General features: G+C 62.0%; 51 protein-coding genes, 1 tRNA gene and 1 pseudogene (2 of these 53 only partly in view). 26 read left to right on the top strand and 27 right to left on the bottom strand.

What is annotated here, in order from left to right; all coding sequences use genetic code 11:
* Positions 1 to 20: the start of a glycerol kinase GlpK gene (gene glpK, locus FNZ07_RS30355; RefSeq protein ID WP_091011061.1), read on the bottom strand. It extends 1,480 nt beyond the left edge of the window; 20 of the gene's 1,500 nt are visible here — the first part of the coding sequence; its start codon is at positions 18 to 20; its stop codon lies off the left edge, out of view.
* Between the two features lie 155 nt (positions 21 to 175).
* Positions 176 to 1,708 (bottom strand): glycerol-3-phosphate dehydrogenase, encoded by a 1,533-nt coding sequence (gene glpD, locus FNZ07_RS30350; protein WP_091011062.1) that lies wholly within the window; start codon positions 1,706 to 1,708, stop codon positions 176 to 178.
* A 187-nt stretch (positions 1,709 to 1,895) separates the two neighbouring features.
* On the opposite strand from glpD, the gene FNZ07_RS30345 reads away from it, so the two are divergent.
* Positions 1,896 to 2,270: a hypothetical protein gene (locus FNZ07_RS30345; RefSeq protein ID WP_091011063.1), complete on the top strand. Its 375-nt coding sequence runs from the start codon at positions 1,896 to 1,898 to the stop codon at positions 2,268 to 2,270.
* A 173-nt stretch (positions 2,271 to 2,443) separates the two neighbouring features.
* On the top strand, positions 2,444 to 5,860 hold the full coding sequence (locus FNZ07_RS30340; protein WP_091011064.1) for a hypothetical protein: 3,417 nt from the start codon (positions 2,444 to 2,446) through the stop codon (positions 5,858 to 5,860).
* A 151-nt stretch (positions 5,861 to 6,011) separates the two neighbouring features.
* Here FNZ07_RS30340 and FNZ07_RS30335 read toward each other — a convergent pair whose 3' ends face one another.
* Together FNZ07_RS30335 and FNZ07_RS30330 are read right to left on the bottom strand one after the other, a co-directional pair.
* Positions 6,012 to 6,209, bottom strand: a complete 198-nt coding sequence (locus FNZ07_RS30335; protein ID WP_091011065.1) for a hypothetical protein — start codon at positions 6,207 to 6,209, stop codon at positions 6,012 to 6,014.
* 284 nt (positions 6,210 to 6,493) lie between these two features.
* Positions 6,494 to 7,273, bottom strand: a complete 780-nt coding sequence (locus FNZ07_RS30330; RefSeq protein WP_091011066.1) for a DeoR/GlpR family DNA-binding transcription regulator — start codon at positions 7,271 to 7,273, stop codon at positions 6,494 to 6,496.
* A gap of 296 nt (positions 7,274 to 7,569) precedes the next feature.
* Between FNZ07_RS30330 and FNZ07_RS30325 the strand changes: the two genes are divergently transcribed.
* The 4 genes from FNZ07_RS30325 (at position 7,570) to FNZ07_RS30310 (ending at position 12,537) form a co-directional block, all read left to right on the top strand.
* A complete protein-coding gene (locus FNZ07_RS30325) occupies positions 7,570 to 9,207 on the top strand; it encodes a gamma-glutamyltransferase family protein (RefSeq protein WP_091011067.1) in 1,638 nt (545 codons plus the stop codon).
* 175 nt (positions 9,208 to 9,382) lie between these two features.
* A complete protein-coding gene (locus FNZ07_RS30320) occupies positions 9,383 to 10,735 on the top strand; it encodes an MFS transporter (RefSeq protein ID WP_091011068.1) in 1,353 nt (450 codons plus the stop codon).
* Positions 10,736 to 11,079: 344 nt separating this feature from the next.
* Positions 11,080 to 11,883, top strand: coding sequence for a ferritin-like domain-containing protein (locus FNZ07_RS30315; RefSeq protein ID WP_091011069.1), 804 nt, complete (start codon positions 11,080 to 11,082; stop codon positions 11,881 to 11,883).
* Between the two features lie 114 nt (positions 11,884 to 11,997).
* The gene (locus FNZ07_RS30310; RefSeq protein WP_091011619.1) at positions 11,998 to 12,537 is read left to right on the top strand and encodes a hypothetical protein; all 540 of its coding nucleotides are present in this window, start codon (positions 11,998 to 12,000) and stop codon (positions 12,535 to 12,537) included.
* 64 nt (positions 12,538 to 12,601) lie between these two features.
* Here FNZ07_RS30310 and FNZ07_RS30305 read toward each other — a convergent pair whose 3' ends face one another.
* The 4 genes and pseudogenes from FNZ07_RS30305 to FNZ07_RS30290 form a co-directional block, all read right to left on the bottom strand.
* Entirely contained in the window at positions 12,602 to 14,170 is a 1,569-nt protein-coding gene (locus FNZ07_RS30305) for a DEAD/DEAH box helicase (RefSeq protein WP_091011070.1), read from the bottom strand.
* Positions 14,171 to 14,367: 197 nt separating this feature from the next.
* Positions 14,368 to 14,988 (bottom strand): PAQR family membrane homeostasis protein TrhA, encoded by a 621-nt coding sequence (gene trhA, locus FNZ07_RS30300; protein WP_091011072.1) that lies wholly within the window; start codon positions 14,986 to 14,988, stop codon positions 14,368 to 14,370.
* Between the two features lie 132 nt (positions 14,989 to 15,120).
* A pseudogene (locus FNZ07_RS30295) lies at positions 15,121 to 16,418 on the bottom strand (c-type cytochrome).
* A gap of 21 nt (positions 16,419 to 16,439) precedes the next feature.
* Positions 16,440 to 17,171, bottom strand: a complete 732-nt coding sequence (locus FNZ07_RS30290) for a c-type cytochrome (RefSeq protein WP_091011074.1) — start codon at positions 17,169 to 17,171, stop codon at positions 16,440 to 16,442.
* Between the two features lie 428 nt (positions 17,172 to 17,599).
* On the opposite strand from FNZ07_RS30290, the gene copC reads away from it, so the two are divergent.
* Entirely contained in the window at positions 17,600 to 17,980 is a 381-nt protein-coding gene (gene copC, locus FNZ07_RS30285) for a copper homeostasis periplasmic binding protein CopC (protein WP_091011075.1), read from the top strand.
* Positions 17,977 to 18,906 carry a CopD family protein gene (locus tag FNZ07_RS30280; RefSeq protein WP_091011076.1) on the top strand — a complete coding sequence of 310 codons (930 nt, stop codon included), beginning with the start codon at positions 17,977 to 17,979 and terminating at the stop codon, positions 18,904 to 18,906. Before copC ends, FNZ07_RS30280 begins: the two co-directional genes overlap by 4 nt.
* Before the next feature lie 140 nt (positions 18,907 to 19,046).
* Here the strand turns inward: FNZ07_RS30280 and FNZ07_RS30275 are convergent, their stop codons facing one another.
* The 5 genes from FNZ07_RS30275 to dgoD all read right to left on the bottom strand — a co-directional run bounded on the left by FNZ07_RS30275 (position 19,047) and on the right by dgoD (position 23,980).
* Positions 19,047 to 20,321 carry a CAP domain-containing protein gene (locus FNZ07_RS30275; protein ID WP_143098050.1) on the bottom strand — a complete coding sequence of 425 codons (1,275 nt, stop codon included), beginning with the start codon at positions 20,319 to 20,321 and terminating at the stop codon, positions 19,047 to 19,049.
* Positions 20,322 to 20,721: 400 nt separating this feature from the next.
* On the bottom strand, positions 20,722 to 20,937 hold the full coding sequence (locus FNZ07_RS30270) for a YodC family protein (RefSeq protein WP_091011078.1): 216 nt from the start codon (positions 20,935 to 20,937) through the stop codon (positions 20,722 to 20,724).
* Positions 20,938 to 20,996: 59 nt separating this feature from the next.
* A complete protein-coding gene (locus FNZ07_RS30265) occupies positions 20,997 to 21,299 on the bottom strand; it encodes a hypothetical protein (RefSeq protein WP_091011079.1) in 303 nt (100 codons plus the stop codon).
* Positions 21,300 to 21,521: 222 nt separating this feature from the next.
* Positions 21,522 to 22,838 carry an MFS transporter gene (locus FNZ07_RS30260; protein ID WP_091011080.1) on the bottom strand — a complete coding sequence of 439 codons (1,317 nt, stop codon included), beginning with the start codon at positions 22,836 to 22,838 and terminating at the stop codon, positions 21,522 to 21,524.
* Positions 22,832 to 23,980, bottom strand: coding sequence for a galactonate dehydratase (dgoD, locus tag FNZ07_RS30255; protein WP_091011081.1), 1,149 nt, complete (start codon positions 23,978 to 23,980; stop codon positions 22,832 to 22,834). The genes FNZ07_RS30260 and dgoD overlap by 7 nt, the downstream gene beginning before the upstream one ends.
* A gap of 203 nt (positions 23,981 to 24,183) precedes the next feature.
* Between dgoD and FNZ07_RS30250 the strand changes: the two genes are divergently transcribed.
* Positions 24,184 to 24,861, top strand: coding sequence for a FadR/GntR family transcriptional regulator (locus FNZ07_RS30250; protein WP_091011082.1), 678 nt, complete (start codon positions 24,184 to 24,186; stop codon positions 24,859 to 24,861).
* A gap of 9 nt (positions 24,862 to 24,870) precedes the next feature.
* On the opposite strand, the gene FNZ07_RS30245 is transcribed toward FNZ07_RS30250, so the two are convergent.
* Positions 24,871 to 26,256: a tetratricopeptide repeat protein gene (locus FNZ07_RS30245; RefSeq protein WP_170275862.1), complete on the bottom strand. Its 1,386-nt coding sequence runs from the start codon at positions 26,254 to 26,256 to the stop codon at positions 24,871 to 24,873.
* A gap of 236 nt (positions 26,257 to 26,492) precedes the next feature.
* On the opposite strand from FNZ07_RS30245, the gene serC reads away from it, so the two are divergent.
* Positions 26,493 to 27,614, top strand: a complete 1,122-nt coding sequence (gene serC / locus FNZ07_RS30240; RefSeq protein WP_091011084.1) for a 3-phosphoserine/phosphohydroxythreonine transaminase — start codon at positions 26,493 to 26,495, stop codon at positions 27,612 to 27,614.
* 148 nt (positions 27,615 to 27,762) lie between these two features.
* Here serC and xylB read toward each other — a convergent pair whose 3' ends face one another.
* The 8 genes from xylB to FNZ07_RS30200 all read right to left on the bottom strand — a co-directional run bounded on the left by xylB (position 27,763) and on the right by FNZ07_RS30200 (position 36,107).
* Entirely contained in the window at positions 27,763 to 29,229 is a 1,467-nt protein-coding gene (gene xylB, locus FNZ07_RS30235) for a xylulokinase (protein WP_091011085.1), read from the bottom strand.
* A gap of 49 nt (positions 29,230 to 29,278) precedes the next feature.
* A complete protein-coding gene (locus FNZ07_RS30230) occupies positions 29,279 to 30,157 on the bottom strand; it encodes an AraC family transcriptional regulator (RefSeq protein WP_091011086.1) in 879 nt (292 codons plus the stop codon).
* Between the two features lie 62 nt (positions 30,158 to 30,219).
* Positions 30,220 to 31,398 (bottom strand): ABC transporter ATP-binding protein, encoded by a 1,179-nt coding sequence (locus FNZ07_RS30225; RefSeq protein WP_091011087.1) that lies wholly within the window; start codon positions 31,396 to 31,398, stop codon positions 30,220 to 30,222.
* A 2-nt stretch (positions 31,399 to 31,400) separates the two neighbouring features.
* Positions 31,401 to 32,435 (bottom strand): NAD(P)-dependent alcohol dehydrogenase, encoded by a 1,035-nt coding sequence (locus FNZ07_RS30220; protein WP_091011088.1) that lies wholly within the window; start codon positions 32,433 to 32,435, stop codon positions 31,401 to 31,403.
* Positions 32,436 to 32,445: 10 nt separating this feature from the next.
* Positions 32,446 to 33,258 carry a carbohydrate ABC transporter permease gene (locus FNZ07_RS30215; RefSeq protein ID WP_091011089.1) on the bottom strand — a complete coding sequence of 271 codons (813 nt, stop codon included), beginning with the start codon at positions 33,256 to 33,258 and terminating at the stop codon, positions 32,446 to 32,448.
* The gene (locus tag FNZ07_RS30210; protein WP_091011090.1) at positions 33,246 to 34,124 is read right to left on the bottom strand and encodes a carbohydrate ABC transporter permease; all 879 of its coding nucleotides are present in this window, start codon (positions 34,122 to 34,124) and stop codon (positions 33,246 to 33,248) included. The genes FNZ07_RS30215 and FNZ07_RS30210 overlap by 13 nt, the downstream gene beginning before the upstream one ends.
* A 57-nt stretch (positions 34,125 to 34,181) precedes the next feature.
* Positions 34,182 to 35,456 carry an ABC transporter substrate-binding protein gene (locus FNZ07_RS30205; protein WP_091011091.1) on the bottom strand — a complete coding sequence of 425 codons (1,275 nt, stop codon included), beginning with the start codon at positions 35,454 to 35,456 and terminating at the stop codon, positions 34,182 to 34,184.
* Positions 35,457 to 35,654: 198 nt separating this feature from the next.
* Positions 35,655 to 36,107 (bottom strand): zinc-finger-containing protein, encoded by a 453-nt coding sequence (locus FNZ07_RS30200; RefSeq protein ID WP_091011092.1) that lies wholly within the window; start codon positions 36,105 to 36,107, stop codon positions 35,655 to 35,657.
* 293 nt (positions 36,108 to 36,400) lie between these two features.
* On the opposite strand from FNZ07_RS30200, the gene FNZ07_RS30195 reads away from it, so the two are divergent.
* On the top strand, positions 36,401 to 37,060 hold the full coding sequence (locus FNZ07_RS30195) for a glutathione S-transferase family protein (RefSeq protein ID WP_091011093.1): 660 nt from the start codon (positions 36,401 to 36,403) through the stop codon (positions 37,058 to 37,060).
* 48 nt (positions 37,061 to 37,108) lie between these two features.
* A complete protein-coding gene (locus FNZ07_RS30190) occupies positions 37,109 to 37,777 on the top strand; it encodes a DUF899 family protein (protein ID WP_091011094.1) in 669 nt (222 codons plus the stop codon).
* 15 nt (positions 37,778 to 37,792) lie between these two features.
* Here FNZ07_RS30190 and FNZ07_RS30185 read toward each other — a convergent pair whose 3' ends face one another.
* Positions 37,793 to 38,692 carry a LysR family transcriptional regulator gene (locus FNZ07_RS30185; RefSeq protein ID WP_091011095.1) on the bottom strand — a complete coding sequence of 300 codons (900 nt, stop codon included), beginning with the start codon at positions 38,690 to 38,692 and terminating at the stop codon, positions 37,793 to 37,795.
* A 79-nt stretch (positions 38,693 to 38,771) separates the two neighbouring features.
* Between FNZ07_RS30185 and FNZ07_RS30180 the strand changes: the two genes are divergently transcribed.
* From FNZ07_RS30180 to FNZ07_RS30155, 6 genes are all read left to right on the top strand, one after another.
* Positions 38,772 to 39,458 (top strand): histidine phosphatase family protein, encoded by a 687-nt coding sequence (locus tag FNZ07_RS30180; protein WP_091011096.1) that lies wholly within the window; start codon positions 38,772 to 38,774, stop codon positions 39,456 to 39,458.
* A gap of 67 nt (positions 39,459 to 39,525) precedes the next feature.
* Complete coding sequence (locus tag FNZ07_RS30175) at positions 39,526 to 40,293, top strand: SDR family oxidoreductase (RefSeq protein WP_091011097.1); 768 nt, start codon at positions 39,526 to 39,528, stop codon at positions 40,291 to 40,293.
* A gap of 13 nt (positions 40,294 to 40,306) precedes the next feature.
* Positions 40,307 to 41,137: an SDR family NAD(P)-dependent oxidoreductase gene (locus FNZ07_RS30170; RefSeq protein ID WP_091011098.1), complete on the top strand. Its 831-nt coding sequence runs from the start codon at positions 40,307 to 40,309 to the stop codon at positions 41,135 to 41,137.
* A gap of 27 nt (positions 41,138 to 41,164) precedes the next feature.
* Positions 41,165 to 42,238: a phosphotransferase gene (locus FNZ07_RS30165; protein WP_091011099.1), complete on the top strand. Its 1,074-nt coding sequence runs from the start codon at positions 41,165 to 41,167 to the stop codon at positions 42,236 to 42,238.
* A 75-nt stretch (positions 42,239 to 42,313) separates the two neighbouring features.
* Entirely contained in the window at positions 42,314 to 43,531 is a 1,218-nt protein-coding gene (locus FNZ07_RS30160; protein ID WP_091011100.1) for an acyl-CoA dehydrogenase family protein, read from the top strand.
* Between the two features lie 39 nt (positions 43,532 to 43,570).
* Positions 43,571 to 44,473, top strand: a complete 903-nt coding sequence (locus tag FNZ07_RS30155; protein ID WP_091011101.1) for an alpha/beta fold hydrolase — start codon at positions 43,571 to 43,573, stop codon at positions 44,471 to 44,473.
* On the opposite strand, the gene FNZ07_RS30150 is transcribed toward FNZ07_RS30155, so the two are convergent.
* Positions 44,439 to 45,395: a LysR family transcriptional regulator gene (locus FNZ07_RS30150; RefSeq protein ID WP_091011102.1), complete on the bottom strand. Its 957-nt coding sequence runs from the start codon at positions 45,393 to 45,395 to the stop codon at positions 44,439 to 44,441. The genes FNZ07_RS30155 and FNZ07_RS30150 overlap by 35 nt on opposite strands.
* Positions 45,396 to 46,362: 967 nt before the next feature.
* On the opposite strand from FNZ07_RS30150, the gene FNZ07_RS30145 reads away from it, so the two are divergent.
* Complete coding sequence (locus FNZ07_RS30145; protein WP_091011103.1) at positions 46,363 to 47,340, top strand: hypothetical protein; 978 nt, start codon at positions 46,363 to 46,365, stop codon at positions 47,338 to 47,340.
* Between the two features lie 91 nt (positions 47,341 to 47,431).
* Entirely contained in the window at positions 47,432 to 48,046 is a 615-nt protein-coding gene (locus FNZ07_RS30140; RefSeq protein ID WP_091011104.1) for a hypothetical protein, read from the top strand.
* Positions 48,047 to 48,089: 43 nt separating this feature from the next.
* Here the strand turns inward: FNZ07_RS30140 and FNZ07_RS30135 are convergent, their stop codons facing one another.
* Complete coding sequence (locus FNZ07_RS30135; RefSeq protein WP_091011105.1) at positions 48,090 to 48,644, bottom strand: fasciclin domain-containing protein; 555 nt, start codon at positions 48,642 to 48,644, stop codon at positions 48,090 to 48,092.
* Positions 48,645 to 49,026: 382 nt separating this feature from the next.
* On the opposite strand from FNZ07_RS30135, the gene FNZ07_RS30130 reads away from it, so the two are divergent.
* The 6 genes from FNZ07_RS30130 (at position 49,027) to FNZ07_RS30100 (ending at position 55,450) form a co-directional block, all read left to right on the top strand.
* Positions 49,027 to 50,004: a ferritin-like domain-containing protein gene (locus FNZ07_RS30130; protein ID WP_091011107.1), complete on the top strand. Its 978-nt coding sequence runs from the start codon at positions 49,027 to 49,029 to the stop codon at positions 50,002 to 50,004.
* A 100-nt stretch (positions 50,005 to 50,104) separates the two neighbouring features.
* Entirely contained in the window at positions 50,105 to 51,403 is a 1,299-nt protein-coding gene (locus tag FNZ07_RS30125; RefSeq protein ID WP_091011108.1) for an Nramp family divalent metal transporter, read from the top strand.
* A gap of 864 nt (positions 51,404 to 52,267) precedes the next feature.
* On the top strand, positions 52,268 to 53,656 hold the full coding sequence (locus FNZ07_RS30115) for a radical SAM/SPASM domain-containing protein (protein WP_170275861.1): 1,389 nt from the start codon (positions 52,268 to 52,270) through the stop codon (positions 53,654 to 53,656).
* Positions 53,657 to 53,676: 20 nt separating this feature from the next.
* Positions 53,677 to 54,429: a 2OG-Fe dioxygenase family protein gene (locus FNZ07_RS30110; protein ID WP_091011111.1), complete on the top strand. Its 753-nt coding sequence runs from the start codon at positions 53,677 to 53,679 to the stop codon at positions 54,427 to 54,429.
* Positions 54,426 to 55,142: an AzlC family ABC transporter permease gene (locus FNZ07_RS30105; RefSeq protein ID WP_091011112.1), complete on the top strand. Its 717-nt coding sequence runs from the start codon at positions 54,426 to 54,428 to the stop codon at positions 55,140 to 55,142. Before FNZ07_RS30110 ends, FNZ07_RS30105 begins: the two co-directional genes overlap by 4 nt.
* On the top strand, positions 55,139 to 55,450 hold the full coding sequence (locus FNZ07_RS30100) for a hypothetical protein (RefSeq protein WP_091011113.1): 312 nt from the start codon (positions 55,139 to 55,141) through the stop codon (positions 55,448 to 55,450). Before FNZ07_RS30105 ends, FNZ07_RS30100 begins: the two co-directional genes overlap by 4 nt.
* A gap of 81 nt (positions 55,451 to 55,531) precedes the next feature.
* On the opposite strand, the gene FNZ07_RS30095 is transcribed toward FNZ07_RS30100, so the two are convergent.
* Both FNZ07_RS30095 and FNZ07_RS30090 read right to left on the bottom strand, forming a co-directional pair.
* A tRNA-Met gene (locus FNZ07_RS30095) sits at positions 55,532 to 55,608 on the bottom strand.
* Between the two features lie 99 nt (positions 55,609 to 55,707).
* Positions 55,708 to 56,916, bottom strand: partial view of an MFS transporter gene (locus FNZ07_RS30090; RefSeq protein ID WP_091011114.1) — the 3' portion only. Its footprint extends 450 nt past the window's final position; only the last 1,209 of its 1,659 coding nucleotides appear in the window; the start codon falls outside the window, past its right edge; its stop codon occupies positions 55,708 to 55,710.

Genomic DNA, 56,916 nt, shown 5'->3' with positions numbered 1-56,916 from the left:
AGGATGTATTGATCCTGCATTGTCTCTTCTCCATGCGTTTTCATGATGAGCCGGAGGGTGTCCGGCGCTCGGAACGGCTTGTTGTTCTAGTGATGCAACTGCCGTGATGCTTGTTACGGATTCCGCAGGCGCGGCGATCACGCGGCGTTAGCCGCGCAGCCCGTCGCGAACGGTGTTATGCGTGCTGGCCGGCCGGTTCGCGTGCGAACCACGCGTCGATTTCACCGGCCACGCGCTCAAGCGTGCCCGCTTCGACGTGCAGACCGAGCTTCGAACGGCGCCACAGCACGTCTTTTGAGCTGCGTGCCCATTCGATGTCGCGCAGATAGCGCAGCTCGGATTCGTACAGGCCCGGTGTGAATGCCTGGCCGAGATCGTCGAGCGAACGTGCGTTGCCGATCACCTTCGATGCGCGTGTGCCGTAGGCGCGCGCATAGCGGTGCGCGAGCGCGGCCGGCAGCCACGAGTATTGCTGCTGGAACTGCGCGAGAAAGCGCTTGAAGTTGGCTCCGGCGATATCGCCGCCGGGCAGCGGCGCGCGCGCGGCGGTCCACGCGGGGGCGTTCTTCTGCAACGCGCGGGCGAGTTCGTCGACGGCTTCTTCGGCGAGCTTGCGGAAGGTTGTGATCTTGCCGCCGAACACCGACAGCAGCGGTGCTTCGCCGGACGGTGCGTCGAGTTCGAGCCGGTAGTCGCGCGTCACCGCCGACGGGTTGTCCGCGTTCTCGTCTTCGAGCAGCGGGCGCACGCCGGAATAAGTCCAGCTCACGTCGCGCGGTGCGATCTGCCGACGGAAGTAACGGTTGATCGAATCGCACAGGTACTGGATTTCATCCGGCGTGATCGAAACTTCAGCGGGGTCGCCGTGATATTCGATGTCGGTGGTGCCGATCAGCGTGAAGTCGTGTTCGTACGGAATCGCGAAGATGATCCGCTTGTCCGGGTTCTGGAAGATGTACGCGTGGTCGTGGTCGAACAGTTTGGGTACGACGATATGGCTGCCTTTCACGAGCCGTACGCTGTGATGCGCGCCGCGTCCCAGCGGGCCATGCAGCAGCTCGCCGACCCACGGGCCCGCCGCGTTGGCGATCGCCCCGGCGCGTACGTCGAGCACGCTGCCGTCCTCCTGCTGGAGTTGCGCGTGCCATTCGCCGCCGGCGCGCACGGCGCCGATCAGCTTCGTGCGGGTGAGTACCGTTGCGCCGTGCTCCTGCGCGTCGAGCGCATTCAGCACGACGAGGCGGGCGTCATCGACCCAGCCGTCGGAATAGACAAAGCCGCGTTTGATCGATTCGACGAGCGGGGCGCCCGCCGGATGGCGCCGCATGTCGATGCCGCGGGAGCCGGGCAGCAGTTCGCGCCGGGCCAGGTGATCGTAGAGAAAGAGACCCGCGCGGATCAGCCAGGCGGGCCGCAGATCGGGCATGTGGGGCATCACGAAGCGCAGCGGCCACATGATGTGCGGCGCGGCGCGCAGCAGCGTTTCACGCTCCTGCAGCGCCTTGCGCACGAGCCCGAACTCGCGATACTCCAGGTAGCGCAGGCCGCCGTGAATCAGCTTGGTGCTGCACGACGAGGTGTGTGCCGCGAGGTCGTGCTGCTCGCAGAGCAGCACCGACAAACCGCGACCGGCGGCGTCGCGGGCAATGCCCGCACCGTTGATTCCGCCGCCCACGACGAGCAGGTCGTATCTAGAACCTTGCGTCACCGGCTGTGCTCCCAGTCCATAAAGGAAACATGAAGGAAAAACTATCGAACCGATAGTGTTCGTTTTCGAACTTTAATGAACAAATTCGAAAAAGTAAAGTTCATCTGGAGAATCGGGGAAGTCTGGTGACTGGCGCAACCGGTTGCCGCGGACGATACTCTCGGCAGCAGCTTTCTTGAGGTGAATCATGCGTGGAATCTGGATGATCGGCGCCGCGGCGCTGGTCGCGGGATGTGTGGGGACGCCGCAGCTCGGCGGGACATGGGGCGCGCCTTCATTCGCGGCGCTTCAGCAGATGTGCGGCACCCAGAGCGTGGACTACGGCAGCGACGCGCAGGGCGTGTATTCGACGGTGTTCGATGCTTATGTGGCGAGCCGTCATGGCGGGTTATCGAAGGACGGGTTCTGCGGCTTCCAGACTACGCTGGCGCAGCACTACGCCACGCTTGGCGCGAGCAGCGACCCGCAGGCGCGCAACCAGTGGGTCGCGTTCCTGCTCGATCAACGGGTGAAGGCGTTGAGCTGGCGGGCGGCCGTCGATCCCACCTTGCGTAGCGGCTGAAGATTGACGCGCTTTCCACTTCGCGCGCGAGACGGGTAGTCCATCCGCATATCGCGCCGCCTTTTCACGGTAGGGCTACGAAACGCAGGCCTCAAGCTTTCCCCCTTGCACCGCTATAACTAGAGGTCGCCTGAGCGGGCGCACGTGTTCAACGTGTTCTGGGAGAGGTCTGCATGTCAGTCGGTTTCTATCCCTTCTCGTCCTCCGTCGGCCTGCCGACGCCGCCGCAGCCTTCGCCGGGACCTGTGCCGCTACCACCGGGCCAGAAACCATCGCCATCTGCGAGCCCCGCCCCAGCGGCAGCGGCGCCGTCCGCGCCCGCGACGCCGCCCTCCAATCCACCGAGCCAGCCGCCGGGCACCATCGCCGGCCAGCTGGCCGCGGGCACGACGCTCAAAGCGGGCCAGGACATCCGCTCCGCGAACGGCCAGTACGAACTGAAGATGCAGCAGGACGGTAATCTGGTCCTTTACGATCTGGCGAACCACAAGGCGCTGTGGTCGTCCGGCACGGCGGGCAGTGGCGCGCAGTCGGCGGTCATGCAGAAGGACGGCAACCTCGTCATCCTCAAGGGCACGCAACCGGTCTGGGTCAGCAAGACGAACGGCTCGCCCGGCGCGAGCCTGATGGTTCAGAACGACGGTAACGCGGTCATCTACAAGGCGAACGCGAAAGGCGACAAGGCACCGCCGGCAAGTGCGTGGAGTTCCGGTACGGCGGCCATGACGGTCGATACGCCCGACCCCGGCACGGCACCGACTACCGAGGTGCAACCGCCTGCGACGGTCGGGCTCTTCGCACCGGGCCTGCCGCCTCTCGGCGAACAGCAATACACGCTCACCAACGGCGAATCGGCGTGGACCGTGCTGCAAAAGAGTCACGTGTTCGACGGCAAGGATCTCGTCGACGCCACGCCGCTGCTGAACAAGAATCTCGCGGCCACGCCGTATCTCGACCGGCAGCCATTCGGCAACCGGCCGGCGAATCCCAGCAACGCGGTCTACTACATCTCGGACGGCAAGACCGTGACCGTGCTCGACTCGACGCGGCTCGGCATGCTGGAGCAGGAGCGCCAGCAACTCTACGCGGCCGAACACGAACCAGACCCGGCCAAAAAGACCACCGACGAGCAGCAACTTACCGCGACGATCTACACGGAGTTCGACTACGCGGGTACGCAGCAGGCCGTGCCGGACCTGACGCAACTGGCAAACTCGATCAAGCAGCGCGCGCCGAACGATCCGACGCTGAGTACGGCGGTGGATGCCGCAGTTGCCAGATACGCGGCCGATCTCAACGCCCAGGGCCGCACACCCGATCAGCTCGGCGCAATCGACAAGGCCGCCGCCGCGGGCAACTGGTCGCAGGTGCAGAGCCTCACGCAGCAGCAGATCGTCGCGTTCGTCGGCAAGGATCAGGGCGATGCGGCGGTCGGCGATATTTCTGCGCGCGGCGGTGTCTACCTCACTTACGCAGGCGGCAATCCGCAGTTCGCGAAAGCGGTCGAGCAGGGCATCAAGAACGCCCAGCAGCAGGTGCTGATCGACAATCCGGTCAAGACGGTTCAGGACGCTTACAACAAGGGCGGCGCGGCCGCGGCGATGAAAGCGCTGAACCAGATGACCGATCCGCAGACCATGACGCCCGGGCAGGTGGGGCAAATCATGTCGGATCCGCGCATTCAGGCGGTCGTCAAGAAGAGCCTCGACGGCATTCAGTGGAGCGATCCGGATTCGATCTCCATCACCGACGATCTCTCCGCTGCCTGTCAGCACGCGGTGGAGAGCGATCAGGGGCATCCCGGCATGGGCAAGGCGGCGGTGGATCAGATCGCCGCCGACGTGATCGACGCATCGGGCAGCATGCAGAACACGCCGCAATTGATTGGCGACCCGCCGGTGCTGTTCAAGGTGCTCGAAAACGGCGCGGCGCAGGGCAACGTATCGCTCGCGCTGGCCGTCGCGGCGAAGGCGACGCTGAGCAACGATACGGCGACGCAGGGGGTGGCGGTCGATGCTGCGCGCGCTGGTATCGACGCGTTCTCCAGTTCGGTGAAAAACCTCAACAGCCAGACCGCGCAGGACGCGCAGTTCATCGGCGTGCCGTTGCAGGACTGGGGCGGCGACAGCACGGCAGCCGAGCAGCAGGCGGCTATCCAGAAGCTGCTCGCCGACAATCCGGCCGACGCGAAGAAGCTCAATGCCGATGGTCTGCAGGAACTCGCGCAGCAGGAGCAATACAACAGCATGCAGATGGCGGTCGCGGCTTACTCGCCGGACCTGAACGGCGTGGCCGGTTTCAATCACGACGCGCCGCGCGACGTCACGCCGGGCGCGGTGCAGGCCACGCCGAGCGTCATGCGCGCGCTCGACGCCGTGCCGACGTTCGCCGGTGCTGCGCAAGCGGGCAATTCGACCACGCGCAATACGACGGTCACGAATACGCTGTGGTTCCAGCGTTCGTCGCGCAACGTGATCTATCAATCGCTGAAGGCGCTGTTAGTCCAGGACCCGTCGACGATGCCGGCGAGCCTCGCCAAATTCGGCCTGCGCGACAAGCTGCCCGACCCGGTGAAGAATCTGTTGCTGAGCTCGGACGGCAAGAATTTCAACACTATCCTCGAGCGCGTCAACAAGGGCGTCAGCGGCTATCTGTTCCTGCAGAACGGGGCATTCTGTCTCGACAACATCAGCACGGAACCGCACACCGTCGCGAACATCATCGAGGACGGCACGTACGCCGCGCAGCACGATCTGTTCGGTCTGTCGCAGTCGATGGCTGCCGTGCTGCCCAACAGCGGCGCGCTCGCGACCGTGCGTCCCGGTTCCGGGCAGACGCCGATCGCGGCAGCCCTCAACCGGTTGTCGAGCGCCGTCGACGGCATGAGCATATCGGATGGTGCGAAGAAGGCGCTAAAAGTCGCGGCCGGTGGCGCGTTTCGCGATACGGCGGACCTCGCTTATCTCGGCATCGACGCGGCTAACGCGGTCACGTATTTTACCGACGCGCAAACACCGGGCGACTACGAGCATGCGGCCGGCGAGACGCTCAGCGTGGCGGGCGACGCGGCTTTCCTGCTGGCCGCGGGGGGCGAGGCGGCGGGCGTTGAAACGATACTCGGCATCGGTATGGGCGCGGTCGGCTGGACCGGCATCGGAGCCGTGGTCATGCTGGCGGGCGCGGGCGTGTTCACCATCGGCAGCGCGGAAAACCATTCGCATGCGTTCGACGGCAACGACCAGCAATATCTCGTCGCGATCGGCGTGAAACCCGACATCGCCGCGCAACTGGCCAAGCATTCGTTCAGTTTCGACGCGAATGCACCGACCGCCGGCTCGTTCCTCACGCAGTATTTCCACGACGCGAAGGCGCCGCAATCGCAAATGGTCGCGTGGCTCAATTCGCTGACGCCGAAGCAGGCCGATGCGGTCGCGAGTGCGCTGAAAGCGGCCGATGGTGAATGGGAGAGCCGTCCGATGAAGCAGAATGCGGCCCAGTTCGATCAGGCATTGCTGGACGCGGGCATCATGCCGCCGATCAATCTGATCGCAGACAGTCAACCGTCTGCACCGGGTCAGCCGGCGGGGTAAGGCGGTGCCGGGCTAAGGTGCGCTCAGGTGCGCTTAGGTGTGTTTAGGCAGAGCACGCATATTGCGCGTGCTGGATCGGCGCGCCGATCCATTCCGGCGCAACCGACGTGGCAGGGTCCCGGCGCGGGCATCAAGCCGCGCCGGAGGGGAATCAGGACAACCGTTTGATCGCCCGGAGCGCGGTATCGCCGGTTTCGGTGAGACTCCATTGGCGCAGACCGGATGCGAGCTTTTCGAGCTGAACGAGCTGTCGTTCGAGCAGGGCATCCAGTTCATCCCGCTCCATCTCGACCTGATTCGGAGCGTCTTTCACTAGCAACAGTGTGGCGAATTCATGCGGACTCAGCATCGTTTTCTCCGTGTGAACTGCACCCGTATCACCAGAACAGCCAGCCTGGGGCTGGCGCGAACCGCGGGGCGATGCATGCGCGAGGGCAGCGTATGCCGCCGACGCAGCGGGCGGACATGCGTCGGGGAACTGGAGTTTAGTCAACCCAATAGAGAACGCCAAACCCGCCCCGTAAAATTTTCCATTTGACAACTGTCATATGGAGCGGCGGTCGGGCTGAGCAGCCAAATCCTTGATTTCACTCGAAGTTTAGCGTGCGCTGCAACATGGCTGCACAGCGAAGCTTACGTGGCGACGTAGACCTGGATGCCGGCGCTTGCGAGCGTTTCGTCCATCTCGGCGGGCGGTGGGGCGTCGGTGAACAGCGCATCGATCTGGTTCAGATGGCCCTGCCGAACGAGTGCCGGGCGGCCGAACTTCGAGTGATCGGCGGTGAGAAATGCGGTGCGTGCGTGCTCGATGATCGCCTCGGCGACGCGCACTTCCCGCGTGTCGAAGTCACGCAGCGTGCCGTCGGGTTCGATGCTCGACGTGCCGATGATCGCGAAATCGACCTTGAACTGGCGGATAAAGTCGATCGCCAGTTCGCCGACGATCCCCTTGTCCCACGGCCGTACGATCCCGCCCGTGACCAGCACCTCGCAGTCCGGATAGCCGCTCATCATGCTTGCGACGTTCAGGTTGTTGGTGATCACTCTCAGCCCGCGATGACGGTTCAGCGCGCGCGCGACTTCCTCAGTTGTGGTGCCGAGATTGATGAACAGCGACGCCTGGTCGGGAATGTGAGTCGCCACTAACGCGGCGATGCGCCGTTTCTCTTCGTGGAACATCCGCTGGCGCGCGGTGTACGAGACGTTCTCCGAACTGGTCGGCAGACTGGCGCCGCCGTGATAGCGGCGCAGCAGGTTCATATCCGCGAGCCAGTTCACGTCGCGCCGGATCGTCTGCGGCGTCACGTCGAAATGGGCCGCGAGATCCTCCACGGTGACGAAGCCGTCGCGTTGCACCCACTCGAGCAGTTCCTGTTGGCGCGCGTTGAGGGTCAGGCGAGGGTCTCGGGTCATGGCGTTCTGGTGTGCAGCGCGTGCCACGCACGCGAGCGAGGGTTGGCGAAGTGAGCGCGAAGTTTGAGCGCAAAGTGAGCGTATTGTAAAACCTTCCCGCGGGTTGTCTGCCCAGCTGCGCGACATCCGCCGCCTCGCGCGCGACTTACTCAGATGCCCAGCGCATTTATTCATTTGATAAATGAATTTGTTTTTAGCGGCGGTTCGCGCTGCAATCTTCCGTTCTCCGCTTCTGCATTCCTTTAGCGGTCCCGCCGTGCGATACGGTCGGGCCGCGTTTTCCGAGAGCCTTCGACATGACCCGCTTCAACTGGCAAAACCCGTATCCGACGCCGCGTCTGCCCGTATTCGCGCGCAATATCGTTTCGACTTCGCACCCGCTCGCGGCCCAGGCCGGGTTACGGATGCTCTGGAAGGGCGGCAACGCGGTCGACGCAGCGATTGCCGCTGCGGCGGCGATCACGGTCGTCGAACCGGTGTCGTGCGGCCTGGGCGGCGATGCGTTTGCGCTCGTGTGGGACGGCAAGAAGCTGCATGGGTTGAACGCATCGGGTGTGTCGCCGGCGGCGTGGAACGTCGACTACTTCAAGCGTAAATACGGCGAAGAAGGCGGCCTCGCGAAGCAGCCAAAGCGCGGCTGGGACACCGTCACGGTGCCGGGTGTGATCGCGGGCTGGGAAGCGCTGCACGAGAAATTCGGCTCGCTGCCGTTTGCCGACCTGATGGAGCCGGCCATCGAAATCGCCGAGCGCGGTCATGCGGTGGCGAGCATCGTTGCTTACAAATGGGCAGCGGCCATCCCCGATCTGAAGGACCAACCCGGTTTCGCGCAGACCTTCATGCCGCGCGGCCGCGCGCCTGAAGTCAGCGAACTGGTGCGCTTGCCCGGCCACGCGAAGACCTTGCGCCTGCTCGCCGAACAAGGTCCGCGTGCGTACTACGAAGGCGAGATTGCCGAGCGCATCGCCGCGTTTTCGCGCGAAGGCGGCGGTGCGATGACGACCGGCGATCTGCGCGGCTATCGTGCGGACTGGGTTGAACCGATCGGCAAGGATTATCGCGGCTATACCGTTCATGAAATTCCGCCGAACGGGCAGGGCATTGCGGCGCTGATCGCACTCGGCATCCTCGAGCAGTTCGATATGAATACGCTGACCGTCGACAGAATCGAGTCGCAGCATCTGCAGATCGAAGCGATGAAGCTCGCGTTTGCCGATGTCTACCAGTATGTGGCCGACCCGCGCTCGATGGACGTGACGCCCGAACAGATGCTCGATGACGCCTACCTGAAGTCGCGCGCGAAGCTCATCGATCCGAAACGCGCGACGCATTTCGACTTCGGCATGCCGCAGGCCGGCGGGACGATCTACATGTCCGCCGCCGACGAGAACGGCATGATGGTGAGCTTCATCCAGTCGAACTACATGGGCTTCGGCTCAGGCGTCGTCGTGCCCGACACGGGGATTGCGCTGCAGAACCGCGGCTGCGGTTTCTCGATGGATCCGAAGTCGCCGAATGTCGTCGAAGGCGGCAAGCGGCCGTTCCACACGATCATTCCGGCGTTCCTGACGCAGCAGGTCGACGGCCGCCAGGAGGCGGTGATGAGTTTCGGCGTGATGGGCGGCGACATGCAGCCGCAAGGCCATCTGCAGTCGATCGTGCGGATGCTCGATTACGGCCAGCAACCGCAGGCGGCCTGCGATGCGCCGCGCTGGAAGGTCAACCGCGACTTCACGATCGACGTCGAGTCGACGCTCGATGCGGATACGGCGAAGGCGCTCGAAGGTCTCGGCCACACGATCAAGTCCGTCGACGATCCCTATATGGACTTTGGCTCCGGCCAGTACATCTGGAAGCTCGACCGCAACGAGCCGGAACGCGGCTATGTGGCCGCCAGCGACAGCCGCCGCGACGGACTGGCTGCCGGCTTCTGAAACGGTATGAACCATTAGGCCGGTTTTCGCCGCGGTGCGTCCCCGTTCCCCCGGGACGCACCGCGCGACGGTTCGATCCCGCCCGAAAACCAGATATACGATTTGCATCGTTCGCCGGAATAGCCATACCGGATAAGCAGACCCGCTCACCCAGGAGCGGGCAGGAGACCTCCCGATGATCCCTTCGACGCCGCAATCCGCGACGCCCGCCGTATCTTCCGTACCTCCCGTGCCGCATCTATCTGCGCCGTTATCGCGAGCCACGGTGCGGCGGATTGTGTTTTCGTCGTCGGTCGGTAATGCCCTCGAATGGTTCGATTTCCTCGTTTACGGCTATTTCGCCGCGATCATCGCGAAGCAGTTCTTCCCGTTGCACGACGAGTGGCTCTCCACTCTGCTCGCGATCGCCACCTTCGGCATCTCGTTCCTGATGCGTCCGTTGGGCGCGGTCGTGCTCGGTATCTATGGCGACCGAAAGGGTCGTAAGGCGGCGCTGACGCTTGCCATCGCGCTGATGATGGTCGGCACGTTCGCGATGGCGGTCATGCCGTCGTATGCGTCGATCGGCATCGCGGCACCGCTTCTCGTGCTGTTCGCGCGACTCGTGCAAGGCTTTGCGGTGGGCGGCGAATTCGGCAGTGCGACGGCGTTCATGGTCGAGCATAGCCCGACCCGTCGAGGCTATTACGCGAGCTGGCAATTCGCGAGCCAGGGTCTCGCGGCGATTACGGCGGCCGCATTCGGCTCGCTGCTGACGGTATGGATGTCGCCTGAATCGCTGACCAGCTGGGGCTGGCGCATCCCGTTCATCTTCGGTCTGCTGATCGGGCCGGTGGGGTATTACATTCGCGCGCATCTGGACGAGACGCCCGAGTTCGTCGCGGCACAGCGCGAGCGGGCCGCAGCGCCACAGGACACCACCGAAAAAAATCCGGTTTCGTTCGGCAACCAGTGGGCGAACCTGATTCTTGCGATCGGCATCGTTGCCCAGTCGACGGTCGGCGTGTACGTGCTGCAGCTCTACATGCCGATGTATGCGGTCAAGCAGCTGCATATGGCGGCCGCGGCTTCGTTCGGCGTCGTGGTGTTGAACGGCGGCTTGCAGTTCCTGCTGTCGCCGGTAATGGGCGCGCTGTCCGACCGCATTGGCCGGATCAGGATCATGCTGACGACATCGGTGCTAATGGGCACGCTGATCTATCCGATGTTCGCGCTGCTGCAACGTCACCCGACCATTGGCTGGCTATTGTTGCTGCAAGCGATGGCCGGTATCTTCAAGGCCGCTTACTCAGGACCGATGCCAGCGCTGCTCGCTGAGATTTTTCCGACCCGCGTGCGCTCGACCGGGCTGTCGATCGGCTACAGCATCGGCGTCACGATCTTCGGCGGCTTCGCACCGACAATAGTAGAGACTTTCATCCATTTGACCGGCGACAAGCTCGCACCGAGCTATTACGTGCTGGCGGCTGCGGTGCTGTCGGGGGTGTCTCTTGTGATTGTCGGGTGGCGCATGCGGCGCCATCGGTAACTCGCCAGACCTTACGTACCGGACATTCGCAGCGCGATTGCCGGTAGAATCCACGGGCGGCCCGACATCGGGCCGCCTGTTTTTTTATGCGCCGGACTCCTGTCGTTTTGATTCGAAAGAATTCGATCGTCTATGGAAGGAACTGCCGAAAGCCGGCACGGTCTGTGCTGGCATATCTGCACATTTGCGTAACACCAGCTAAGATGCAAGATAGAAACGGGTTACCAATTTCAAAGCGCTGTATTTGACACGGTGGGCCGCCGGGCGAAACGAGGCGTTTGAGCAAGCTCCGCGAGTCAATACAGTTTTGGGAGCACCAGAGAATGCAAACACCCAACCATGTAATGCCATGGCGTATTGAGGATATCGACCTGACCCGCATCGACCGTCAGCGCGCGGTCGCCAACGAAGATCTGCTGCTGCTGCTGTGCGCATCGTCCTTCATCGAAAGCGGCTCCGACCTCTACACGGCCAACCTCAGTACATTTTTTAACGGCGATCCGGAAGTTTCGGCGTGGCTCAACAACGAGTGGGAACCCGAAGAGCTGCAACACGGCCGGGCGCTGAAAACTTACATTGCCTACGTGTGGCCGGAATTCGACTGGGATACGGCGTTCCGCAGTTTCTTCGAAGAGTATTCGAAGACCTGTTCCGTGGAAGATTTCGAAAAGACGCGTGCGCTCGAACTGGTTGCACGCTGTGTGGTCGAGACCGGCACGGCGACGTTGTATCGTGCGATCGGCGAGTGCTCGGATGAGCCGGTGCTCAAAGAGATCACCGACAACATCCGCACCGACGAAGTCCGTCACTACAAGCACTTTTTCAAATATTTCAAGAAGTACAACAAGATTGAAGGCAATGGCCGGCTTGCCGTGCTCGGTGCGTTGATGCGCCGCGTGATGGAAATCAAGAACGAGGACTCGGAGATTGCGCTGCGTCACGTGTTCGCGATTCGCTATCCGGAGCGCGTGCACGATTCGGCTTATAACCGCGAGAAAGCGGCGCGCGTCAATGCGCTGGTGCGGCGTAATCTGTCGGCCGACATGTGCGTGAAGATGCTGCTCAAGCCGCTCGATCTGCCTGCGAAGATTCAGCCTGGTGTTCACTATCCGCTGGCTAAGATCACGCAGCACGTGTTTTTCCGCTGATTTACCGGGTATTTCGTGCGGCGCTTAAGGTGCCGTGCGCAACCGGCAACCGCTACTTACATGGCCCGCTTTAGCGGGCCATTCTCGTTGCAGACCGTCGCCAAGGAACTGTCGATGTCCGATTCTTCCGCTTCCTCCGCGTCTTCTAACCGCGAACGCATGCTTGAACAGCAGACCTTCGATGCATGGCCGCAACCATTGCGCGAGTTGTTCGATGGCACGTCGCTGGTCGCGAAGATGGGCTTCACTACATCGCTCGTGACTGTCGATGCAAGCGGTTCGACTCGCACTTCATTGCTCGGACCGGGCGAGCTATACGCGCCCGATGCGCAACGACTCAGCATCGCGCTCTGGCCGCAATCGCGAGCGGCGCGCGTACTCGCGCAGCGTGGCCGCGCGGCGTTGACGTTTGTATTCGATGAGGCGTTTTATCAGGTGCAGCTTCGCATGGCGCCGCTCGCGGCGACCGATGCGACGCTCGCATACTTCATCGGATCGATCGAGACGGGCGAAGTGCAGCGCGTGGGTTACGCACGGCTGACAGGTGGGATTTCGTTTGAACTGGGCGCGGATAGCGCTGCGGTGCTCGCGCGTTGGGAGCAACAGATCGGTGATCTGAAGCGTGCCGCCGATGCCGCAACGCGCGGTGGCTAGCTGCTGCTAGCAGCACCGCGGTCACACAACAGCAAGCGACACAACCTGCTTCAGAACAACGCCATTACCGGCCGCGTTGCCCGCCGTTGCGCGGCACGCCACCCGGGTTGGTGTTGCCAGTACCACGCGGACGATTACCACTGAGCAGCGCGCCTGCATTGTTCGACGGTTTCCGCGGCGCATGCTGTGCAGCACCGCCTGTGTCGTGCGAGGCCGCGCGCGGCTTGTCCTGACTACGCGGTGCATCCTTGCGAGGCTGGCCTTGCGTCGTCCCTGCCTTCGCAGCATGAGCAGGCTTCGCACCACCGCCTTGCGCCTTTGGCTTGGCTTGCTGCGCGCCACCGGCAGCCGGCCGTTGACCTGAACGCGGCGCTGGCTTGGCCGATCCCGATCCACCTTCACGCTTCGGCGCACCCTGGCTCTGACGCGGCTGACGTCCACCTCCGCCGCCAGCACCCTGGCTGCGACGCAGGATCGGTTCGGGCTTCGCGGTCGGATCCGGTTCGAAGCCCGGAATCACTTCCTGCGGCACCGCACGCTTGATCAGCTTCTCGATGTCCTTCAGCAGTTGCAACTCGTCGACGCACACGAGCGAGATCGCTTCGCCCGTCGCACCCGCACGGCCGGTACGACCAATACGGTGCACGTAGTCTTCGGGCACGTTCGGCAGGTCGAAGTTGACCACGTGCGGCAACTGGTCGATATCGATACCGCGTGCAGCGATGTCGGTGGCCACCAGCACCTGCAGCGTGCCGTCCTTGAACTCGGCGAGCGCCCGTGTGCGTGCGGACTGACTCTTGTTGCCGTGAATTGCGAGCGCGCTGATGCCGTCCTTACCGAGCTGTTCGGCAAGACGGTTCGCACCGTGCTTGGTACGCGTGAACACGAGCACCTGGAACCAGTTGTACTGACGGATCAGATGCGTGAGCATCTCGCGCTTACGATCGCGATCGACCGGGTGAATCTTCTGCGCGACGAGTTCGGCTGTGGTATTGCGACGCGCGACTTCGATCAGCGCCGGCGAATCGAGCAGGTTGTCGGCGAGCGTCTTGATTTCATCGGAGAACGTTGCGGAGAACAGCAGGTTCTGCCGCTTCGGCGGCAGCTTCGCGAGTACACGCTTGATGTCGTGGATGAAGCCCATATCGAGCATGCGGTCGGCTTCGTCGAGCACGAGGATCTCGATATGCGACAGATCGATGGTCTTCTGCTGCATGTGATCGAGCAGACGCCCGGGCGTCGCGACGACGATGTCGACGCCGCGGCGCAGCGCATCGATCTGCGGATTGATGCCGACGCCGCCGAACATCACGGTCGACTTCAGCTTCAGATATTTGCCGTACGCCCGCACGCTTTCCTCGACCTGGGCGGCGAGTTCACGCGTCGGCGTGAGGATCAGGGCGCGCACGACGCGCTTGCCCGATGCGTGCGGCGGCATGCCGGTCAGGCGTTGCAGGATGGGCAGCGTGAAGCCGGCGGTCTTGCCGGTGCCGGTCTGTGCGCCGGCCAGCAGATCGCCGCCGTTCAGGACCGCGGGGATCGCCTGCAACTGGATCGGCGTAGGGGACGTGTAGCCCAGTTCGTGCACGGCACGGACGAGGGGTTCGGACAAACCGAGGGAATCAAATGACATAAATACTCTTTGCAATGCAATTGGAGCGACAGGCGCAAATGTTGCCGGTTGGCGCGTCTCGACTCGAGATGCGCGCGGGCTTCGGCTTGCTGGCCGGTCGCAGGGAAAACGGGCGGCGCGCGGTGTGCGTGCCGGATGCATCGACGCGCTATGCAGACACGTCGACTGGCGTTAAGTTGCATTCGCCGCGATAGGCATCACGCGACATAGCGCGCGACGGTGACGAATTGACACAGGCTGCCGGCCAGCACGAACAGGTGCCAGATGCCATGCCCATGCCGGATGCGCTCGTCGTTGATGAAGAAGTAAATGCCGGCGCTATAGATAAGACCGCCGGCGACGAGCCATGCGGTGCCTGCGGCCGGTAAGGCTTCGACCAGCGGGCGGACGGCTACGAGCGCGAGCCATCCCATCAATACATACAGCACCATCGAGACGCTACGGGTGCGGCGCCCGAGCGTGAGTTCCTGCACGATGCCGAGAACGGCGAGCCCCCAGCTTACGCCGAAAAGCGACCAGCCCCACGGTCCGCGCAAGGTGACGAGCGTGAACGGCGTGTAGCTGCCGGCGATCAGCAGGTAAATCGCCGAATGATCGCACTTCTGCAATACCGCTTTGAGCCGCGGACTGCGAACGCTGTGATAGAGCGTCGAGATCGCGTACAGCGTGAGCAACATCGCACCGTACACACTGAAGCTGACGACCTTATATGCGTCGCCCTGCAGCGCGCCCATCGTGACGAGCGTCGCCAGTCCCGCCACCGACAGCACCGCGCCGACGAGGTGGGTAATACTGTTGAACCGCTCACCAACGTGCACGCGTAGCTCCTCTACCTGTTTGCTGTGCGCATCGTCATGCCGTCTTGCGCACGTTTCATCCTATGGTCCTGCAAAAAACGAAGGGCGCGGCCGCGATGCTCGCAGGCCGCGCCCCGATGCGATCGGGCGCTATCAGTCGAGCGGCGCCGAACGCAGATCGCTGACCTGTTGCGGCGACACGGCCGTGCCGTGGTTGCCCCACGTCTGGCGAATGTACGTCACGACAGCAGCGACTTCCTGGTTCGACAGCGACTGCGCGAACGGCGGCATCCCGTACGGCTTCGGATTGCCGAACGTGCTGGGCGGATAACCGCCGTTGAGCACCATGCGGATCGGGTTGACCGCCGACGGCATCTGAATGGACGGATTATTCGCGAGCGGCGGGAAGTGCGGGGCATACCAAGACCGTTTGCTGCGTGACACTTCGCGCAGTTGTCGAGGTAGATCTTCTTGCCCTGTTCCGCGAGCTGGCTGGCGAGCTGCGGCGACGTTTGCAGCTGCAGCGATTCCGGCGCTTCGTCCTTCTGCGGAATCGTCTTCAGGTACGTCGACATCGCCTTGATATCGTCGTCCGACAGATACTGCAAGCTGTTGTGCACGACTTCCGCCATCGGGCCGAACACCGCGCCACGCTGCGACACACCGGTCTTCAGCAGGTCGGAGATGTCCTTGATGTCCCAGTCGCCGAGGCCGGCTTCCTTGTTCGACGTCAGCGACGGCGCGTACCAGTTCTGCAGCGGAATCAGGCCGCCGGCAAACGCCGCCGAGCTGACCGGGCCGCCCATCATGTTGATCGACGTGTGGCACATGCTGCAGTGACCGAGACCTTCGATCAGATACGCACCGCGATTCCACTCGACCGATTTGGTCGGATCCGCCTTGTACTCGCCTTCGCGGAAGAACAGCGTGCGCCAGCCGATCAGCAGGTTGCGGTTGTTGAACGGGAAGCGCAGTTCATGCGGACGGCTCGGCAGCGACACCGGCGAAACCGAGCGCAGGTACGCGTAGATCGCGTCCGAATCGGCGCGCGTGACCTTCGTGTAGCTCGTGAACGGGAAGCCCGGATACAGCAGGCTGCCGTCCTTCGACCGGCCCGTATGCAGCGCGCGGTAGAAGTCGTCCTGGCTCCACTTGCCGATACCGAATTGATCGTCAGGCGTGATGTTCGGCGTGTACATCGTGCCGAACGGCGTCGCCATCGGCAGGCCGCCGGCGAATTCCTTGCCGCCGCGTACCGTATGGCACGCGATACAGTCGCCGGCGCGGGCGAGGTACTCGCCCTGCTTGATCAGCGCGGCCTGGTCGGCGGGCGTGGCTGCAACGGCCGTGCCGTTATGCAGGTGATCGCCGCCCGACCACAGGACCGGGACGAGCGCGGCGGCTGCAACAACGACGACAGCCGAAAGAGCGAACAGGGACTTGCGTTTCATTTGGTTATCTCTCCCGGTGCCTTATTGCGGTTCGCTGCCGCAGGCAAGCGGAGTCTTCATCGAGCCAGCCGGAGCCGGCACGGGGTTTTGCGGAGCATGCTGCGAGGACAGCCAGGCGGCGACGGCATTCACGTCATCGTCGGTCAGACGCGTGGCAATGGTGTGCATACAATCGGGTTCGACGGCATGACGCGTACCCGAGCGCCACGAGCCGAGCTGCGCGCTGATGTAGTCGGCATGCAGGCCCACGAGACCCGGGATGGCCGGTTGCATACCGGTCAGCACCTTGCCGTGACAGGCCGCGCAAGCGGGAATCTGCTTCGACGCATCGCCGTTCAGCACGATTTCCCGGCCGCGCGCAAGCGTCGAGGTCGATACGCTCGGCGTGGCCGGTGCCGGATACGGCGGGCGTTGCTGCGAGAAGTACGTCGCGATGTCGTGCAGGTAGTCGTCCGAGAGATACGTGACGAGGTAATTCATGGGCGGATACCGGCGGCGAGCTTCGCGGAAGTTCACGAGCTGGTTGTACAGATAGTCGGCCGGTTTGCCCGCAAGCCGCGGGAAGTAATCGTTGTCAGTCCCCTGCCCATGCACGCCGTGACACGCGGCGCAGGCTTGCACGCGCGCTTCCATCGTGTCCGGAGCCTTGGGTTGGGTCTGCGCATTCGCAGCGCTATAGACGCCTGCACAGCCGATCAGCAGAAGGGCGAGCAATGGGCGGAAAATGCGTCTTGAAGACACGCGTAACTCCATCATGAGCGGGGACCTGACCGAACTTCGAACGGCTCGGTGAGAAAAAGTAGCCGGCGCTGCGGCGACGCAGCATTCTATCATCGATGGGTGATGGTGACTATTTGCGCGATCCGACATGGATCGGGCCGCAAACGTCCATGCGGCGGTTTGACGCAGCGTGGCTGGAGCGGTCGATTGCGCTTGTGGGGCCGGCCGTCGAGTGTTTTCGTGCAGGCATGGCCTGGATACGCCGAGACCCGCTGGCAGATCGATTGAACCGGCGCGCAGCGGCGCCATCGAAGCGTACACTGCCGGTTCCGCGGCGCGGGCGCTCCCCGGGTGCGTTCCGGTAACCGCGTTGCTCGCCATATTTCCGCGAGTCTGGTGTTTCCAGATCGCTTACGCGATCCTTCGTTTTCTCTTTCAATACGTCTCTTCGTTTGTTCCCAATGACCATCTCCGATTCGTTCCGCCCGTTCCTGCGAGCGCTGGCAACCGGCGTTGCGGCGTTTGCCGTAGCGTCCACTGCTTTCGCTCACGCGTTGCCGACTGCGCGTGACCCCGCGCCCGACGCGGAAGTCGCCGCGCCCACCCAGGTGACGATGCGCTTTAGCGAGCCGCTCGAACCGGCTTTCAGCAAGATCGTCGTGAGCGATGCGGCGGGCAGGCAGATTAGCGCGGGTGCGTCAGCGGTTGATGCCGATGACCGCAAGGCCATGCACGTCGCGTTGACGCCGTCGCTCGCGCCGGGGCGCTACAGCGTGCACTGGAATGCGGTCGCGACCGACGGTCACCGCACCCAGGGCGACTATGGGTTCATCGTCAAATGAGGCCGGACGGACTGTGGATCGGGCAGGTCGCCATGGCCGCGCTCATGAATGTCGCGTTTGCTTTTGCGCTCGGCTCCGCGCTGCTCGGCGCGTGGCTCGAGAAAGATGCGCGCACCGCGGTCGCACCGGGGCGACCCGCATGGCTGCGCGCGCAACGCTCGATGCGGGCCGCGACGATCGTGTTGCTGCTCGCCGACCTCGGCTGGCTGTGGTACGAGGCTGCGTCGATGAGCGGTAGTGCGTTGCCGGCCGCGTTCGGTGTGATACCCACGGTGCTCGTGCAGACGCATGTCGGGCATGCGTGGGGTGTCGCGTTCGCGGGCGCGGTGCTGTTGCTGCTCACCGCACTGGCGGACCACGGTACGCTGCGCAACGCGTTGCTGTGGCTCGCGGTGATCGTGGTGGCGGCGGGCAAGGCATCGCTTGGACACGCGGCCGATGCGGGCGTTGTCTCCGCAGCGATCGGCGTGCATACGCTGCACGTTCTCGCGACCGGCGTATGGGGCGGCCTCGTGATCGCGGCCGGTCTCTCGGTGTTGCCGACGCTTGGTGCGTCGACGGCGCGCGGCGTGTTGATTCGCACCGGGGTGCAGTTATCGAGTGTCTCGCTGGTGGCGTTCGTGTTCGTGCTTGCAACCGGCGCGTTCAATACTGCGCGCGGCTCAGGCGGCTCGCTTGATGTGATCTGGACAAGCACCTGGGGTCACGTGTTGCTGCTCAAGCTCGCACTCGTCGCGCTGGCGCTGCTGTTCGCCGCGTTCAGCCGCTTCTCTGCGCTGCCGCGGTTACGCCGCACCGCGTCGACCGTGGATGCGCACACGGTCGTCAACCTGCTGTACTTCGAGGCGCTGGCGATGATCGGTGTGTTCGTTGCGGCTGCGGCGTTGTCGCACAGTGTGCCGGGGTTCGCCGCGCTGGTCGGTTGACCGGCGGTCATGCGACATATGACGACGCCGGGAGGCGGGACGCGAGTCGGTGCGTGAGTCTGGAGGAATGCCCGGGCCAGAAGCCAGTCCCGCCATTCGCTACCGCATATCCCAACGCCAGGGAGCGGATGGCGTGCCGGTCACTTTGTCGTAAAGCTCCACGTGAGGTCCACTGGCCGCGAGCCCAGTGTGCCCTGCAGGTTGACCACATACGTCGTTTGGGCAGCTAGCGGCGTTAATGGCGTGCAAATTGCCTTGCCGTGCAATTCATCGTCGAAGCCTTCGCTGCTGCTGTCGACCTTCAGGCATGGCACGTCGTTACCCGACGCATCGGCCAGCGTGAAGGAAGTCACTGCAAGCAGGAGGCGGCGGCTAAGTGACTGGATTGAAACCGGGTAGCCTAACGTTTCTTTCGCATGCCCGGGGGCAGGATCCGGGTGCTCGTTATTGGTCCAACTCGCCGGCACATCGGTTTGACCGTCGTATGGATAGGCAAGGAGTTGCGAATCGCTGCCGATTTTAAGCCTGTCCGCCAGATTGATCGTCTGGTAGAAATCGCCGCTAGTACTACCACTCCCCTCGACCGGCTGAGTGATGTCTTCAGCGTATCCCGTTCCTCCCGATCTGAAGTTCCCAAGCAGCGTCATCCGATGAAACGGTGCGTTGATCAGGTTGGCGATCAGCGTGTCGTTCGACGGCAGTCGGGGCGGTGCGCTCGAGCGCGACCTCCGCTGATAGTTATGTGTCGTCACTTCGCCGGTATAGTTGGTCGGGTACAACCTCCGGATACGGTCACCCGACGTTGCTCCCGTGAAACCCGGGCCCGGATCCTCACCGTGCCCGGTCGTGCGATGCATCAGCAGGTAATCCGTATGGCTTTGTGCTGCTTCGGCGAGTTCGGATCGAGGCTGTAGAGCGGGAAGTCCGACCAGCGCGCGCCGGTAATTCGCGTAGCAAAACCCCGCTGAGTTCGGATCTCCCAACACCCTGTAATCGAGGACTTGCGCGGCGCCTCGCGCGGGAAACAGGGTGACTTCGGCGGTTGTGCTGCTTGTGGGAGGGGTAGCGTCTTTCAGCGTGTAGCATTCCGTTCCGTCCGCTGCGGCTTGCTGGGGCGCCGCGTCGGGGCTGGTTCCAGATGCGACACCTGGCGCGGGTGTGGATGTGCTGTCAGGCACACTCGAAGCCGAGGACGGATTGGAATCCGATGGAGCCGCCGGGACAGAACCTGCCGCTGCCGAAGGTAGATCGTTTCCCGGAGAGGAGGCCGGCCCATCAGGGGGCGTCTGCGAAACCTCGCTCTTGTCAGCCGGACTGCCCACTGTCGTTTGAGACGAGTCGCTATCGTCTCCACCACATGCCGACAAAACGAGAACCAGGAACAGCCCGGTCAGCGACCATTTAGCTTTTTTCATAAATCACCGTTCAATGAGTTGCCCGAGCGAATGACCTGCTCGTACCAGTTACCCACAGCATTGACGGCAAGCACAACGAGCAACGCGGGTGCGATTCTCGATGCGAGATGTCATGATTTCGATCACGAAACATACGTAGCCAGCCAAGTTGAGACAGAACATGTCAAATGGGCGCGGCAGTATGCGGTGCAAAGAGCGTGAGAATCTGAATTTATGTCACGCACTTTGTCGGGGACTCTGAGTCTGGTGGAAGCCCCGACTCTTGAGATTGGCGTTCAAGGCAAAGACGGCGCCGACAGCGATCAACGTGACAGCGCCGACAAAAATGCGCCGCACAGCGTGGCTATGCGGCGCAAACACACGGTCACCCGGCGGGGAGCCGGCTGTCCCATACTGCTCGTCATGCTACGAGCGCGTCGTGCACCCGTTCCAGCGTTTCTCCCGGAAACATCTCCTGATGCAGTTCGCCGTCGTCGCCGAACCACTGGCAGATCAGCCAGGTGCCCGACGCGAAGAGGACCGGTCCTACCCAGGTGGCGGTCATCGGACGTCCGCCTGATTTCAGCGTCAGCACGTCGCCGGGTTGGTATGCGGTGGTCGTTGTGGCGTATGTCATGGTGCGTGAGCGTTCGTTATCCGAAAACCGCGCGAAAACCGGGGAACGCAGCGGACAATCTATTCATAACCCAGCTTGTGACCCACGATCGGCGCACAGAACAACGCAATCGCGCCGCCCGCAATCTTGCCTTCCAGTTCCGCCGAGGCAACGCGCGCCGTGTACAGATGCGTGAGCAGATCGAACAGTTGCGGCACGCAGTAGAGCGCGACAGCCGCAATGAAACATTTATCGACGGTCGCGATGCGCCAGCCGCGTTCGTACGCAACCATCGCGGCGATCACGCGCAGGATCGCGAATACCACTAGCGTGCCGACCGCCGCCTGTTCGCGGATCAGATAGTCGGGAAGAAACTCGCCCATTGCCTGCCTCTCGAATTGCTGTTTTATTCCTATCGAGCAAAGAGCGGGCCAGGTTGATGCGGGTGGCTGGGCGGAACGCAGAAAAGCCTTGTTTGACAAGGCTTTGCAGAACAGAGGTGGGATGAGGGAGGGAGTAAGAAGCGGCAGCGGAAGCGGTTCCGGCCCTCGATGTTACGTAACTGCCGGGCCGCCCACACGATGTGCCGTAACGTCAGCAGCGGTCTATTCGATCCGCTCGATCCGTCCGACGACGAACAGATACGACAGCGCGCCGACCACGCCGACCGCGCTCATGAACACCAGAGCGGGCGCGAAGTCGTCGCCCTTCACGAGCAGGCCGATCACGATAGGTACGCAGATCGACGACAGGTTGCCCATCAGGTTGAACATGCCGCCGGTGAGACCGAGCAGTTCCTTCTTCGCCATCGATGAAACGAGCACCCACGTGATCGATGCGAAGCCGCTGCCGAAGAACGCGATCGCCATGAAGACGATGACCATCGACGGCGTCTCGACATAATTCGCGCCGACGATCGCCGTCGACAGCAACAACCCACTGACAATCGGCACCTTGCGCGCGACAGTCGCCGACGCGCCGCGGCGGATCATCCAGTCGGACAGCAGCCCCGACACGAGAATGCCGACGAACGCGGCGAGAAACGGCACGGCCGCCATGAACCCGGCTTTCAGGAAGTCCATGTGGCGGTATTTGACGAGGTAGGTCGGGAACCACGTGAGGAAGAACCACAGCGTCGACGTCACCGCGATCTGGCCGACGTACACACCCCACAGCTTGCGGTTGCCGAGCACGGCGCGCCAGTCGCTTGCCGTATAGCGGCGGCGCGCGGCGTTCGCGTTGCCGGCTTCGCCGAGTTCGACGAGCCCGCCTCCCGCGCGGATCGCATCGAGTTCCTGCTGGTTGATGCCCTGCGCGTCGGACGGATCGCGATACAGCGCATACCAGACGAAGGCCCACACCACACCCACCAAGCCGGTCAGCACGAACACACCGTGCCAGCCGAAGCGTTCCTGCGTCAGCACCAGAAGCGGTGTGAGAAACGCGAGGCCGACATATTGCCCTGACGTATAGATCGCGATGGCGCGGGCGCGCTCGCTGTCGGGAAACCAGGTGGTGACGACGCGGTTCAGCGTCGGGTAGGCGGGGGCTTCGAGTACGCCGAGCAACACACGCAGCGACAGCAGCGCGATGAATGCGCCCGCGAAACCCTGCAGGATCGTCGCGAGCGACCACAGTCCGACGATCGCCGCCATCATCAGCCGCGGACGCGTGCGATCGACGAGCATGCCGCCCGGAATCTGCAGCAGCGCATACGACCAGCCGAACGCGGAGAACACGAGCCCGAGTTGTGTAGGCGTCAGCGCGAGCTGACGACCGATCGCGGTCGCTGCAATCGACAGGTTGCTGCGGTCCAGATAGGTGATGACGACGGTGACGAACAGCATCGCGAGCAGGCGATGCCGTTTGCCGGTCGCGCGCGGCGTCGCGTTTTCCGCCTCACCAACCTGCTGACTTACCATTCCGCGACGCTACCGTCCGCGTGACGCCATACCGGATTGCGCCAGCGATGACCCACCTTCGCCATCTCGCGCACCTTCTCTTCGTTCACATCGATACCGAGACCAGGGCCTTGCGGAATCGACACGAAGCCGTCTTCATACTTGAAGACTTCCGGGTTGCGGATGTAGTCGAGCAGATCGTTGCCCTGGTTGTAGTGAATCCCGAGGCTCTGCTCCTGGATGAACGCGTTGTAGCTGACCGCGTCGATCTGCAGACAGGTGGCAAGTGCAATCGGACCGAGCGGGCAGTGCAGCGCAAGCGCGACGTCGTACGCTTCGGCCATCGATGCGATCTTACGGCACTCGGTGATCCCGCCCGCATGCGACGCATCGGGCTGGATGATGTCGACGTAGCCGCCGGCGAGGATGTGCTTGAAATCCCAGCGCGAATACAGACGCTCGCCGAGAGCGATCGGCGTGCTGGTCTGGTTGACGATGTCGCGCAGTGCCTCGACGTTCTCCGACAGCACCGGTTCTTCGATGAACATCAGCTTGTACGGATCGAGTTCCTTCGCGAGCACCTTGGCCATCGGCTTGTGCACGCGGCCATGGAAGTCCACGCCGATGCCGACGTTCGGTCCGACCGCCTCACGCACCGCGGCGACGTTGTTGATGACGCCTTGCACCTTGTCGAAGGTATCGATGATCTGCAGCTCTTCCGAGCCGTTCATCTTGATCGCCTTGAAGCCGCGCTCGACTACGGCGCGCGCGTTGTTCGCGACATCGCTGGGACGGTCGCCGCCGATCCACGAATACACCTTGATGCGATCGCGCACCTGGCCGCCGAGCAGTGCATGCACCGGCACCCCGTGATGCTTGCCCTTGATGTCCCACAGCGCCTGGTCGACCCCGGCAATCGCGCTCATCGAGATCGGGCCGCCGCGATAGAAGCCCGCGCGATACATCACCTGCCAGTGATCTTCGATCAGCAGCGGGTCTTTGCCGATCAGATAATCGGAGAGTTCGTCGACGGCGGCTGCGACCGTATGCGCGCGGCCTTCCACGACCGGCTCGCCCCAACCGACGATGCCTGCGTCGGTTTCGACCTTCACGAAGCACCAGCGCGGGGGAACGATAAAGGTCTCGATTCGGGTGATTTTCATGGCGGCGTCTCCTTGTCGCGCAGCTGCAATGTTGAGCGTGGGGCGCGGATGGGCGTGCCGTTCGGGCAGGCTCGCAGCCCCAGAGGAGTGAAATACTACACAAAATCGACGTTTAATACTATTAATAGTACTATTCGGTATTATTTGGGACGTGGCTCGATACAAGCGCAAAGAAGCCCGCCTCATTCAACAGGAGAACAGCCATTCAGCACGATCTGCACGGCCGCGTCGCGCATGAACTCGCAACCGCCATCCTGCGTGGCGACTACGCGCCCGAATCGATCCTGCCGCGCGAAGCGGAGCTGATGGATGCGTTCGGCGTGAGCCGCACGGTGCTACGCGAGGCGCTGCGGACGTTGACGTCGAAAGGGCTGATCGAATCGCGCCCGCGCATCGGTACGCGTGTGCGGCCGCGCACCGCGTGGAATCTCCTCGATGCGGATCTGCTCGACTGGTACTCGCGGGTGGCGCCGCCGGTGGCGTTTGCGCTCAAGCTGCAGGAGATGCGCGAAATGATCGAGCCGTATGCGGCATCGCTGGCCGCGGCGTCGCACGACGACGAGACGTTTGCCGAACTCGAAGCGGCTCATACGGAGATGGTCGAAGCGCGCAACGTCGATGAATGGGTGCGCGCCGATCTGCAGTTTCACCTGAGCGTGCTGGCCGCGTGCAGCAATGAGTTGTTGGTGCCGCTCGGTACGCTGATCGAGCGCACGCTCGAAGCGCAGCTGCGTTTGAATGCGAAACGCGCTGGGGTGTTCAATGCATCGCTGGCTGAGCACACGGCGGTGTTCGATGCGATTCGCGATCGCGATGCAGCGCTTGCGCGTCAGGCGATGGCGGCGCTGCTCGGTGTGACGCGCGAGCGGATCGAAGGATAAAGCGACGGGCTACGTGACGCTCAGTGCCTCGTGTGCCGTTCCCGCGAGCAATGAATGGAATTGCTGCCTGATCCGGTTAACCGCTTCGCTCTTGTACGGAAAGCTGTCGTTCTTGCCGTGCACCAGCATCGTCGCGTTGACCTCGAACACGACGACCTCGCCTGCAGGCGTCAGCGCACAGTCGATGCCGAAGTAATCGAGGCCGATGGTATTCCGGATCGCGCGTAATGCCGCTTGCTGGGGCGCTGCGAAAACACGCCACGGGTCGTCGAGGAACGCCCGTTCTTCGTCCTGCATCCATTGAATGTCAGCCATCGATGTCGTCACATGATGGATCTTCCACTTGTCATCGATTGCGAGGTGATACGGGAGAATTTCGTCGCCCACGAAGATGAACCGGTACTTGCGGAAATACCCGTCGTCGGACCGGTAATCGACGAACGGAGTGATGTAGTAATCCGACTCGCCAATGCGACTCACAAACTCATTGAGTTGATTGCTATCGCCGACTTTCTCGAAGTCTTCGCCGCCGTGCGTGCCGGCGCGTCGCACCAGCAACGGGAACTGTAGTTCCGACGTTTCGTTTTTGTTCGGCATCTGCAGCAGGTCGACATTCGAAAACGTGCGTGTACGCGGAACGACACAGCCGGGCGTTCCCGCAAGACGCGTCGAAATCGAAGCCCGATCCGTACCGGTGATGAGTCGCGGATGATTGAGTACCGGCCTGCCGATACGTTCCGCGAGCGCTTCCACCGTGCCCAGAATCGCGCGACTCTGATCGACATCGGAAACCAGGTTGACGACCACGTCCGCGTGGCTGCGCAGCAGATCGATGTCGTACTCGAAGTCGTCGAGCACGGTAAGGATGCTGCTTTCGAAGCGCGCCCGACTAACGAAATAATCCGGCGGCGTGTTGCCCGCGCCCGGCGAGAACATCCACAAGACGCGGAATTCCGGCGGCGACACGGCAGCGGGCATTGTCCACAGCGGTTTTACTTCGACTGCGCGGCGATAGGTAATCGCGGCTTCGTCGGCGAGTCCCAGCGCCTGCTCGAGATTGGCGATGCTGTGCAGGACCTGTCCGTTGTCGGGTTCAAGTTCAAGGGCACGCCGGTAGTGGATGAGCGCAGCGCTTTTTCTATCCGCAAACGAATGAGCCAGTGCGAGCCGTCGATGCACTTCGGCACCGCTATGCGCGTGGTCCGCCAGCGGGTCGAGCACAGCGACGGCTTCGTCGTAGCGGCCGCTCAGTATCATCACTCGCGCGAGTTCGAGGCACGCTATCTGATGCTGCGGCTCGACGGCGAGTATCTGTAGCAACAGCGGTTCCACGAGATCGAGCTGCCCCGCGTGGGAGTGCCTGGCCGCCTGTAAGACGAGAGCGTCGATGGACATGAGTGGGCCGATCCGGAAGTCGAAGGGAATCACCACAGGGTATCGACGGCACGTCTTGAACACTGGCGAGAATGCGAAAGAGCGTCCCGAATCCCGCTCGCCCGCATCATTTGCGTGCCTTCGCGTGTGATAACCCTTCTTCGCATCGGGCGCTGTGCCAAACGCCGTTTGATTCATGCTTCGTTATCGGCAGTGTGGTGGTGCGCGATACCGCGAATCTCTCAGGCGAGGAACACATGAACCTTCAGTACAACTTCTCCGGCGGACCCGGCGCGCTTCCTCTACCAGTCCTGATGCAAGCGCAGCAGGCCATCCTGGAGGTACCCGAGGTCGGTCTTTCGGTGCTCGGAATCAGCCACCGTTCCGACTGGTTTCGCGAGGTCATGGACGAAGCCGAAGCGAACATCCGCCACCTGCTCAAGGTTCCGCAGAACTATCACGTGCTCTTTCTGCAAGGCGGCAGCACGTTGCAGTTCGCGATGCTGGCGATGAATTTCGGCGGCATGGGCGAGAGCCCGCCTTCGTATGTTTCGTCGGGATACTGGAGCCGCAAGAGCATGTCGGATTCCGGGGTGGGGTCGGGCATGCGCATCGTGTGGGATGGCGAATCGAGCGGCTTTCGCCGGATGCCGAAGGCCGCGGAACTCGACATCGATTCGCGTACGAGCTACCTGCATTACGTTTCGAACGAAACGGTGGAAGGATTACAGGTAACCGACGGGCTGTTCGCCGGTGATGTTCCCGTGTTCTGCGACATGTCCTCCGACTTCATGTCGCGACCCGTCGACATCTCTCGCTACGCGATGATCTATGCACATGCACAGAAAAACCTCGGCCCGGCCGGCGTCACGATCGCGATTCTGCGCGAGGATCTGGTCGAACGGGCGCAAATAGGCCTCGCGAATATTCTCGATTACCGGACCCACATCGCTGCGCGGTCGATCTATAACACGCCGCCTGTCTTCTCTATTTACATCGTCTTGCTGGTGACGCGCTGGATGCGCGAAACGTTCGGCGATCTCGAAGGTCTCGATGCAGTGAACCGGCGCAAGGCGAGTCTGCTCTATGACGTGCTCGATGCTGAGCCCGAGTTTTACAGCGCGCATGCCGAGCGCGAATCGCGTTCGGTGATGAACGTCGCGTTCAAATGCCAGACGCCCGAACTAACCGCGCAGTTTCTGCAGGAGGCGCGTGATGCGGGGCTGCATGGACTGGAAGGACATCGGTCGATTGGCGGCGTGCGTGCGTCGCTGTACAACGCGTTGACCGAGCACGAGGCTAGCGTGCTCGCGTCGTTCATGAAGATCTTCAGCAAGCGCTACGCCGAAGCGCGCGAGTTTTCTCTGGCCGACGCATAACGAGCATCGTGAGCTGAATTAGTCGAGCATCGCGCTGAATGCGCGGACCTTCGCGTCGGTGCGCGGCGCGCGCGCACGCAGATCAGCCGCCGCGACGTACGCAGATCCGCGCGCCGCCCTGCCCATGCGGCGCCGGGCACCCCACGCGCTACCCAACCGCAGCAAACTCCGGCTTCAGCGCCACATACAACCTGCGATAACGAGCAAGACGTTGCGCGAGCAACGGCTCCGACGCGCGGTCCGGTTCGCACGACTCGATGACCGGCGGCGCAGTGCAAACCTCGGCCACCGTATCCTGCGTAACCGCGAGCCGCGCGAGCCGCGCCGCGCCGAGCGCCGCACCGATATCGCTGCTCGCATGCCGGCGCATCGTCACACCCATCGCGGTCGCGCACAGTTGCGCCCAGAAGCGGCTACGCGAGCCACCGCCGATAAACGAGGCCTGTTCGAGCGTCGTGCCCGCACCCTGCAGCGCGGCATAGCCATCGGCCATCGCGAACGCGACGCCTTCCATCACGCTGTAGGCAAGATCGGCGGTCGTATGGGCGGCCGAGAGTCCCCAGAACATGCCGCGTGCGTTAGCGTCGTTGTGCGGTGTGCGCTCGCCGTTCAGATACGGCAGGAAGATCGGGGCGCTGGCTGGAGCGACCTGTGCGGCCAGTTCCGGCAATGTGGAGACGGCGGTGTGCGCGACCTGCGAGAGCCAGCCGAGACTCGCAGCCGCTGAGAGAATCACGCTCATCTGATGCCAGCGCTCGGGCAGCGCATGGCAGAACGCATGCACGCCCTGTTCCGGGTTCGGTGCAAAGCGGTCGGTGCCGGAGAACAGCACGCCCGACGTACCCAGCGACAGGAATGCGCCACCCGCGCCGACGACGCCCATGCCGATCGCACTGGCCGCGTTGTCGCCCGCGCCACCGCACAGCGTGACCGGACCCTCGATACCCCATTCCCGACGCAGCCCATCGCGCAACTGTGCAGCCGGCGCACTGCCTTCGACGAGATTCGGCATCTGCTCGCGCGACAGACCGGTGGCGCTCAGCATCCGGTCCGACCAGTCGCGCTTCGCGACATCGACCCACAGCGTGCCCGATGCATCCGACATGTCCGACGTGAACTCGCCCGTCAGCCGCCACGCGACGTAATCCTTCGGCAGCAGCACTTTATGTATGGCGCGAAACACCGATGCTTCGTATTTCGCGAGCCATAACAGTTTCGGCGCGGTGAAGCCAGGCATCGCGAGATTGCCGGTGATGGTCCGCGATTCGGGCACCAGCGCTTCGAGTTCGACGCACTCGGCGAACGCGCGCGTGTCGTTCCAGAGGATCGCGGGGCGCAGCACCTGGCCGCTGCGGTCCAGCAGCGTCGCACCGTGCATCTGTCCCGACAGCCCGATGCCGCGCAGCGCCGCGAAGCCGGTGGGGTGCGCCGCGCGAATCGCGGCGATGGCATCGAGCGTTGCGTGCCACCACGCTTGCGGGCTTTGTTCGGACCAGTGCGGATGCGGATGGTCGACGATGAGCGGAGCATTGGCGGTTGCCAGCGGCGCGGAGCCGTCGTCGGTCAGGACCGCTTTAACCTCAGAAGTGCCGAGGTCGATTCCAAGAAAGGTCATGGAGAGGCGTCGAAATAATAGTAAGAGAGGGACCCGGCGCAATTGCGCATCAGGCAGCGATCATGTGTTCGTTCAGTTGATGCAGCGCGCGAAACTGCGACGGCGGCATGCCTTTCATGGCGCGAAACTGTCGGTTGAAGTTCGACAGGTTGTTGAAGCCGACCCGGTAACAGATATCGGTCACGCTCAGCGTCGAACACATCAGCAGTTCGCATGCTTCGTTCAGACGGAGCCGGTTCAGGTACTGCACGAAGGTCGAACCCGTCTGGCGGCGGAAAAAACGCGTAAACGTGCTGACGCTCATGCCGACCAGATCCGCAACATCGGTTTCGCGCAGCGTGCCCGGCAAGTTCTGCTGGATGTAGGAGAGTACCTGATTGATCGTCGACGACATGTAACGTTGTGCATCGATGTGATACGCAGGCCCGGCGAGCACACGCCGGTCGGAGCAGGACGACAGCCGGTCGAACAGCGACATCAGCAACTCGACGCGGTGGCAACCGTGCGCGTCAGCGAGTTCCATCATCAGCGGAACGAGCGCGAGGCCGACGTGATCGGGAAACTGCAGGCCGCGCGAAGCATCGTCGATCATGCCGACCACCGGCTGTAGTTCCGTGAAGGCCGCCACCATCTGCTGCACGGCTTCGCGCGAAAACTGCAGCACGATATCGCGCGACGGCACGCATTCGCCCGGCCCGATCTCGCTGATCCAGTTATGCGGCAGGTTCGGTCCGGTGACGACGAGGTTGCCGGGCGCAAACTGCCCGATATGGTCGCCGACGAAGAATTTGCCAGTCGACGCGCTGATCAGGTGAATTTCGTACTCGGGGTGGAAGTGCCACTTGGCGACATCGTGCGGATAGCCGTGCACCCAGGCGCGAAAGGTTTCGTCGCGCCGCGTATGTACGACTTCGAGATCGGGATTCATTGCGTCGTTCCTCCACTGCGCTGCTACGACCGCTTGCGCCTTGCTTGCACCTCGCTGGCAACTCAGGCCGCGGGCTGTGCCCGCTGCGGTGTTGCGGGCGTGTCCGGTGTATGCACCGGCGCTTGCTGCGTGCCCGGCGATATAGCCGGCAGCGTGACGTTGCGCCCGGTTTGCCCGTCGAAAACGTGCAGTTCTCTGTCTTCGAAGTGGAACGTTACCATGTCGCCGAGCGTCGGCACCGCATTCGCAGGGACCAGCGCGGCCAGCTTTTCACCCGCGAAATCGAAGCTGACGAGCGCTTCGGCGCCGAGCAACTCGACCAGTTCGATCCGGCCGTCGATCCGCAGCGGCCACGGCGCATGGCCCTCGGCGATCTTCAGATAGTTCGGCCGGATCGCCAGCTTGACCGCCTGCCCCGCTTGCAAACCGGCGAATCGCGGTGCCGCGAGCGGCCAACTGCGGTCATGACAGCGCGCATGCGGCACGCCATTTTCGATGCTGATGGTGGCGTCGATGAAATTCATCGCCGGCGTGCCGATGAATCCTGCCGCGAAGACCGTATGCGGGTAGTGATACATATCGGACGGCGTACCGGCCTGTTCGATATGGCCGCCGCGCATCAGGATCACGCGGTCGGCGAGTGTCATCGCTTCGAGCTGATCGTGCGTGACGTAGACCGTCGTCGTCTTGAGCCGCTGATGCAGCCGCTTGATGTCGCCGCGCAGTTGCGCGCGCAGCTTGGCATCGAGATTCGACAGCGGTTCGTCGAACAGGAACACCGCGGGCGTCTTGATCATCGCGCGTGCGATCGCCGCGCGCTGCTGCTGTCCGCCCGACATCGCGCGCGGTTTGCGTTCGAGCATCGCATCGAGACTCAGCACCGCCGCGACCTCGCGCACGCGCCGGTCGATTTCGGGCGCGGGCACTTTCAACCGGCGCAGGCCGAACGCAATGTTGTCGTACACCGTCATGTGCGGATAGAGCGCGTAGTTCTGGAACACCATCGCGACGTTGCGCTCGCGTGCGGGCAGCGCGTTGACGACCGCGCCGCCGATCGACAGCTCGCCACCGGTGATGTCCTCGAGACCGGCGATCATCCGCAGCATCGTCGACTTGCCGCAGCCGGATGGGCCCAGCAGCACGACGAACTCGCCGTCGCGAATCTGCAGGTCGAGCGGATGCAATACCGGCGGTCCGCCGTCGTAGCGCTTCGTGAGTCCCTTGCAAACGATCTGTGCCATGGTCAGTCCATTTCGATCTGGATCTTGACGTCGTGCGGATGTCCCGCCGCCGCCTCTTCGAATGCGCGCAGGCCGTCGGCGAACGCGAACTTGCGCGAGATGAACGGCTTCACGTCGATCATCCCCGAGCTGATCAAGGCGAGCGCGCGCGGAAAGATGTTCGCGTAGCGGAACACCGATTCGATGCGTGCTTCCTTCGCTTGCAGTGCAACGACGTCGAGCGGGACCGGGTCGACCGGCATGCCGACCAGTACCGCGCAGCCACCGGGACATAGCAGATCGATCAGGGTGTCGTAGACCTTTGCGTTGCCGCTCGCTTCGAAGACTACGTCCGCGCCCCAGTCGCCGGTCGCTGCGCGCACTGCTTCGAGCAGCGAATGTGCGCGCACGTCGACCGTCGTGACTGCAGCGTGGTTCGCAAACAGCGCAAGCTTCTCCTTGATCACGTCGGCGAGAATCACGCGCGATGCGCCGCCCGCGAGCGCGGCTAGCGCAGTCATCGCGCCGATCGTGCCCGCGCCGATCACCACGGCGACATCGCCCGGTTTCATCGCGGCTTTTTTCGCGGCCTGCAACCCGATCGACAGCGGCTCGACGATCGCGCCTTCCGCGAACGACACGTTGTCCGGCAGCCTGAACGTGAACGCTGCCGGATGCACGACGTACGGCGTGAGGCAACCGTGAACGGGCGGCGTCGCCCAGAAGCGCACGGCGGGATCGAGGTTGTAGAGGCCGCGCATCGTAGCCGGCGAATCGAACTGCGGAACACCGGGCTCCATGCACACACGGTCGCCGACACGCAGATGCGTGACCTCGTGACCGGTTTCGACCACCGTGCCCGAAGCCTCATGCCCGAGCACCATCGGGCTGTCCACCTTGAATGGGCCGATGCGTCCATGCGTGTAGTAATGCACGTCGCTACCGCACACACCGACCGTATGAATCTTGATCTTCACGTCGCGCGGACCGACTTCGAGCGGAATGTCGATGTCGCGCAGCGCCAGTTTGCGTGCCTGTTCGAGTACCAGAGCTTTCACTACCGTCTCCTTACTTGCCTTTGAGCATCGAGTTCAACAGCCGGCTCAGAATGCCGACGAAAATCAGTGGGGGCAGCGCGAGCAGCACCGTCGACGCATTGATCACACCCCACGGTACTTCCTGTCCGAGCGACGTGAATGCGGAGGCGACGACGGGCAGCGTCGCGCTGCGGGATGAAGTGAGGGCGAGCGCGATCATCAGTTCGTTCCAGACCAGCACGAAGCTGAAGACGATGCCACCCATCAGCGTGTTCGAGCAGATCGGCAGCGCGATGCGCCAGAACACTGCGTACGGACCGTAACCGTCGAGCGTCGCCGCTTCCTCGACTTCGCGCGGCAGACGCTGGAACACCGGGATCGACAGCCACGTGATGGTCGATAGCGTGACGAGCAGATACGTGACGATCATCGATAGCTTCGTGTCGTACAGACCGAGGTCGACCCAGATCGCGATCAAAGGAATGGCGACCGCGACCGGCGGCAGGAAGCGCAGCGACAGCAGGAAGAACTGGATGTCGCGCTTGCCCGGTATGTGAAAGCGGGCGATCACGTAGGCGGCCGGTACACCGAGCAGCGCACCGATCAGCACCGAGCTACCGACAATCGCAATGCTGTTGCCGAGGCCGATCAGTACCTCGGGACTCGACAGCACCTGGCGGTAGTTGTCGAGTGTCGGGGTGAAGAAAAAACGCGGCGTCGGCGTGACGATATCGAGCAGATTCTTCAGCGAGTTGAGCAGCGCCCAGAAAATCGGGAACACCGCAACGATCGCAATCGCGCCGCCGACCGCCACCGTCACACTGCGCGAAATCAGTCTTCCCATTTGTTCACCCGCTTCCAGATCAACGTAAAGATGGCTGTGGTGGCGATCATCATCAGCACGGCCATGCTCGATGCGTACGAGACCTTGCCCGACAGGCCGATGCCTTGCGAGTACGCGTACATGTCGAGCGTTTCGGTGGCGATGCCGGGGCCGCCTTTGGTCATCACGTAGATCAGGTCGAACGAGCGCAGCGACTCGACCATCTTGATGAAGACGAGGCTCATGATCGGCACCTTGAGCATCGGCAGCGCGATGTACGCGTACACCTGCCACGTCGATGCGTAGTCGAGGCGCGCGGCTTCGAGCGGTTCGGGCGGCAGCGTTTCGAGCAGCTTCAGGACGACCACTGCGAAGAAGAGGCCCCACTGCCAGATGTCGACCAGCGCGATCGCATACAGTGCGGCATGCGGGTTCGACAGGAACGCGGTGTTCTCGATGCCGACCGCGCCGAGCGCCCAGCTCAGGATGCCGGTCAGCGGCGAGTACATGAACTTCCAGATAAACGCGGCCGACACACGCGGCAGTAGCACCGGCATGATCAGCAGCAGCGCGATGACGTTGCGCATGCGCCCGTGAATCCGCTCGAACAGATAGATGGCGAGTAGCACACCGACAGCGACCGCGCCGACCACTGTGACGATTTCCCAGACCGCCGATACCTGGATCGCATTCAGAAAGCGGCGATCCGACATCAACCGCGCGAAGTTGCGCAGCCAGACGTATTCGCTGTCGGGATAGCGCAGTACGCGGTTTTTCAGCGCGAGGTTGATCGCTGCGATAGTCGGGATCAGGCCGAGCAGCGCCATGATGGCGAGCGGCGGCCCGAGAAACACCCAGGGCAGACTCGTTTTACCGCGATTGAACATCGATGTCTCCAGCAGCGCCGCGCGAGCGGCCTGCGATTGCTTGCAAGATCACGCGTGCTACTTCTTCGCGCCGTGTTCCATCGCATCCTTCGCGTACTGCACCGCGTCGGTCAGCGTGCTTTGCACGTCGGGTTGTGTGCCCGTGAAGATCTCTTCGAGCGCGATACCGAGGTTGTCGCCGATATCGGGCCACTGCGGGCTCGCCCAGATCGTCACTTTGGTGACCGGGTTGGTGTCGTTCAGGCCGCTCAGAATTTGCGGCTTCACATGTTTCTGGAAGTAATCGCTCTGAATCGTGCTCGTGCGGTTGTAGTCGCTGAACACGTTGTCGCGCAGACGGGCCTGCTCCTGGTCCTTGCTGGTCGCCCATGCGATGAACTTACCCGCGGCCTGGCGCGTGCATTCGTCCTTCGCCCCAACCGACGAGATCGCGAGACCATGACCATAAGCAGCGGACGGCAACGGCGCCGGCGGCCGCACATAACCGACCTTGTCGGCCACGCTCGATTTGGTCGGGTCTTCCATCCAGTCCGCGAACGGCGTCGACTCGATCATGAAGGCGACCTTGCCCGAGCGGAACGCTTCGAGCGCGTTGCTCCAGTCGTAAGTCGCGGCGCCCGGCGGCGCGTACTTGAACAGCTCGCTATAGAGCTGCGTGGCCTTGACCGCGGCCGGCGAATCGAACGCGGGCTGCTGGTTCTTGTCGGTCCACGTGCCGCCTTCGGCGAGCATGAACGGCGCCCAGCGCCAGACGTTCATGCCCGAGCCGCGCTGGCCGCGCGCGACCCAGCCGTACATGTTGGGTGGTGCGTTGAGTTTCTTGATGTCGGCGACGAGTTCGTCGAGTGTCTTTGGCACTGGCAGATGCGCTTTTTCGAGCAGATCGCGCCGATAGAACAGGAAATCGCCACCGCCGATCAGCGGTGCGAAATAGGCCACGCCCTTGTAGTTCGCGACCGCGCGACGGCCCGGCAGGAAGTCGTTGTAGTCGTAGTCCTTCGGGTAGTACTTGAGCAGCGGCACGACCCAGCCTGCCGATGCAAATTCGGCGAGATTCGCTTCGTCGACGTAGTAGATCTGATACGAACCCGCACCCGTCGATGCATCGAGCCGCGACTTCGCACGCCGGTCGTTTTCGCCGAAGTAATTGATTTCGACCTTCGTACCGCTGCGTTTCTCGTAGTCGGGCAGCGACTTCTCCATCACCGACAGGCCCAGACTTTTCTGCGCCAGCACTCTGAGCACCGGTACGTTGCAGGTTTGCGCGAGCGCCGCGGCGGGTACGGTCGCGCCGATCACAGCACAGGCCGCCAAAGATCGAATCGTGTTCACAGTTGTCTCCTGATTTGTTTTTCGCTGTCCGGCCGATGCGCGTTGGATCGCATCGGTCGACTGCACTGTAGTGCTCAGGAAACACTGCTCACCACTTCAAAAGAATCTTCGCAGTGGTACTTTTTGCGCAGCTTGGCGCTGCGTTGCACAAATTGTGTCGGTGGGTTTTGAAGGCGGGCGCAGGCGGGGCCGGTCGGTCTATGACGCGCTGTTATCGCCGCGGCGACTCCGCTCGAAGCGCTCGATGATGTCGATCGCGGCCTTGCATTGATCGGCGTCGAGCTGATGGATGGTGCACTGGTCTTCGTCGATTTTCATTTCGCCCGCGAGCCACCGGTAACCTTTGGCGCGCGCTTCGAAGACGTTGCTGCCGTCGCGGCGGACCTTGGCTTGCACCATCGGTTCGAGCGCGGCATGCAAGCGCGCTTTCCAGTCACGCAGCTCGGCGTTGGCGAGACGGCCGAGCGGCACGCGCCGCGTGCTGCGCGGGAAGATACCGATCCACGCCTCGCACGGCGTGCAGATCCATAACGGACCGTGATCGTCGCGGTAGGGATAGCCGTCTTCACCGGAGCTGACGAAGCGGGCTTTCGCGCCGCAGTAGTCGCAGACGGGTTGTGGCAGCGAGGGAACGGGGCGGCCGACGCGCATGGTGGCTGGGGTGGGAAGGTGGTGAGGTAAGGGGGCAATATAGCAAAACCGGGGGTGGGGGCTGGCGCACTTCATATCGCTTATGTCGTTCGACGCGGCGTAGCCTGGCGCTGAGAAAACATCTTTCGATTAGCTTTCCGTTCGCCATGCTGTGCCTGCGACTCTACAAGGCAGGTCAGCGTTGCCGCGCGACGATCGCTAAAAAAGCTAAAAAAATTCCTGTGGCGCTGTCGATTCGTGTCCGTCCCGCTCGTCGTCAGGTAAACACAACTTTTCCACCGAAGGTGACGACGATGGCCTTGAAACTCTACGCACACCCGTTTTCCTCGTATTCCCAGAAGGTTTTGATCGCGCTCTACGAAAACGGCACGCCGTTCGAATGGCGGCAGTTATCGCACGAGAACCCGCAACTGCTCGAAGAATTCGCTGCGTTGTGGCCGATGAAGCGCTTTCCGCTCCTCGTGGACGATGGGCGCGTCGTGACCGAGGCGACGACCATCATCGAGTATCTGGGCCTTTACCATCCGGGACCAGCGCCGCTATTGCCCGCCGATCCTCGCGCCGCACTCGAAGTGCGCAGCATGGACCGCTTCTTCGACAACTACATCTCGACGCCGCAGCAGAAAGTCGTGTTCGACTCCCTGAGACCGGAGACAGAGCGTGACCCTCGCGGCGTCACCGACGCGCGCACGATGCTCGACACGGCATATGTATGGCTCGACAAGCAGATGGCCGATCGCGAATGGGCAGCCGGCGAGCGCTTCAGCCTCGCCGATTGTGGCGCCGCACCGTTCCTGTTCTATGCCGACTGGACGCATCGCATCGACCCGTCGTTGCGCAATGTGATCGCTTACCGGCAGCGGTTGCTGGCGCGGCCGTCGGTGGTGCGTGCGGTCGATGAAGCGCGTCCGTACCGCCCGCTGTTTCCGCTCGGCGCACCCGATCGCGATTGACCCGGCGATCAGCTTCGCAACGAATTCATTCACTCACAGGAGACTGACATGACGCACGACTCGCCCCTCGTCCCCGCTGTCGAACTGGTGAAGCGCAACGGCGTAACGTTCCCGAACGAAAGCGCGGACTACCGCCGTGCGCGCAATGCGCTGCTCGCCGAAGAGATCGAATTGCGCCGACACATCGAACGGGTTGCGGCGCAGCGTCGCGCGCTTCCGCCAGGCGGGCAGGTGACTGGCAACTATCGGTTCCAGGGCGAGGCAGGCGGTCCGCTCGATCTCGCCGGCCTGTTCGGCGACAAAGAGACATTGGTCGTCTACAGCTATATGTTCGGTCCGCAACGCGAGCGCCCGTGTCCGATGTGTACGTCGCTGCTCGGCGCATGGAACGGCGAAGCTCGCGACATCGGGCAACGGGTGGCGCTTGCGGTGGTGGCGCGTTCACCGATCGAGCGTCTTGTGGCGTTCAAGAAAGAGCGCGGCTGGCGCGACGTCAAGCTGTATTGCGATACCGACGGCCAGTACAGCCGCGATTATTACGGGCTTAACAGCGAGGGCGGCGACGATCCGGCGCTCAACGTGTTCACGCGCCGCGACGGTACGGTGCGCCACTTCTGGAGTGGAGAGATGGGCTCCGACACGGCGGATCCTGGCTTCGATATGACGCCGGAGGGTCGCGGGACTGACTGGTATCCGCGGCTTGAGTATCCGGATTGAAGCAGGCCGCGCGCGCTACACAAACGCATCGACAATCTTCTGCCGGAACCACGCATTCGCCGGGTCCGCATCCGCGTTCGCATGCCAGTAGAGATAGGCATCGGCGGATGCGCCATCGAGCGGGCACGGATGCATCACGTTGTCGAACAGTTCGTTGAGCAGTTGGGCGTAGCGTCCCGGCATCGTTAGCAGCAGGTCGGTTTCGCTCACCACGCGGCAGGCCGCGAAGTAATGCATGCAGCGCAGCCGCACCTGCCGCTGCAAACCGAGCTTCACCAGTTCCATGTCCTCCATGCCGAGCCCGCGGCGTCGGCTCGTGACAAGCACATGCTGGGCGCCGACATAGGTGTCGAGCGTCAGACGCCGGCCTACCTGCGGATGGCCGCGCCTGCTTAGCACAACGAGACCGTCTGAGGCGAGGTGGGCGGTGCGCACCGTCTGCGGAACCGGCAACAGCGCGTCGATCGCGGCATCGAAGGTGCCGGCCAGCAGATCGGCCTCCAGCGTGCGGCGATCGTGCTGCGCGGTGGCGACGTCGAGCGACGGGCTCGCAGCGACGATCTGTTTCATCACCGGCGGCAACACGACCGCTTCGAGCACATCGCGCACCCCAAGAGAAAAACGCCGCACCGTCGACTCGACATCGAAGCGATCGGTTTCGTGCAGCGTCAGTTCGAGCGTGTGCAGCGCGTCGCGCACGCGCCCGATGATCGAGCGCGTGAACGGCGTCGGCACCATCGCGTGTCCGTGCCGTTCGAACAGCGGGTCGCCGAGCAGCTCGCGCAGCCGGTTCAGCGCGTGACTGACCGCGGACTGGCTCAAATTCAACTGATCCGCCGCGCGCGTTATCCCGCCCTGCGCATAGATGCTTTCGAGGACCACGAAGAGATTCAGGTCGGTTTTGGATATATGCATGAAATGGGTTGAAGTGGATTCAATCTATTCATTTGACGCATTCTACCTGCCTCCTTAGTCTGTCGATAGGAGGCGGTACATGGCACAGCTTTTACTCATCAGGCACGGGCAGGCATCGTTTGGTAGCGACGACTACGACCGGTTGTCGACGCTCGGCTTCGCGCAGGCCGGCACGCTTGGCCGCTGGTTCAGTGCCTGTGCGCTGCCGGTGGACCGCGTGGTGAGCGGCTCGATGCGCCGTCATCGCGAGACGGTCGAAGGCTGGGCGCGGCAGTTGCTCGAACCCGCAAGCGATGTCGTTGTCGCGAGTACCGTCGACGAACGCTTCGACGAGTTCGATCACGAGGATGTGTTGACGGTGTACCAGCGCGCGATCGGTGCGGCCGATATCGACACTACGCCCGCCGCATTGCAACGCACGTTCCTCAGCGCCGTGACGCGCTGGACGAGCGGTGAGCACGACGCCGATTACATCGAGTCGTGGCGACACTTTCGCGAACGCTGCCTCGACGGCTTCGCCTCGATCACCGACGACGCGCAGCCCGCGAAATCGATCGTGCTGTTCACCTCGGGTGGCGTGATCGCCACGATCTGCCAGCACCTGATGAATCTGACCGACGAAGCGATGGGCCGGCTGAACTGGTCGCTCGCGAACACCAGTGTGACGCGTGTGCGATTCACGCGCGGCCGCCGCAGCCTCGATTCGCTGAACTGCACAGCCCATGTTGACTGGGCGCGCGATCCGGCGTTGCTGACTTACCGCTAGGCGCTTCCACGCACGGCAATGTGCGGGCGCTCGACCAAAACATTCGAACCATTCCAGGAACACGACAATGGACAACACGTTGTTCGATCTGACCGGCCGCGTCGCGCTGGTCACAGGTGCAAGCCGCGGCATCGGCGAGCAGATCGCCATCACGCTCGCGGCGCATGGCGCTCACGTGATTTTGAGCAGCCGCAAGGCGCAAGCATGCGAAGCAGTCGCCGAGCGCATTCGCGCTGCCGGCGGCAAGGCCGATGTGTACGCCTGTCATATCGGCGATCTCGAGCAGATTGAAGGGCTGTTCGAGTTTCTCGACAGCCGTGGCCTCGCACTCGATGTTCTCGTCAATAACGCAGCGGCCAATCCGTACTTCGGTCCCACGGTCGACACCACCATCGACGCGTTCAACAAGACCGTCGACGTGAACATCCGCGGCTATTTCTTCATGTGTGCGCGTGCGGCCAAACGGATGGCAAAACAGGGGCGCGGCAGCATCATCAACGTTGCGTCGATCGCGGGCGTCGTGCCAGTTCCGATGATCGGTATTTATTCGATCACCAAGGCTGCGGTGATCTCGATGACGAAAACGTTCGCTGCCGAATGCGGTGCGCAAGGCGTGCGCGTCAACGCGCTGCTGCCTGGTCCGACTGCAACGCGCTTTGCGGCTGCGCTGGTCGACGATCCGCAGGCGCGCGACGAAGCGCTCAAGCGTATTCCGCTCGGCCGGATCGCTGCGCCCGATGAAATGGCCGGCACCGTGCTGTACCTCGCGTCGGATGCCTCCGCCTTTACGACCGGCTCTTGCATCAACGTCGACGGCGGTTTTCTCGCAACCTGAGGCTCAGCGATCCATGGAAGATCTCAAGAACAAGGTGGCGGTTGTCACAGGCGCGGCGAGCGGCTTCGGTCGCGAACTGGCGATCCTCTGTGCGGCCGAAGGCATGCGGGTCGTACTCGCCGATATCGACGAAGCCGGTTTGAAGCACACGCATTCGCTGTTGCCCGATGGCGCACAGGCACTCGAAGTGCGTTGCGATGTGTCGAAACAGGAATCCGTCGATGCACTCGCGCAAGCGTCTATCGCGCGTTTCGGCGCGGTGCATCTGCTGTTCAACAACGCGGGCGTCGGTACGACCGGCCCGTTGTGGAGCACCACGCTCGACGACTGGCAATGGGTGCTCGGTATCAACCTGATGGGTGTTGCGCACGGCATCCGCAGCTTCGTGCCGGGCATGTTGGCTTCAGGAGAACCGTGCCACGTGGTGAATACCGCATCGGCGGCGGGGCTCGGTGCTTACGAAGGTTCAGGCGTCTACTGTGCAAGCAAGTACGGTGTCGTCGCGATCTCCGAATGTCTGTATCACGAGCTGCAGACGCATGCGCCGCACGTCGGCGTGTCGGTGCTTTGCCCGGCGTTCGTGAACACCGGTATCGCCGATGCGGAAGAGCGCCGGCCCGCCGAGTTCGGCGAACGCAACCCGGGTGCCGCACCGTACGCGGAACGTGCTCGCCAGGCGATTCGCGCAGGGCGACTGAGCGCGGCCGATATTGCGCGCATCACGCTCGACGGTGTGAAGGCGGGCAAGTTCTACATCCTGACGCATCCGAAGATCAAGGCGTCGATCGAAACGCGGATGCAGGACATTCTGCTTGACCGCACGCCTACTCACGTCGCTGGTTAATTTATCCCTTACTCGACCTGTACTCGCATGACCGACGCCCTGCCTCTTGCCGCGACCGTGGACCCCGCTCACCGCCTCGATATCGAGGCGCTCGCGACGTATCTCGAACAACATCTCGACGGCTTTGCAGGGCCGCTCGAATACAGCCGCTTTTCGGGCGGCCAGTCGAACCCGACGTACCTGCTCACTACGCCGTCGCGTCGCTATGTGCTGCGCAGAAAACCGGCGGGCCAGTTGTTGCCGTCCGCACATGCAATCGATCGCGAGTACCGCGTGCTGTCCGCGTTGCGCGATACCGAAGTGCCGGTGCCGGAGGTGTTCTGCTATTGCAGCGACGCATCGGTGATCGGCTCCGAGTTCTATGTGATGGCCTGTGTGGACGGGCATGTGAACTGGCAAAGCCGTCTGCCCGATGCAACGCCCGCACAACGCAGCGCGATGTTCGACGAACTGAATCGCGTGATGGCCGCGCTGCATAGGCTGGATGTCAGCGCGCTCGGCCTCGACGATTACGGTGCGAAGGGCAACTATTTCGTGAGGCAGATCAAGCGCTGGACGCACCAGTACCGTGCGTCCGAAACGCAGCGCATCGAATCGATGGAGCGGTTGATCGAATGGTTGCCGGCTCATGTGCCTGCTAGCGAGCGCGTGTCGGTCGTGCACGGCGACTTTCGCATCGACAACGTGATCTTCGATCCGGTCGAGCCGCGCATCGTCGCGGTGCTGGACTGGGAGCTGTCGACGCTCGGCGATCCGCTCGCTGACTTTTCCTATCTGTGTCTCGCATGGCATCTGCCGGCGGATGGCTTCCGCGGCCTCGGTCCCATCGACGATGCGCAACTGCAGGCGCTCGGCATTCCGCTCGAACGCGATTTCGTCGAACGCTATTGCGAACGCGCCGGCGTGCCCGCCGTGAGCGAAGCCGAATGGAATTTCTACCTTGCCTACAACCTGTTCCGCGGCGTGGGCATTTTGCAAGGAATCATGAAGCGCGCAATCGATGGCAACGCGAGCAGCCGGCATGCACGCGAAGCCGGCGGACGCGCTGCGCAACTCGCCGATGTGGCCTGGCGTTGTGCGGAACGCGCGATGGCTTCTTGACCTGACGACACACACGGCCGACGCACGCTGCGCCAGCCACTACCACTCAACCCAACCAGACAACGAGAGCAGACGATGAACTTCGAACCTTCCGCAAAAGTGGCCGCGCTGCAGCAGCGCGTGTCGGCATTCATGAACGAGTATGTGTACCCGAACGAAGACCGTTACCTTCGGGAGATCGATGAGGGCGACCGCTGGCAACCGATCGCGCTGATCGAAGAGCTGAAAGAGCGCGCCAAAGCGGCCGAACTCTGGAACCTGTTCCTGCCCGAATCGGCACATGGCGCAGGTCTGACCAACGCAGAGTACGCGCCGCTGTGCGAGATCATGGGGCGCGTGGTGTGGGCGCCGGAAGTGTTTAACTGCTCGGCACCCGACACCGGCAACATGGAAGTGCTGGCGCGTTACGGCACCGCCGAGCAGAAGCGCCAGTGGCTCGAACCGCTGCTGCGCGGCGAGATCCGTTCGGCGTTCGCGATGACCGAGCCGCTCGTGGCTTCGTCGGATGCGACGAACATCGAAAGTTCGATTGTGCGCGACGGCGACCACTACGTGATCAATGGACGCAAGTGGTGGACTTCCGGTGCGAGCGATCCGCGCTGCAAGGTGTTTATCTTCATGGGCAAGACCGACCCGCAGGCGCCGCGTCATCGTCAGCAGGCGATGATCCTCGTGCCGCGCGACACCCCCGGCGTCACGGTGGTGCGACCGCTGCCGGTGTTCGGCTTCGACGACGCGCCGCATGGTCACGCCGAAGTACTGTTCGAGAACGTACGCGTACCTGCCGACAACATGCTGCTCGGTGAAGGACGCGGCTTCGAGATCGCACAAGGTCGCCTCGGACCGGGCCGGATTCACCACTGCATGCGGCTGGTCGGTCTCGCTGAGCGCGCGCTCGAAGTGATGTGCAAGCGCAGTCTCTCGCGGGTCGCGTTCGGACGTGCGGTCGCGGAGCAGAGCATCACGCTGCAGCGTATCGCCGATGCACGCATCCTGATCGACGAGACGCGCTTTCTCGTGCTGAACGCCGCGCACCGCATGGACACAGTCGGCAACAAGGTCGCGACGCGCGAGATTGCGATGATCAAGGTCGCGGCACCGAACATGGCGTGCCAGGTGATCGACTGGGCGATCCAGGCGTGCGGCGGGTTCGGCATGCAGGATCGGTTCCTTGCGCATGGCTATGCGACGGCACGGTCGTTGCGCATCGCGGACGGTCCCGACGAAGTGCACCGCAACCAGATCGGCAAACTGGAACTCGACAAGTACCGTGTGCGCGAGGATGCTGTCTGATTCTTGCGCCATGACCGGCGACTACTGGAAGGAGCACGTATGACGCAGCAACCGTGGATCGACTCACTCGAACATCGTTTTGCCGACGTGAACGGCACGACGCTGCATTACGTCACTGCGGGTGAGGGGCCGACGCTGCTCTTCATCCACGGCTTTCCCGAGTTCTGGTTTGGCTGGGAAGCGCAGTTGCGTGCGTTGTCGGATCACTACCGGGTCGTCGCCGTCGACATGCGCGGCTATAACCTCTCCGGGAAATCGCCCGATGTTGCCTCGTACCGGTCGCGCGTACTCGTCGAGGACTTGCAGCAGTTCATCGCGCACCTCGATGCGGGGCCGGTCTTCGTCGTCGCGCACGACTGGGGCGGCGTGATTGCATGGGACCACGCCGCGCGGTACCCGCAACAGGTGCGCAAGCTCGTCATCATCAATGCGCCGCATCCGTGTCTGATGTACCGCGAACTGAAGGACAACGCGGCGCAGCGCAAGGCGAGTGAGTATGTGCTCGTGTTTCGCCAGGAACGCGCCGAGGCATTGCTCGCGGAAAACCGCTATGCGCGGCTACAGCGGATGTTCGATACGTGGGGAGTCGGTGGTCGTGAGGTGAGCGACGCGACGCGCGACGCCTACGTCGAAGCGTGGTCGCAGCCAGGTGCGTTGACCGGCAGCCTGAACTGGTATCGCGCGAGTCGTTTGCATGCGCCGGGGCCGGACAGCGAGGGTATCGATGGCTTCGAGATCGACAGCGGCAACCACCGCGTCGACGTGCCGACGCTCGTGATCTGGGGTATGCGGGACACGGCGTTATTGCCTGGCCTGCTGGATGGGCTCGACGAATACGTGTCGGATCTACGCGTCGAACGAATCGAGGAAGGGTCGCACTGGGTGCATCACGAGTTCCCCGATCGCGTCAATGCGCGGCTGCGTGCGTTTCTGGGCGACTAAAGTTTCTTACCGCCCCATTCATACCCGACGGCACGGCAGTGATCGCTTTCACGTGATCGCGTAGCCAGCGGTGCGCCGGGTCCGTATCCATACGGCGATGCCACGCGAAGGCGACCGGGATCTCCGGCGTATCGAACGGCAGATTGAACACCGCGACGGCGAGCCGCAAGCGCTCGGCGCGACGCGCCAGGTCGTCGCCGACCACCGCTACCAGATCGCTGTTCGCCGCGGCCAGAAGTGCCGCGTTTGCGTGTTGCACGGCGAGGACGATCGAGCGGGTCAGGCCGAGTTGAGCCAGCGCGGCATCGACGGGCCCTGGTGTGCGGCCCCGGCGCGTAAACGAAATATGCCCGGCTGCAGCGAATTGCTGCGCCGTGATCGAACCCGTGAGCATCGGATGATCCGCCCGCACCACACCGACCAGATGCTCGACGTAGAGCGTTTCCGAGCGGATTTCCGGCGCCACGTCGCCGAGCACACCGATCTCTAGATCGACCTCACCGTCGCGCAGGATATCTACGGTGTCTTCGCCATGAGTGACGAATTGCAGCGAGACGTTCGGCGCCTCGGCGCGAATCCGCTCGGCGAGCCGCGGCCCGATCGTTGCTGCGATGGCATCGGTTGCGCGCAACGTGAACACGCGGCTGAGCTGGGTGAAATCGGTCGCAGTCGGCACCAGCATGCGCCGCGCTTCTTCGAGCAACGCACGCACTTGCGGCCGCAGTTCTTCCGCGCGTGGTGTCGGCACGAGCCGGCTGCCGGCGCGAACCAGCACAGGGTCGCCGACCATCTCGCGAATCCGGCTGAGCGTGCGGCTCATCGCCGGCGGGCTGAGATGGACTCGCGCTGCCGCTGCGACGACGCTGCCTTCTTCGAGGAGCACATCGAGAGCCTGTAACAGGTTGAGATCCAGTGAGTGCATGAGGCAATCCTGCGCAAAGGTCGGTGCTACGGATGCTTTAGGCCGCGGTGGCTTCCGCGGCAGGCGACACGGCCGTGAAGTACGGCGTGCGTTCATTTTTTACAGGGCGTCGAGCCCAGCGTTCAACCGATTGATGTTTTCATTTTGCCCGGGTCCCCGTCAGCGAATCGATGTCGCCTTACTTTGAGTGGTAAGGCCGGTACCGTTACTCCGGTTTCTGCCTGCTTCCTCGAAATGACGCACTGAAATTAATTAACCCCGGTTGCGGGCGTGGCTCACCAAGAGAATCAGTCCGGATTGCTTTGTTTCAGGCCACAATCCTGGCTTGTTTTGAAGCGATATGCAAGTCCATCTAGCGATGTTTTATAAAAGATACTGCAACACGGGCGCTCGACGGTGGGTTGCATCGAAGGGAATGAGTTATTCGAGTAATCGCACTGGCGGTGTTCAAGTTCCTTCGCTACCGTGCGATCTGTAAGCAAAACGGTCGTATTTACATACACGCCTGTCTCGCAGAAGTGCGCCAAATGTGGCTTTTCGGGTTGCCGTGCGGGCTGCGTAGAGGGGGTCAAAGCCTTGTCTGGTAAGGCTTTCGGGGCTGATGGTCCCAGAAATTTGGATATGAGACTAATCGTTCTCTTTTGCGACGTGCGCGTGCAATGAACCTCCCATTCTGTTCTTTTCAACTGAGATTCCAGTTTCCCGGAAATTTCTACACCCGTATCAAATAAAGTTAGATTAAGGCGGTCGAAATTTTTTTAAAAAAACCAGATAGATGATCGTTATTGTTTTCGAATTCACCGTGCGATGAATCGACAGGCACCAATCTTGTCGTTGAAATTTCACGGGATTCGGGATTGTTAATTTTTACCAGTGGTACGTCGACGCCACCGACGTCGGGTTTACAGGTTCTGCTTCCTGACAAGGCGTCCAGGAAGAACCGGCTAATTACAACCAGGGGAAAAAGATGAGTCCAAAGATCGTCGTGATTGCAGCATGTCTGGCACTGGCCGCGTGCGGAGGGGATGGCGTCAGCGACAGTTCGGGTGGAGACAGCAGCCACACCGGGAGCGGTACCTCCGGAACCGGCGGCTCCGGCACTGGCCCGACATCGGGCGGCGGGTCCGTACGGACGATGATGTATGAAACACTGGCGGCTCCGAGCGATGCGACCTCGGTCCTTGCCCAGTTGAATGCAGAAGGTGCGAAGGGCTACCGCTATATCGCCGACCTGGGCTTTTCGGACAATGGCGGGACCACCGCCATGAATGTCTTCATCAACGACGGTGCCAATACGTATAGCTACGAGTTCCAGAACGCCGACGCTACGCAGGCGGGATTTCTCGCGCAGGCAAACCAGGAGGGCGCAAAGGGCTTCCGCTACGAGGGCCCGCTGACGCTTGGCAATCTCTATCGTCACCAGGGCAATTCGTCCGCGACGTATAGCTATGCCGCGGCAGCCTCACCGACCAGTTCGGCCGCTTTCCTGACCCAGGCGAACGCGCAAGGTCAGAGCGGATACTGGTACTACGGTCCGGTTCAACTCGACTCGGCGAACACCTCGCTCTACATGAAGGACAACTCGTCGGCTTCGAAGTACGCGTACGATGCCGTGGCGCCAGCGCAGGGCGTCGGCGACTTCGTCACACAGGCTAACAATGAAGGCGCGAAGGGTTACCGCTTCAAGGGACCCCTAGGTTTCGGTACTGACTCGGTGGCGGTCTACGTGAAGGACCAGACGCAATCACCGACCTTCACCTACCTGTCGCAGACTCCGCAGCCAACCAGCACTGCATTCATCCAGCAGGCGAATGCGCAGGGTGCGCAGAGCGAAGCGTATCTCGGTGAGCTCGCGTTCGGTTCGACGCCAGCGGCGCTGTACTTCCTCGCGACCGGATGCACGGGTTTCCTGTGCTCGTCACTCAATACGTTCATCCAGAACTAGGCGGTTGCAGGCAGTCACTCGCCAGTCTCGCGAACTGATTCAATCAGATCGTGAGGCTGGCGTTTTGTCGTTTAAACATGGAGAGGCGATCATGCAGCAGACCTTGATGCTCAAGCGGCGGCGGTTGATCGTCGGTGGTATTGCGCTGGTATCGACGGCGCATTTTCGTTTTGTTGCTGCGCAAACGGCTGAGCGATCTGCGTTTCGCTTCAACGGGGCGGATTACTTCTTCCGCTGGAGCGACGACACGCTGTTCGAATTCACGCCGCCGGGGCAGACGAATCTCGACACGTGGAGCGACATGGTGTCGGTCGTTATCTATCGCGGCGTCAAGACCGCGGATGATCTTGCGAGCGCCGCGAACTCGTTGCTCGACTCTACTAAAGCGAAAGGCGCGGTGCTGAAGACACGCTCCGTTCCAAGGACACCGGATCGTCCCGCCGAGCATTTCATCGCGTCGATGATGGCGGCACCGGGTGTGGTCGAAGGTGTCTTTACGCGCTTCGTGCTGATGGATGGGGTTGGCTATGCGCTGATCTTCTCTCATCGGTTCTATGGTGAGGATCTGCATAAGACGGCGCAGTTGCTGGGCGACTGGGAGAACGCGCATGGTGCGGATATGGAGAAGGCGTTGATGAGTTTTGAGCCGGTGCCGGGGGTGAGTGCGCTCGAGAAGTGGAAGCGTGCCGGTCCGTCGAAGGATTAGTCGACTTGACTCACTAACACCGTGGGTCGACCGGCAGCACCGTTCACTTTGGCATCAGCACCTTGTCGACCACCATGATGACCCCGTTGCTCTGGTAGACGTCATAGGTGGAAATGTCGGCGGTGTGTCCTACCGCATCCATCACGACGATATTGTGGGGACCGTTCTCGGCGAACGTTAGCGTCTCGCCGTTGACGGTCTTCAGTTCGGCCTTGCCTCCTCCCTCCCTGATTGCCTGATCGAGCTTGCGAAAGTCGTAACGTCCCGGCAACACGTGATACGTGAGGATGCTGGTCAGCGTTGCCTTGTTCTCGGGTTTGACGAGGTTGTCCACGGTTCCAGCCGGGAGCGCAGAAAACGCTTCGTTGGTTGGTGCGAAAACCGTAAAGGGCCCCGCGCTTTTTAGCGTATCGACGAGCCCGGCCGCCTTTACCGCAGCGACCAGCGTCGTGTGATCGGCGGAATTGACGGCGTTGTCGACGATGTCTTTGGTGGGGTACATGGCCTGACCGCCGACCATCACGGTCTGGCCCGCGGCAAATACGCTGCTCGCAGCCATCGACAGCGCGACAGCGGTAACGAAGGCAGTACTTCTCATGATGGGTCTCCTCAGCGCGCAGCGCTCGATTGCGCTGTGTCGAACTTATATACGGCGTGAGGGGAGGATTGGATTCATCGATGGCGACAAAGAACACGAGGCAGTTGCGGATGCGTGCGACAGAGTCTGCCCCTTAAGAGTCCATCGACGTCCTGATCATTTCTTTGCAGCAGACTGCATCCAACGGTTCGCTCGACTCGTAAGGTCGATTGAGGACTCGCTTTCTCTGCGCGATACGTTTTCGTTCTTCGCTGAACGGGAGGGAGTCTTTGCGTCCGCGATTTGCGTCATTGCATCGCGCTTGCTGTCCTGTTGCCTCCGCGCGTGCGTCGTGATGGTGAGTTTCGCGGCATCCCTTGCGAAGTCTCTGAGGAGCATGGTCATGTCCGATGTCAAAACCGATTCAGCAGCGCTTATCGATGTGTTTGACCGCCGTGTCGAGCGGCGTTTGCAGCGCCGGCAGTTTTTCAGAAACGCAGGCGGCCTTGGCCTGGGGCTGGTGGGCGGTACGCTCATTAGCGCGTGTGGGGGCGGCTCTGGAACGATCGCATCCGCAGCGGCGGCACCGACCGATGCGGAAATTCTCAACTTCGCATTGAATCTCGAATACCTCGAATCGCAGTTCTACTCGTATGCGACTACGGGCAGCGGTTTGCCCGCAGGTATGACTACTGGCGTCGGCACGCCGGGTGCGGTGATTCCGGGGCAGCAGGTACCGTTCCAGGATCCGGTGGTACAGGCGTATGCAAACGAAATCGCCAAAGACGAACGCGAGCACGTAACGTTCCTGCGCAGCGCGCTCGGATCGGCCGCGGTCGCGCAGCCCGCGATCGATATCGGCGGTACCGATCCGAATGGTGCGTTCTCGGTTGCTGCGCGTGCTGCCGGACTCGTTGCCTCGGGCACCGCATTCAATCCGTATGCGAGCGACAACAATTTCCTGCTCGGCGCGTTCATCTTCGAGGATGTCGGTGTCACAGCTTATAAGGGTGCATCGCCTCTGATCAGCAACAAGACCTTCCTCGAAGCGGCCGCTGGCATTCTCGCTGCGGAGGCGTATCACGCCGGCCTCGTGCGGACGGTGCTGTACTCGAAAGGCATCGACATGACGAGCCTGATCAGTGCGGCTAACGCGATCTCGGCCGCGCGCGCGAGTCTCGATCAGGTCGGCAACGACGATCAGGGCATCTCCGGCAGCACACCGGGCACCTCCAACATCGTGCCGCTCGACAGCAACGGACTTGCCTACAGCCGCGGCTACGGCAACGTGCTCAATATCGTGTACCTGACGAGCACCGCGGCGATGAAGGGCGGTTTCTTCCCAAGCGGTGTGAACGGCACGCTCAACATGAGCGCCTGAACGACGCGTGCACAGGACCCGCCACGCATTATCGCTAGTGCGTTGCGGGCTTCAGTTGTTGCACCGGGTAAGGCAATCGTGACACCGTACTGGAGTCGTCATGGACGAAGTGATGAGCGAAGCGATCGTTCCGCAGACGCTGACCGAGCAGGCCTGTTTCGATATCCGCGAAACTCTCGCAGGGCGCCGGCGTGGCGCGCGTGCGGTGCTGCCATTTGTGGGGCCTGCGGTGGTTGCGTCCATCGCTTATATGGACCCCGGCAACTTCGCGACCAACATTCAGGCAGGTGCGGGCTATGGCTATACGCTGCTGTGGGTGGTGGCGCTCGCCAACATCGTGGCGATGCTGTTCCAGTCGTTGTCTGCAAAACTCGGACTTGTCACGGGACGCAACCTGGCGGAGTTATGCCGCGAATCGTTGCCACGCCGTTGGGTGATCGCGATGTGGGGGATGAGCGAAATCGCCGCGATGGCGACAGACCTCGCTGAGTTTGTAGGTGGGGCGATCGGCGTGTCGCTATTGCTGCATCTGCCGATGATCCCCAGCATGTTGATCACCGCCGCCGTCACCTATGGTCTGCTGCAATTCGAGAAGCTCGGTTTTCGGCCACTGGAGCTGGTGATTGCGGCACTTGTCGGTGTGATTGGTCTGTCGTATCTCGCGGAACTGCTGATCGCGCCGGTGCACTGGCCGTCCGTGGTGGTACACACGTTCACGCCGCGCATCCCGGACAGTAATGCATTGACGATTTCCGTCGGCATTATCGGTGCGACGGTCATGCCGCACGTGTTGTTCCTGCATTCGGGGTTGACGCAAAACCGCGTGAGACCGCGCACTGATCGCGAATGCTCGAAGCTGCTCGCGTTTTCGAATCTCGAAGTCGTGGTTGCGCTCGGTATCGCGGGGCTGATCAACATGGCGATGGTGATCATGGCGTCGAGCGCATTTCACTTCGGACACGCGGATATCGCCAGTATCGAAACCGCATGGCGTACGTTGACGCCGTTGCTTGGTGGGGCGGCAGCAGGTCTGTTTCTGGCGGCGTTGATCGCATCGGGTATCTCGAGTTCGGTGGTCGGTACGATGGCCGGTCAGATGATCATGCAGGGCTTTGTTGGTTTTCGCATTCCCGTGTGGGTGCGGCGGCTGGTTACGATGGCGCCGGCGTTTGTCGTCGTGGCATGCGGGGTCGATGCGACCCGTGCGCTGGTATTGAGCCAGGTGATGTTGAGTATCGCGTTGCCGGTGCCGATGATCGCGCTGGTGTGGTTTACGTCGCGCGGCGATCTGATGGGACGCCACAGGAACCGTAGGGTGACGACGCTCGGTGCGGTGTTGGGAACGCTGGTAGTGCTGGTGTTGAATGGGGTGTTGCTGGTTCAACTGGTGGGGGGATGAATGTGGTTGGCATTCGATTGGGCCGGTTGGGCGCCAGGACGCCGTCATGTTGTGCTTGTTTCAAGCTCTTTATTGAGTGTCTCCGGCAGTGCCTGTCAGAATTTCCCTGTTCCATTGATATATCGGAGAACGCTTCGACAGAGCGATGCTAACCGCGATCTAATTCAAGAGTTGCTAACTTTTGTGAAATATACGGAATATTAACTACTGCATTGCTCGAGAGAAAAAGCGTGTGATAGCGTGCCAATCATACGAACGATCAAAACTATCGCCGACTCGGGCAACGTGCCACCGACACACAACGTCATGGCTCTCCCGTCGGTAGCGTACAAATAGAGTGTCTTGTTACGAGCACGACACGTGCGTTCACGACTACCCGTTGCGTCCCCTGGCTACCAGTCATCGCGAACCAGAGTTTGTATCCGATCTAACGGATGCATTCAGCGGGCCAGACATTGGCCCATGTTCAACACAACGGGGTATTTCCATGCAAGACAACTTTTTGAGTATCTCCACCGTGGGTGGGACTGTCGGCGGAACAGTAGGTGGGACCGTCGGCGGCACTGTAGGTGGAACGGTTGGTGGGACTGTCGGTGGCACCGTGGGTGGTACGGTAGGCGGGACCGTGGGCGGCACGCTGTCCAGCGGGCAGCGTACGCTGCTCAAGACCCGTCTGAGCAAATAAGGCCTGCGCGCGCCGCATAGGCTTAACGCGTGCGGCGCGTGTACTTCTGTATCTCGCTAACCAGGCAAGAAGGTCTGACGCGCATGGCAAACAATAGATATACCTTGTCCCCGGACGTTGTTGAACTCGTTGTAGATGCTCGCACTGCCGTTTATCACCGCCAGCGTGGCGGACTATGCATGCTGGACGATGCAGCGCATAAAGTGCTGCAGGGATTCGGCGCAGGTCGGGTACTGCCGGCATCATGGATTGATGGTGAGCCTCCTTGCCGGGAGGCCGAACTGGTCCAGCAGTTGTTGGCGCGCGGTTTCCTGGTGACCGACGAGGCTCAGCAGCAATCTGTGCCCACCGAAGTCGAGAAGAAGGTCAACATCATCCAGCTCATCCTGGCGAATGCCTGCAATTTTGGATGCACTTATTGCTTCGAAGGCATTCAAGGAAAAGAGATGTCGGTAGAGGCTGAGGTCGCCAAGGTCGATCTTAGCCGGCTGAAAGCCCGGGATGAAATCAAGATCGATATCAACGATTCGATGTATGCCTCCAGGGAGCGCTTCGAACACCAATACGATCCTAAGAACAGGCACATGAAGCCGCACGATGCGGTGCACTACGTCGAAAAAGCTCTTGCGGCTTCACGCTCGTCGGGCGTGCAAAGTGTGATGATTCAGTTCTTTGGAGGCGAGCCACTGCTGAACTGGAAGGCCATTGCAGCTGTCCTTGAGCGCTTTGGCAATGGTGAGCGCGATGACATGCATATCGCCTACTCAACCGTGACGAATGGTTCGCTGATCACCGACGAAGTGGCCGAAACTTTCGCAAGACATCGTGTCGCGGTTTGCGTTAGCTTTGATTCACCTACGAGCCCAAGTCGACCACTAAAGAACGGTGAAGACAGCACACCGGTGGTCATGCAGGGCTTGCGACGTCTGCAGGCGAAAGGCAACCGTATTGCCATCAACGCAGCCTTGACATCGGCTACCTGGAACGATTTTGACGAGTCAATCGTTGACCTCGCCGTCGATGTGAGCGCAGGCGAGATCGGGGTCGTTGTTGATTTTGATCCGAGCTTCTACGCTCGTTACGGCGCACAGAACATTGTCGATCGCCTGTGGCGCGTCGTCGAGTACGGACGACAACGCGGCGTGGTTTTGACCGGCTATTGGCATCAGATATTCCAGGTGTTGCTTGGCCACGACGCGGTCTCCGAACGCGGTTTCAAGAACTGCTCAGCCAAAGGTGCGCAGTTCAGCATCGAGCCAAACGGCTCGGTTTTCGCCTGCAAGGCGGGATCAACCATACTGGGTTCGATTGAGCAGGGTCCGGGCCTTCTCGATGCGCCCGCCTATGTCGAGCACGCCAAACTACGCCACGAGAATCCGGACTTCTGTCGGGGATGCGAAATCGAGGGCTTCTGCGCCGGCCTTTGTCTTGGCCCACTCGAAAAGAAATATGGCGCCATCGACGTCGTCGAACCATCGGCCTGCAATTTCTACCGTGGCATTACGCGCAGGCACATCGAAGCCCTGAAGCCTTTCGAAATTGCTACCTTCGACTTGCAGGCATCCTGACCAATTAGAGAGACCACGCGATGGAAACACACTTCCTTGAACATACATCGGTCACCGGTGCGGACCACTTCAAAACCCACGGCTATGCCGTCGTCGATACGCCGCCGCTGTCGGAACAGGTACTAGAGTCCTTCGACAATATGCCGCGAGACGGACATAGCCTGAAGCGACTGCGCGAGATTCGCCTGTCACAGTACTTTGGCTACCGGGAGGAGGGGCAATGGATCTTCGCGCTGCTGCCGCAACGCAAGTACATCCAGTCGGCCGAATACATCCGGCTGGCCGAAGCTGGCGGCGTAATGCGCCATCGCGAGCAGCTTGAATGCGATCCTTCTTCCTTGATGTCCGCGGTGCTCGAAGTCTTGCCGGTCGACAGAAACGAGAGCTACCACCTCAACGTCAATCAGATCCGGGTGATAGCAAACGCGGAATTCAAAGGCGTCACGGTACCCGAAGGGCCGCATCGCGACGGTCACGAATTTAGCGTGATCGCTATCGCAGGGCGCCACAACGTAGTGGGCGGAGAAACTCAAATCATCGACCCATTGTCGCGTGAGGTTCTTTATCGTCAGATCCTCGCTGAGAACCAGGCCATATTGATCGACGATGAACGCTACATCCATTACGCAACCGATATCGTTCCCGATCAAGGGACGCTCGGGCATCGCGACATCTGGGTCATCGAGATCAATCGTTGGCACAAACGTGCGTATGGCCCCGCGCATGAGCGCCGTGCTCGCGAGGCCACGCTATCCACAGAAGCAATCGCATGACGACGCAAACGCATCCCTCACCGGTCGCGCCGGTTGGTATGTGGCCGGCGTTCGTCCGGGCGGTCCCTACGGCGGTAGCGATTCTCCCCATCTGCATGCTTTTTGGTGTGCTGGCTGCGCAGGCAAACTGGAGCGCATTCGATGTCTTTCTCTTCAGCGCGCTCGGATTCTCGGGGAGTGGGCAGTTCGCACTGCTGCCGCTTGCAGATCAGGGACTGGGTATTCTGACCATGTTGCTGATGGCCGTTTCGATCAATAGCCGATACATACCCATCGCCTTTGCCACAGCGTCGCGCTTGCCGCGTGCTCCAGGGCAACGCGCCTTCGTTGCCCATCTACTGGGTGACGAGGCTTACGCGCTGGAGCACGAGCGCGATCCGAAGAGTTCCATTCTCGTCATCCGCATGACGATTTACGGTACATGGGTCCTGTCTACCGTCGCTGGCTGGTTTGTGGCTGGCCTGGTTCCGCGCAGTCTTCTTGGTGAAGGAGTGAATCTTGGGTTTCCAGCTAGCGTTGTGTTGCTGGTGTTGTCCTTTGGTCAAATGAAGGTTCGGGTTCCAAAGATCACGGCACCCTGGTTTCGCTGCCTCGCGGAAATCAGTCTGTGCGTTGCGGTCGCGCTGGTGCTGTTCTGGACGTTAGGCCGGGTCTGGTTCTGGCTCCCAAGCATCTGTTTCAGCACGTGGCGGCTGTGGAGGGCTGGCGCATGAGCGTTTCTTCGCACGCCATGGCAATTTTGGCGTTGTTTGCCACCAGTCTGATCGTGCGCGTGTTGCCCGTGTTCGTTCGACTGCGCCTGAACGACACAGCACACAGCTTGCTCGAGCGGGTAATACCCATGGCTGTATTTCTTAACTTCGCGGTGTACATCGCGTGGACCGAGATCCACACCGCGCCTGTTGCAGCCATCGCCGCTATCTCGGTGGTGGCTGTCGTCACGTTTGCAACAAGCATTGGACTGGTGCTCACCACCTGCGCGGCGACCCTGGTGTACTTCCTGGTCCAGATGTCTATCTAGGGGTGTATCTTTTTTCGCGCCTTCGAACGACGCCGTAAACGGCAAAGGGGTTACGCAAACGCGTAACCCCTTTGATAAAACTGGTGGCGAATCAGGGATTCGAACCCCGGACCTGCGGATTATGATTCCGTCGCTCTAACCGGCTGAGCTAATTCGCCATATGAGAGGCGAGATTATGAAGACGACGCCGGGGGCTGTCAACCCCCGGCCGTCACATTGCAGAACTCCGCTCCGGGCCGTAGCCCGTCGCCTTAGTCTCAATCGCTGGCGTAGATATTGGAGTCCTTGGTCTCCTTCACGAAAATCAGACCGATCACGAAGGTCGCCAGCGCGATCACGATCGGATACCACAACCCCGAGTAAATATTGCCCTTCGCCGCGACGATCGCGAACGCGGTCGCTGGCAGGAAGCCGCCGAACCATCCATTGCCGATGTGATACGGCAGCGACATCGACGTATAGCGGATGCGCGTCGGGAACATCTCCACGAGCATCGCCGCGATTGGTCCGTACACCATCGTCACGAAGATCACGAGGATCGTCAGGATCACCACGGTCATCGGCCAGTTCAACTGCGCCGGGTCCGCCTTCGCCGGGTAGCCAGCGGTTTTCAGCGTGCTGCCGAGCGTCTTGTCGAATGCCTTGGCCTGATCCTTTGCGTCGGCGGCCTTGCCGTCATAGGTGTTGACGACCGTATCGCCCACCTTGATCTGCGCCAGCGTTCCCGCCGGCGCGGCCACGTTGTCGTAGTTCAGACCGGCCTTCGAGAGCGCCCCCTTGGCGATGTCGCACGAACTCGTGAACTTCGCCGTGCCCACCGGGTTGAACTGGAACGAGCACTCGGTCGGATCGGCAATCACGACGATCGGCGACTGTTGAGTCGCGGCTTCCAGTGCCGGGTTCGCATAGTGTGTGAGCGCCTTGAACAACGGGAAGTAGGTCAGCGCCGCGATCAGGCAGCCGGCCAGAATGATCGGCTTGCGACCGATACGGTCCGACAGCGAACCGAAGAACACGAAGAACGGTGTGCCGATCAAGAGGCCCAGCGCGATCAGGATATTGGCACTGGTGCCGTCCACCTTGAGCGTCTGCGTCAGGAAGAACAGCGCGTAGAACTGGCCGGTGTACCAGACCACCGCCTGGCCGGCGGTCAGCCCGACCAGCGCCAGAATCACGATCTTCAGGTTCTTCCATTGGCCGAACGCTTCGCTCAGCGGTGCCTTCGACGTCTTGCCTTCAGCCTTGATGCGTGCGAACGCCGGGGACTCGTTCAGCTGCATCCGGATCCACACCGACACGCCCAGCAGGATGATCGAGGCGAGGAACGGCACGCGCCAGCCCCATGCGCCGAACGCATCTTCACCGATCGAAGTCCGGATACCGACGATCACCAGCAGCGACAGGAACAGCCCGAGCGTAGCGGTCGTCTGGATCCACGACGTATAGAAGCCGCGCCGGTTCGCCGG

Source organism: Paraburkholderia megapolitana (genome assembly GCF_007556815.1).
Taxonomy (GTDB): Bacteria; Pseudomonadota; Gammaproteobacteria; order Burkholderiales; family Burkholderiaceae; genus Paraburkholderia; species Paraburkholderia megapolitana.
This window is presented reverse-complemented; position numbering and strand designations above follow the sequence as displayed.

What these genes read in the sequence shown, in the direction of transcription:
- FNZ07_RS30195 (WP_091011093.1), top strand. Translation starts at nt 36,401, where the DNA reads ATGGCCTTGAAACTCTACGCACACCCGTTTTCCTCGTATTCCCAGAAG.
- FNZ07_RS30270 (WP_091011078.1), bottom strand. Translation starts at nt 20,937, where the DNA reads ATGACATACGCCACAACGACCACCGCATACCAACCCGGCGACGTGCTG.
- FNZ07_RS30135 (WP_091011105.1), bottom strand. Translation starts at nt 48,644, where the DNA reads ATGAGAAGTACTGCCTTCGTTACCGCTGTCGCGCTGTCGATGGCTGCG.
- FNZ07_RS30175 (WP_091011097.1), top strand. Translation starts at nt 39,526, where the DNA reads ATGGACAACACGTTGTTCGATCTGACCGGCCGCGTCGCGCTGGTCACA.
- FNZ07_RS30230 (WP_091011086.1), bottom strand. Translation starts at nt 30,157, where the DNA reads ATGAATCCCGATCTCGAAGTCGTACATACGCGGCGCGACGAAACCTTT.
- FNZ07_RS30305 (WP_091011070.1), bottom strand. Translation starts at nt 14,170, where the DNA reads ATGTCATTTGATTCCCTCGGTTTGTCCGAACCCCTCGTCCGTGCCGTG.
- FNZ07_RS30215 (WP_091011089.1), bottom strand. Translation starts at nt 33,258, where the DNA reads ATGGGAAGACTGATTTCGCGCAGTGTGACGGTGGCGGTCGGCGGCGCG.
- FNZ07_RS30100 (WP_091011113.1), top strand. Translation starts at nt 55,139, where the DNA reads ATGAGCGTTTCTTCGCACGCCATGGCAATTTTGGCGTTGTTTGCCACC.
- FNZ07_RS30150 (WP_091011102.1), bottom strand. Translation starts at nt 45,395, where the DNA reads ATGCACTCACTGGATCTCAACCTGTTACAGGCTCTCGATGTGCTCCTC.
- FNZ07_RS30265 (WP_091011079.1), bottom strand. Translation starts at nt 21,299, where the DNA reads ATGGGCGAGTTTCTTCCCGACTATCTGATCCGCGAACAGGCGGCGGTC.
- FNZ07_RS30210 (WP_091011090.1), bottom strand. Translation starts at nt 34,124, where the DNA reads ATGTTCAATCGCGGTAAAACGAGTCTGCCCTGGGTGTTTCTCGGGCCG.
- serC (WP_091011084.1), top strand. Translation starts at nt 26,493, where the DNA reads ATGAACCTTCAGTACAACTTCTCCGGCGGACCCGGCGCGCTTCCTCTA.
- FNZ07_RS30275 (WP_143098050.1), bottom strand. Translation starts at nt 20,321, where the DNA reads ATGAAAAAAGCTAAATGGTCGCTGACCGGGCTGTTCCTGGTTCTCGTT.
- FNZ07_RS30345 (WP_091011063.1), top strand. Translation starts at nt 1,896, where the DNA reads ATGCGTGGAATCTGGATGATCGGCGCCGCGGCGCTGGTCGCGGGATGT.
- copC (WP_091011075.1), top strand. Translation starts at nt 17,600, where the DNA reads ATGACCATCTCCGATTCGTTCCGCCCGTTCCTGCGAGCGCTGGCAACC.
- FNZ07_RS30115 (WP_170275861.1), top strand. Translation starts at nt 52,268, where the DNA reads ATGCTGGACGATGCAGCGCATAAAGTGCTGCAGGGATTCGGCGCAGGT.
- FNZ07_RS30165 (WP_091011099.1), top strand. Translation starts at nt 41,165, where the DNA reads ATGACCGACGCCCTGCCTCTTGCCGCGACCGTGGACCCCGCTCACCGC.
- FNZ07_RS30290 (WP_091011074.1), bottom strand. Translation starts at nt 17,171, where the DNA reads ATGGAGTTACGCGTGTCTTCAAGACGCATTTTCCGCCCATTGCTCGCC.
- xylB (WP_091011085.1), bottom strand. Translation starts at nt 29,229, where the DNA reads ATGACCTTTCTTGGAATCGACCTCGGCACTTCTGAGGTTAAAGCGGTC.
- FNZ07_RS30310 (WP_091011619.1), top strand. Translation starts at nt 11,998, where the DNA reads ATGTCCGATTCTTCCGCTTCCTCCGCGTCTTCTAACCGCGAACGCATG.
- FNZ07_RS30130 (WP_091011107.1), top strand. Translation starts at nt 49,027, where the DNA reads ATGTCCGATGTCAAAACCGATTCAGCAGCGCTTATCGATGTGTTTGAC.
- FNZ07_RS30185 (WP_091011095.1), bottom strand. Translation starts at nt 38,692, where the DNA reads ATGCATATATCCAAAACCGACCTGAATCTCTTCGTGGTCCTCGAAAGC.
- FNZ07_RS30125 (WP_091011108.1), top strand. Translation starts at nt 50,105, where the DNA reads ATGGACGAAGTGATGAGCGAAGCGATCGTTCCGCAGACGCTGACCGAG.
- FNZ07_RS30225 (WP_091011087.1), bottom strand. Translation starts at nt 31,398, where the DNA reads ATGGCACAGATCGTTTGCAAGGGACTCACGAAGCGCTACGACGGCGGA.
- FNZ07_RS30155 (WP_091011101.1), top strand. Translation starts at nt 43,571, where the DNA reads ATGACGCAGCAACCGTGGATCGACTCACTCGAACATCGTTTTGCCGAC.
- FNZ07_RS30325 (WP_091011067.1), top strand. Translation starts at nt 7,570, where the DNA reads ATGACCCGCTTCAACTGGCAAAACCCGTATCCGACGCCGCGTCTGCCC.
- FNZ07_RS30330 (WP_091011066.1), bottom strand. Translation starts at nt 7,273, where the DNA reads ATGACCCGAGACCCTCGCCTGACCCTCAACGCGCGCCAACAGGAACTG.
- FNZ07_RS30105 (WP_091011112.1), top strand. Translation starts at nt 54,426, where the DNA reads ATGACGACGCAAACGCATCCCTCACCGGTCGCGCCGGTTGGTATGTGG.
- FNZ07_RS30335 (WP_091011065.1), bottom strand. Translation starts at nt 6,209, where the DNA reads ATGCTGAGTCCGCATGAATTCGCCACACTGTTGCTAGTGAAAGACGCT.
- FNZ07_RS30315 (WP_091011069.1), top strand. Translation starts at nt 11,080, where the DNA reads ATGCCATGGCGTATTGAGGATATCGACCTGACCCGCATCGACCGTCAG.
- FNZ07_RS30200 (WP_091011092.1), bottom strand. Translation starts at nt 36,107, where the DNA reads ATGCGCGTCGGCCGCCCCGTTCCCTCGCTGCCACAACCCGTCTGCGAC.
- FNZ07_RS30260 (WP_091011080.1), bottom strand. Translation starts at nt 22,838, where the DNA reads ATGGTAAGTCAGCAGGTTGGTGAGGCGGAAAACGCGACGCCGCGCGCG.
- FNZ07_RS30160 (WP_091011100.1), top strand. Translation starts at nt 42,314, where the DNA reads ATGAACTTCGAACCTTCCGCAAAAGTGGCCGCGCTGCAGCAGCGCGTG.
- FNZ07_RS30320 (WP_091011068.1), top strand. Translation starts at nt 9,383, where the DNA reads ATGATCCCTTCGACGCCGCAATCCGCGACGCCCGCCGTATCTTCCGTA.
- FNZ07_RS30170 (WP_091011098.1), top strand. Translation starts at nt 40,307, where the DNA reads ATGGAAGATCTCAAGAACAAGGTGGCGGTTGTCACAGGCGCGGCGAGC.
- FNZ07_RS30245 (WP_170275862.1), bottom strand. Translation starts at nt 26,256, where the DNA reads ATGTCCATCGACGCTCTCGTCTTACAGGCGGCCAGGCACTCCCACGCG.
- FNZ07_RS30110 (WP_091011111.1), top strand. Translation starts at nt 53,677, where the DNA reads ATGGAAACACACTTCCTTGAACATACATCGGTCACCGGTGCGGACCAC.
- FNZ07_RS30280 (WP_091011076.1), top strand. Translation starts at nt 17,977, where the DNA reads ATGAGGCCGGACGGACTGTGGATCGGGCAGGTCGCCATGGCCGCGCTC.
- FNZ07_RS30340 (WP_091011064.1), top strand. Translation starts at nt 2,444, where the DNA reads ATGTCAGTCGGTTTCTATCCCTTCTCGTCCTCCGTCGGCCTGCCGACG.
- FNZ07_RS30140 (WP_091011104.1), top strand. Translation starts at nt 47,432, where the DNA reads ATGCAGCAGACCTTGATGCTCAAGCGGCGGCGGTTGATCGTCGGTGGT.
- dgoD (WP_091011081.1), bottom strand. Translation starts at nt 23,980, where the DNA reads ATGAAAATCACCCGAATCGAGACCTTTATCGTTCCCCCGCGCTGGTGC.
- FNZ07_RS30145 (WP_091011103.1), top strand. Translation starts at nt 46,363, where the DNA reads ATGAGTCCAAAGATCGTCGTGATTGCAGCATGTCTGGCACTGGCCGCG.
- FNZ07_RS30180 (WP_091011096.1), top strand. Translation starts at nt 38,772, where the DNA reads ATGGCACAGCTTTTACTCATCAGGCACGGGCAGGCATCGTTTGGTAGC.
- FNZ07_RS30190 (WP_091011094.1), top strand. Translation starts at nt 37,109, where the DNA reads ATGACGCACGACTCGCCCCTCGTCCCCGCTGTCGAACTGGTGAAGCGC.